Source organism: Ensifer sp. Root127 (assembly GCF_001425225.1).
GTDB lineage: Bacteria > Pseudomonadota > Alphaproteobacteria > Rhizobiales > Rhizobiaceae > Ensifer > Ensifer canadensis.
The window spans coordinates 1,020,907-1,077,791 of sequence record NZ_LMDX01000001.1 but is presented as its reverse complement, the minus strand read 5'-3'; the positions used below and the strand labels follow the sequence as shown (position 1 = coordinate 1,077,791).

The following is a 56,885-nucleotide window of genomic DNA, read 5'->3' as shown; positions in this document are numbered from 1 at the left end:
ACCGCCCCGGCGACCGACGTTCTCGGCCGAATAGCTAATCTTGAGACCCGGCTTGCACGCAGCGCATCGGAGATCGATGCGGCGCAGGCGGTGCGCTACAAGGTTTTTGTCGAGGAAATGAAGGCGCAGGTCGGGCCGGACGCCGACCGTCGCAAGCGCGACGTCGACAGCTGGGACGCGATCTGTGATCATCTGCTTGTGCTCGACACGGCGATCGAGGGTGATCCGGAAGACCAGATCGTCGGCACCTACCGCCTGCTGCGCCAGGACGTGGCCGAGCGCGCCGGCGGCTTCTATTCCGCTTCGGAATTCGATGTCGGAGCACTTCTCTCCCGCCACTCCAGCAAGCGCTTCATGGAGCTCGGACGCTCCTGCGTGCTGCCGGATTACCGCACGAAGCGCACCGTGGAACTGCTCTGGCAGGGTAACTGGGCCTATGCTCTGAGATACGGTGTCGATGCCATGTTCGGCTGCGGATCGTTTCCAGGCGTCGTCCCCGCCGAACATGCGCTGGCGCTTTCCTTCCTTCACCACAATATCCTTGCTCGCGACGAATGGGCCGTCGGCGCCCGCCCCGAACTGCACCGGACCATGGACATGATGCCGGTAGAGGCCATCAATCCGAAGAAGGCTCTGGCCGCCTTGCCGCCGCTGATCAAGGGCTACATGCGCCTTGGGGCCATGGTCGGCGACGGCGCGGTGGTCGACCATGCGTTCCGCACCACCGACGTGCTGATCGTTCTGCCGATCAGCAACATCTCCGGCCGCTATCTCAATTACTACGGTGCGGATGCCGGGCGGTTTGCCACGTCTGTATCCTGACAGGCGCTTGACGCAATTAACCAGATATTAAGGATGGGTTTGACTTTCGATGTCGAAAGATGGACTAGTCTTGTCAAGAAGTAATTTGGTTTCATGACGAAATTATAGAATAAATAACGGAGAGAACCGCCAGCTTCATATGAGATTGGCGTATATTGCGCTCTGTCTCCATATTATTTTCATCGCACTGGAAGTAAGTCTTCCATCATGTATTGAGCTCGACCCCTTTCCCAAGGGTGTCGAGCTCTTCTTTTGTATGCAGATCCATGCTGTTTCTGCATCGGCTCGACACACCCTGTTCATCGCTGGAGCAGGGTGTGTCCCGAAATCGGACATCAATTACCGAGTCTACATTCCGGCGTTGTAGGCAGCGATTGCCGCCATGTTGACGATGTCGGAATCCTTCGCCGACATCGAAACGATCTGCACCGATTTGTCGAAACCGACGAGCAGGGGACCGATGACGGTCGAGCCGCCGAGTTCCTGCAGCATCTTCGTCGAGATCGAGGCGGAGTGGAACGCCGGCATGACGAGCACGTTGGCAGGGCCTGAAAGGCGGCAGAAGGGATACTGCTCCATCACCCGCGAATTGAGCGCCACGTCGGCGGCCATCTCGCCGTCATATTCGAAGTCGACACGGCGCTTGTCGAGAATGTTGACCGCCTCGCGCACCCGCTCCGAGCGTTCGCCCGAGGGATGGCCGAAGGTCGAATAGGCCAGCATCGCCACCCGCGGCACGTAGCCGAGGCGCTTGGCGAGGCCGGCTGCTTCCTCGGCGATATCGGCGAGTTCTTCCGACGACGGCATGTCGTGTACGGCCGTGTCGGCGACCAGAACGGTGCGGCCGCGGCAGAGGGCGATCGACACGCCGATGACCCGGTGGCCCGGCTTCGGGTCGATGCAGCGGCGCACATCGTCAAGCGCCGTCGAATAGTTGCGGGTTATGCCCGTGACCATGCCGTCGGCATCCCCGAGCGCGACCATGCACGCGGCGAAGTGGTTGCGGTCGTTGTTGATCAGGCGCTGGGCATCGCGGAACAGGGAGCCCTTGCGCTGCAGGCGCGCGTAGAGGTAGTCGGTATAGGCTCCGACCCGCTTGGAAACCCGGGCATTGACGATTTGGATGCCGGGGCGGTCGAGATCGATGCCCTCGCGCTCCGCGGTCTCGCGCATGCGGTCCTCGCGGCCGAGCAGGATCGCGGTGCCGAGCTGCTGGTTGGCATAGGCGATCGCCGAGCGCATGACCTGCACTTCTTCACCTTCGGCAAAGACGATGCGCTTCGGCTGGCGCCGGACGCGCTCGTAGATCCGTTGCAGCGTCGAGGCAATCGGGTCGCGGCGGGCGGAAAGCTGGCGGCCATAGGCTTCGAGATCGACGATCGGCTTGCGTGCGACGCCGGTTTCCATCGCCGCCTTGGCAACGGCCATCGGGATCGCCGAGATCAGCCTCGGGTCGAAGGGAACCGGGATGATGTACTGCGCGCCGAAGCGCGGGCGGTTGCCCTGGTAGGCGGCCGCGACATCGTCCGGCACGTCTTCCTTGGCGAGGCTTGCGAGCGCTTCCGCCGCGGCGATCTTCATCGCGTCGTTGATCGTCGAGGCGCGCACGTCGAGCGCGCCGCGGAAGATATAGGGGAAGCCGAGTACGTTGTTGACCTGGTTTGGGTAGTCCGAACGGCCGGTCGCGACGATCGCGTCGTCGCGGATGCGGGCGACCTCTTCCGGGGTGATTTCCGGATCCGGGTTGGCCATGGCGAAGATGATCGGCCGCGGCGCCATCGAGCGGACCATGTCCTCCGACAGCGCGCCCTTGGCCGAAAGGCCGAAGACCACGTCAGCACCCTCGAGCGCTTCGGCAAGCGTGCGGCGGTCGGTCTTGACCGCATGCGCCGACTTCCACTGGTTCATGCCTTCGGTGCGGCCCTGGAAGATCACGCCCTTGGTGTCGCAGAGGGTGACGTTTTCCGGGTTGAAGCCCATCGCCTTGATGAGCTCGATGCAGGCGATGGCCGCGGCGCCGGCGCCGTTGCAGACGAGCTTGGTGGTCTTGAAGTCGCGTCCGGTCAACGTCAGCGCGTTGATGAGGCCGGCGGCTGCGATGATCGCTGTGCCGTGCTGGTCGTCATGGAACACTGGAATGTCCATGACCTCGCGCAGCTTCTGCTCGATGATGAAACAGTCCGGCGCCTTAATGTCCTCGAGGTTGATGCCGCCGAAGGAGGGGCCGAGGAAGCGCACGCAGTTGATGAACTCGTCGACGTTCTCGGTGTCGACCTCAAGGTCGATCGAATCGACGTCGGCGAAGCGCTTAAACAGCACCGCCTTGCCTTCCATGACCGGCTTGGAGGCGAGCGCTCCGAGATTGCCGAGGCCGAGGATGGCCGTGCCGTTGGAGATGACCGCGACCATGTTGCCGCGTGTCGTGTAATCGTAGGCGGTGGCGGGATCCTCGGCGATCGCCAGGACCGGCACTGCAACGCCCGGTGAATAAGCGAGCGACAGGTCGCGTTGCGTGGCCATGGCCTTGGTGGGGGAAATCTCCAGCTTTCCGGGACGACCCTGCGAGTGAAAATCGAGCGCTTCCTGCGCGGTGACGCTCGTCATAGTGCGATCGGTCTTGTCGGTGGCCGGCATGTTTCCTCTATCCTCCTGTGGGCGACCCTGTCGGGGCGTCTCTTTATGGTTGTCGTCTATAATTGCTTGCGGATAGTGTGCCATCTCTTTTTTCGGGACAATCATGAATTTCGTGACAGACCAATCGAGCCGCTCCGGCGAGGTGTTTTCTGCAGCCGAACTGGCGACCGAGGAGAGCCGCTCCACGGCGACGCCGATGATGGAGCAGTTCATCGAGATCAAGGCGAACAACCCGGATTCGCTGCTTTTCTACCGCATGGGCGACTTCTACGAGCTGTTCTTCCAGGACGCAGTCGAAGCCTCGCGGGCGCTCGGCATCACGCTGACGAAACGCGGCCAGCATATGGGACAGGAAATCCCGATGTGCGGCGTGCCGGTGCATGCGGCCGACGATTATCTGCAGAAACTGATCGGTCTCGGCTTTCGCGTCGCGGTCTGCGAGCAGGTCGAGGATCCTGCCGAAGCCAAGAAGCGCGGCAGCAAATCAGTCGTGCGCCGCGACGTCGTCCGGCTGGTGACACCGGGGACGATCACCGAGGAGAAGCTGCTTTCGCCCTCGGAGACCAACTATCTGATGGCGCTCGCCCGCATCAAGAGCGGTTCGGAGCCGGCCTATGCGCTGGCCTGGATCGATATCTCGACCGGCATCTTCAGGCTCGCCGAAACCGGTGAGAGCCGGTTGCTCGCCGACATCCTGCGCATCGAGCCGCGCGAACTGATCCTCGCCGACACCGTCTTCCACGACCCGGAACTGCGTCCCGTGTTCTACGTGCTCGGCCGGGTGGCCGTGCCGCAGCCGGGCGTGCTGTTCGACAGCGCCACGGCCGAGGGCCGCATCGCCCGCTACTTCGGCGTCAAGACGCTCGATGGTTTCGGCAGCTTTTCGCGCGCCGAACTGGCGGCGGCATCCGCTGCCATCTCCTATGTCGAAAAGACCCAGCTTGCCGAACGTCCGGCTCTCGGCACACCCGAGCGTGAGAGCGCTGCCTCGACATTGTTCATCGATCCGGCGACGCGGGCCAACCTCGAGCTCGTCAAAACCCTGTCGGGCGCCCGCGAAGGCACGCTTTTGAAAGCGCTCGACCGAACCGTGACGAGCGGCGGAGCGCGGCTCCTGGCCGAACGGCTGATGTCACCGCTGACCGATCCCGATCGCATCAACCAGCGGCTGGATTCGATCGAGATTCTGGCCAGCCAGCCCTCCTTTGCCGGCGATCTGCGCGATTCTCTTCGTCGCGCCCCCGACATGCCGCGTGCGTTGTCGCGGCTGGCGCTTGGCCGCGGCGGCCCGCGCGACCTCGGCGCCATCCAGGCGGGCCTCAAGGCAGCGGCAACGATCTCCCGGCTGATGGCTTCCGGCAATCTGTCTGAGGAGCTTGTCGAGGCACGGGCGGCGATCGATGCCCTGCCATCGGCCGTCCTCGACCACCTCGATACGATGCTTGCCGACGAATTGCCGCTTCTGAAGCGCGACGGCGGCTTCCTGCGGGAAGGGGCAAGTGCCGATCTCGACGAGGTGCGGGGGCTGCGCGACCAGTCACGCCGGGTTATCGCCGGGCTGCAGCTGCAATATTCCGAAGAGACCGGCATCAAGTCGCTGAAGATCAAGCACAACAACGTGCTCGGCTATTTCATCGAGGTGACGGCGGGCAATGCCGGCTCGATGACCGACACCGACGAGGGCCGCGCCCGCTTCATCCATCGCCAGACCATGGCGAACGCGATGCGCTTCACCACGACAGCGCTTGCCGAGCTTGAGAGCAAGATCGCCAATGCGGCCGACCGGGCGCTGTCGATCGAGCTTGCCGCGTTCGAGGCGATGACATCAGACGTCGTGGCGGCGGCCGAAATCATCAAGGCTGCGGCGCTGGCGCTTGCGACCGTCGACGTTTCGGCTGGCCTCGCGACGCTTGCCGAAGAGCAGAACTATGCTCGCCCCATCGTCGACCACACGCGCATGTTCGCCATCGAAGGCGGCCGCCATCCCGTCGTCGAGCAAGCCTTGAAGCGTCAGGCGTCCAACGCCTTCGTTGCCAATGGCTGCGATCTGTCGCCGCCAACAGGCGAAGAGGGCGGGGCGATCTGGCTTCTGACCGGTCCGAACATGGGCGGTAAGTCGACCTTCCTCAGGCAGAACGCGCTGATTGCGATCATGGCGCAGATGGGCACCTTCGTTCCCGCCGCAAGCGCCCATATCGGCATTGTCGACCGCCTGTTCTCGCGCGTCGGCGCCTCCGACGATCTTGCCCGCGGACGCTCGACCTTCATGGTCGAGATGGTCGAGACGGCGGCAATCCTCAATCAGGCGACCGATCGCTCGCTGGTGATCCTCGACGAGATCGGCCGAGGCACTGCGACCTTCGACGGTCTGTCGATTGCCTGGGCAGCCGTCGAGCATCTGCATGAGGCGAACCGCTGCCGCGGATTGTTCGCGACCCACTTCCACGAGCTGACCGTGCTTTCGGAAAAGCTCGGCCGGCTTTCGAATGCGACCATGCGCGTCAAAGAGTGGCACGGCGACGTGATCTTCCTGCACGAGGTCGGGCCGGGTGCCGCCGACCGTTCCTACGGTATTCAGGTCGCCCGTCTTGCCGGTCTGCCGGCTTCGGTCGTGGCTCGGGCCAAGGACGTGCTTGCCAAGCTCGAAGACGCCGATCGCAAGAACCCCGCAAGCCAGCTGATCGACGATCTGCCGTTGTTCCAGGTGGCGATCCGGCGCGAGGAAGCCAAGCCCGCTGGAAACTCCAGGGTTGACGAGGCGCTGAAGGCACTCAACCCCGACGATATGACGCCGCGCGAGGCGCTGGACGCACTCTACGCCCTGAAAAAGGAACTGAGCGCCCGGTGACGGGCATACCGTTTTTCCTGTGCATGCGTCGGTGAAAAAGGCTATACAGCGCCGCGCGCCTTTCGAGGGCGTGGCGATGAGCCTGTATTAATTTTGAAATGCTGCAACGTCCCGGTTCGGCCTTGATCGGATGGGAGCATGCAGGAATGCTCTTCATGCAGCGGACCACGCAACCAGTCGGACAGGACGCCCCTCGGCACTTCATGGGCAGACACGAAACTTCCTTTCCCGAAATTCTCGACGTCGCGGCGCTTCGGGCGAAATGCGACTTCATCGCCTCGGCCCACGCCGAGCAGCGCGAACCGATGCGTCAGGCACTGCTTGCGGCCTTCAAACAGGCAAATGTTGCAGGCCGCGCCAAGGCGCGCGAACTGTTTGCTGGCGATGGCGGCGGTATCCTTTGCGCCGAGCGTATCTCCTGGCTTCAGGACCAGCTGATCACGGTGCTGCATGATTTCGTGCTCAACGAGATTTTCGATGCCGCCAATGCAGCCCCGGCAAGCCGCATCGCTGTCGCTGCCGTTGGCGGTTACGGCCGCGGCACGCTGGCACCCGGCTCGGACATCGACCTGCTCTTCCTGCTGCCGGTGAAGAAGGCCGTCTGGGCCGAGCCCGCCATCGAATTCATGCTCTACATCCTGTGGGATCTGGGCTTCAAGGTCGGCCACGCCACCCGCACGATCGAGGACTGCATCCGGCTCTCGCGTGCCGACATGACGATCCGCACGGCAATCCTCGAGACCCGCTATATCTGTGGTTCCGAAACGCTGGCGGCTGAACTCGAAACGCGCTTCGACCATGAGATCGTGCGCAACACCGGGCCGGACTTCATCGCCGCCAAGCTTGCCGAACGCGACGAGCGCCACCGCAAGGCCGGCGACACGCGCTATCTCGTCGAGCCCAACGTCAAGGAAGGCAAGGGCGGGCTTCGAGACCTGCACACACTGTTCTGGATCGCCAAGTATTTTTACCGGGTCAAGGATTCGGCCGATCTGATCAAGCTCGGCGTCCTCTCCCGCACGGAATACAAGCTGTTCCAGAAGGCGGAGGATTTCCTCTGGGCGGTGCGTTGCCACATGCATTTCTTGACCGGCAAGGCCGAGGAACGGCTGTCCTTCGACATTCAGCGCGAGATCGCCGAGGCGCTCGGCTATCACGACCACCCCGGCCTTTCGGCGGTCGAGCGCTTCATGAAGCACTACTTCCTGGTGGCCAAGGATGTCGGCGATCTCACCCGCATCTTCTGCGCCGCACTCGAAGACCAGCAGGCCAAGGACGCGCCCGGCCTTTCCGGCATCATCGGCCGCTTCACCCATCGCAGCCGCAAGATTGCCGGCACGCTCGACTTCGTCGATGACGGCGGGCGCATAGCACTTTCGAGCCCCGATGTGTTCAAGCGCGATCCGGTCAACCTTTTGCGCTTCTTCCACATCGCCGACATCAACAATCTCGAGTTCCACCCGGCAGCGCTTCGGCAGGTGACGCGCTCGCTCGGCTTGATCAAGCCGCAGCTGCGCGAGAACGAGGAGGCGAACCGGCTGTTCCTGTCGATCCTGACCTCGCGCCGCAAGCCGGAGCTGATCCTTCGCCGCATGAACGAAGCGGGCGTGCTCGGGCGGTTCATTCCGGATTTCGGCAAGATCGTCTCGATGATGCAGTTCAACATGTACCACCACTATACGGTGGACGAGCATCTGCTGCGCGCGGTCGACGTTCTCTCGCGCGTCGAGCGCGGCATCGAGGAGGACGCCCACCCGCTGGTCGCCAAACTGATGCCGGGGATCGAGGACCGCGAGGTGCTCTACGTCGCCGTGCTTCTGCACGATATCGCCAAGGGTCGGCCGGAGGATCATTCGGTCGCCGGTGCCAAGGTGGCGCGCCGGCTCTGCCCGCGCTTTGGCCTGACGCCGAAGCAAACCGAGCTTGTCGCCTGGCTGATCGACGAGCACCTGACAATGTCGATGGTCGCCCAGACCCGCGACCTCAACGATCGCAAGACCATCGTCGACTTTGCCGAGCGGGTGCAGTCGCTCGACCGGTTGAAGATGCTCTTGATCCTCACCGTCTGCGACATCCGCGCCGTCGGCCCGGGCGTCTGGAACGGCTGGAAGGGGCAGCTGCTCCGTACACTCTATTATGAAACCGAACTCCTGCTTTCGGGCGGCTTCTCCGAGCTGTCGCGCAAGGAGCGCGCTGCCCATGCGGCAACGATGCTGAGCGACGCGCTGACCGACTGGCCGGCAAGCGAGCGCGAAGCCTATGTGCGGCTGCATTATCAACCCTATCTGCTGACCGTGGCGCTCGAGGATCAGGTGCGTCACGCCCGCTTCATCCGCGAGGCGGATGCCGCCGGCAAGGCGCTGTCGACCATGGTGCGCACGCACCAGTTCCATGCGATCACCGAAATCACCGTGCTGTCGCCCGACCATCCGCGGCTCTTGACGGTCATCGCCGGCGCCTGTGCTGCGGCGGGCGCCAACATCGTCGACGCGCAGATCTTCACCACTTCGGACGGCCGGGCGCTTGATACGATCCTGGTCAACCGCGAGTTTTCCGTCGACGGCGACGAGACGCGCCGGGCGGCCAGCATCGGCAGGTTGATCGAGGACGCGCTGTCCGGTCGCAAGCGGCTGCCGGAGGTGATCGCCAGCCGCACCAAGGTCAAGAAGCGCAACAAGGCCTTCACTGTTACGCCTGAGGTGACGATCAGCAATACGCTGTCGAACAAGTTCACGGTCATCGAGGTCGAGTGTCTCGACCGTCCCGGCCTGCTGTCGGAGATCACCGCCGTCCTGTCGGACCTTTCGCTCGACATTGCCTCGGCGCACATCACCACCTTCGGCGAGAAGGTCATCGACACCTTCTACATCACCGATCTCGTCGGCCAGAAGGTCACCAGTGAAAACCGCCAGATGAACATCGCCGCCCGCCTCAAGGCCGTCATGGCCGACGAGGCCGACGAGGTTCGAGACCGGATGCCATCCGGCATCATCGCGCCTGCCGTAGGCACGTCCTCCGCTCAAAGAACGACAAAAGCCGAAACATGAGTCTGGTCAAGAAATTTGCAACCGTCGGCGGCGCCACGCTCGGCAGCCGTCTGTTCGGCTTCATCCGCGAAACCTTCATGGCGGCGGCCCTCGGCACCGGCCCGGTCGCCGATGCCTTCAACACCGCCTTCCGCCTGCCCAACACCTTTCGCCGGCTCTTTGCCGAGGGCGCATTCAATTCCGCCTTCGTGCCGCTTTTTGCCAGGGAGATCGAGGCGAACGGCATGGAAGGGGCGCGGCGGTTCTCCGAAGAAGTCTTCGGCGTTCTCTTCACCGTGCTGTTGTTCCTGACGGTGGTGATGGAACTGACGATGCCGTTCATCGTCAGCAACCTGATCGCGCCCGGTTTCGCCAATGATCCGGCGAAGCTCGGCAATACCATCGTCTTCGCGACGATCATGTTTCCCTATCTCGCCTGCATGTCGCTTGCCGCGATGATGGCGGGAATGCTCAATTCGCTGCACCGCTATTTCGCCGCGGCGATCGCTCCGGTGTTCCTCAATATCATCCTCATCGGCATCCTCGGCCATGCCTGGTACATCGGCCAGGATCCGATTGCGGTCGGCTACGGCCTCTCCTGGGGCGTGATGGCGGCCGGTCTCGTGCAATTGGCGATCGTCTGGGTCGCGGTGCGCGACGCCGGCATCAAGATCGGCTTTCGCCGCCCGCGGCTGACGGCCAATGTCAGGCGGCTGCTGGTGCTGGCGTTGCCGGCCGCGATCACCGGCGGCATCACCCAGATCAACCTCCTGATCAACACCAACATCGCCTCGGCGCAGGAAGGTGCTGTGTCGTCGCTCGTCTATGCCGACCGTATCTACCAGCTGCCGCTCGGCGTCGTCGGCATTGCGGTCGCAACCGTGCTTTTGCCGGAACTGGCGCGCGCGCTGCGCTCCGGCAACGTCAACGAGGCCGCGAACCTGCAGAACCGCTCGGTGGAATTCACCCTGTTTCTGACGTTGCCGGCGGCGGCGGCCTTGCTTGTCATGTCGGAGCCGATTGTCCGGCTGCTGTTCGAACGTGGTGAATTCTCCGCGTCGTCGACGGTGGTCGTCGGCCATATCCTGGCGATCTACGGCCTCGGCCTGCCGGCTTTCGTGCTGATCAAGGCGTTCATCCCCGGCTTCTTTGCCCGCGAGGACACGCGCACGCCGATGGTCTTTGCCGGCATTTCGGTTGCGGTGAACGTGTCGCTGGCGCTGACGCTGTTTCCGCGGCTGGGCGCAAGCGGCATCGCGACGGCGGAAATCGTTGCCGGCTGGGTGAATGCCGTGCTGCTGTTCGGCATGCTCGTCTGGCGTGGCCATTGGGGACGCGACATTCCGCTTCTGACCCGCATTCCCCGTCTCGTCATTGCCGCGGCCGGCATGGCGCTCGCCTTGCATTATGCTCTTCAGTGGTTGGCCTACGAAGTGTCGTCGGCAGCGCCGTTGATCGTGCGCGCAACCACGCTCTGCGGTCTGGTGGCCGTCGCCATGGCGATCTATTTCGCGATCGCCTTCGGTATCGGCGGCGCTAATCTCGGCATGATCCGCCGCAACATCAAGCGCAAGGCGAAGGCCAAGGCAGACCCTGCTCCAGCGCCGGACGCAGACGCCTGAACCATCCGGTGATGAAGCGGCGATGCCTATTTTAATCGGCGTCGCCCACTCGGATTCGCACCACTTGATCGCGCCCCGCCCGACGTGCATAAGCCATGCCGTTAGCAACATGGGTGATGAACCCTGGGGCCCTCCACCAGCCTATTGAGGACGACATGAACGAATTCAAGCCGCTCGTATTTTCCGGTGTGCAGCCGACGGGCAACCTCCATCTCGGTAATTATCTCGGCGCGATCCGCAAGTTCGTGGCTCTGCAGGAAAACAACGATTGCATCTATTGCGTCGTCGACCTGCATTCGATCACCGCGCAGCTCGTGCATGAGGACCTGAAGGGGCAGATCCGCTCGATCGCCGCAGCCTTCATCGCGTCCGGCATCGATCCGGAAAAGCATATCGTCTTCAATCAGTCGGCCGTGCCGCAGCATGCGGAACTCGCGTGGATCTTCAACTGCGTCGCCCGTATCGGCTGGATGAACCGGATGACCCAGTTCAAGGACAAGGCCGGCAAGGACCGCGAGAACGCCTCGCTGGGCCTGCTTGCCTATCCGAGCCTGATGGCCGCCGACATTCTCGTCTATCGCGCCACCCATGTTCCTGTCGGCGACGACCAGAAGCAGCATCTCGAATTGACGCGCGACATCGCCCAGAAATTCAATATCGACTTCATGGAGCACATCCGTCGTGGTGGCTACGGCGTCGACATGGTCGTCGGCGAAGAGCCTGTTCATGCCTATTTCCCGCCGGTGGAGCCGCTGATCGGCGGCGCAACGCCGCGTGTCATGTCGCTGCGTGACGGCACCAAGAAGATGTCGAAGTCCGATCCGTCGGATCTTTCGCGCGTCAACCTGATGGATGATGCCGAAACCATCTCCAAGAAGATCCGCAAGGCCAAGACCGACCCGGATGCGCTCCCGAGCGAGCTCGACGGCCTCAAGGGACGCCCCGAGGCGGAAAACCTCGTCGGCATCTATGCGGCCCTTTCCGACAAGACCAAGGAAGAAGTGCTGGGCGAATTCGGTGGCCAGCAGTTCTCGGTGTTCAAGCCGGCCCTGGTCGACCTGGCGGTCGAGGTTCTGTCGCCAATCACTGGCGAGATGCGCCGCCTGATGGGCGACACGGCCCACATCGACGCCATCCTTCGCGATGGTGGCGAGCGTGCCCGGGCGCGGGCGGAAAAGACCATGAGCGAGGTTCGCGAAATCATCGGATTTCTGCAGTAAAAGGCGAAAATGAGGCCTTGCGGCGGCTTATCTGGAGTGTAATGTTCGCCGCATGGTCTCGACCCGACTCTCACGACTTGAAGGTCACCGCCGCAAATTCATGGCGGTGATCGACGATACCCCGGAATGCGGCCGCGCTGTCCACTATGCTGGCATGCGCGCCAAGAATTCCAATGGCGGTCTCGTCCTGCTCTATGTCATCGCCGACGGCGACTTCCAGCAATGGCTGGGGGTCGAGGAAATCATGCGTGCGGAAGCGCGCGACGAGGCGGAAGCGACGCTCGCCAAGGTGGCGCAGTCCGTCCGCGAGCGCATCGGAATAGAACCCGAAATCGTCATCCGCGAAGGGGCAGCAACCGAGCAGATCCATTCGGCCATCGAAGAGGATCGCGACATCGCCATCCTGGTTCTGGCCGCAGGCTCGGCAAAGGAGGGCCCCGGTCCGCTGGTGTCGTCGATCGCCGGCAAGGCGGCCGCCTTCCCGATCCCGGTGACGGTCATCCCGGATCTGCTCACCGACGAGGAAATCGACGCGCTCAGCTGAGCTGCGTCTCTTTGCGCTCTTGCGAGGGCGGAACGAAGATCTTATATTCTTTTGAATTATTCTAAAGAGCCGGTTGAGGGAACCGATCCCGGCGAGACGGAGAGAGACATGTTCATCCAGACCGAAGCCACGCCGAACCCGGCCACGCTCAAGTTCCTGCCGGGCAAGGTCGTTCTGGAAAGCGGCACTGCCGAATTCCGCGACGAGGAAGAAGCACGCGCCGGTTCGCCGCTTGCTGCCCGCCTGTTCTCGATCCCTGGCGTCAGCGGTGTCTACTTCGGCTACGACTTCATCACCGTCAGCAAGGACGGGCAGGAGTGGCAGCACCTGAAGCCCGCCATCCTCGGCTCGATCATGGAGCACTTCATGTCCGGTGCGCCGATCATGGCCGGAGCGGGCCGCGCCGAGCAGCTGGACGAAGAAGACGAATTCTTCGAGCCCGGCGACGAGACCATTGTCGCAACCATCAAGGAACTGCTCGAAACCCGGGTTCGCCCGGCGGTGGCTCAGGACGGTGGCGACATCACCTTCCGCGGCTTCAAGGACGGTACCGTGTTCCTGAACATGAAGGGTGCCTGCTCTGGCTGCCCGTCGTCGACGGCGACCCTGAAGCATGGCGTGCAGAATCTGCTGCGGCATTTCGTTCCCGAGGTGGAAGCGGTCGAAGCCGTCTGATATCGCGATGGCGAACGGCTGCGCCTTTCGAGGCTGCAGCTGATCACTAGTGTGAGTAAGCGTAACCGCGATGCCGATCGGGCTTCGCGGCATGATGCGTCTGGAAATCGCTGCAACTGAAATGATCGTACTTGCCATCGACACATCAGGGTCCGGCTGTTCCGCTGCCATCTATGACAGTGGTTCGTCGGCAGTTCTCGGGCAATCCGGTGCCGACATCGGCCGTGGCCATGCCGAAAGGCTGATGGAGTTCGTCGACGAGGCGCTCGTCGCAGCCGATCGCCCGATCGGCGATATCGACCGCATCGCCGTCACCATCGGCCCGGGATCGTTCACCGGTATCCGTGTCGGGGTCGCGACGGCGCGCGGACTGGCGCTTGCGCTTGGCAAGCCCGCGGTCGGCATTTCCTCCCTTCACGTTATCGCAGAAGAAGCCCGTTCCGCGGCGCCGGGCAAATCGGTGCTGGTCGCGATCGACGCCAAGCGCGACGAGGTCTATGTCCAGGCCTACGATGCCGCAGGCCATGCCGTCACGGAGCCGGAAGCGCTGTCGGTCACGGTTGCCCGCGACCGCTTTGCCGGTTTCGAGGGATGCGTGGCCGGTTCGGGCGCCGAACTGCTCGCCTCTCTGACGCCGGTCAAGACCCCGGATCTCGTCGATATCGCAGTCGTTGCGCGGCTCGGTGTTATTGCTGATCCAGCCTCGGCCAAGCCGAAGCCGCTATATCTTCGTGGGCCCGACGCCAAGCCGCAAGCGGGCTTTGCCGTTGCCCGAGCCTAGACACAGATGAACTTCACCGATTACTTCACGCGCCGTGCCGAATTCGACATCTTCCCGCTGGAAGAGCCGGATCTCATCGCCGCCGCCGGCCTGCATCGCCAGCGCTTCGCGGCGCCTTGGAGCGATGGCGAAATCCACGCCTTGCTGGTCCAGGACACGGTGTTCGGCTTTGTCGCTCGCCAGACCAACGGCTCGCTCCGGCCTGCCTTCGGCGGCTTCGTTCTGTCGCGTGCGGTGGCCGGCGAGGCCGAAATCCTGACCATCGGCGTCGATCCGCGCTATGCCCGTTCCGGCCTCGGCTGGCGGCTGATGCAGGCGGCGATGCGCGAAGCTTCGGTCAAGGGATCGGACACGCTGTTCCTCGAAGTGGACGAGACCAATCAGGCCGCGATCGGGCTTTACCGTAAGCTCGGCTTCCTCAAGGTCGGCGAACGCCGCGCCTATTACCAGGACAAGACAGGACAGCGCACCGCTGCGCTTGTCATGCGGCTCGATCTTCGCTAGTGCGAACCGGATTGGTTCGGCACGCCCCGGATGAACCGGGGCTTCGCGCAACCATGCGGAGTGGCGCGTGAACGGCGCAGGAAATCCTTTTCGATGATCAATTGGCTGCGGATCATTTTGTTCGCGCTGGTGCTGGCGTTGGCCTCGCTCGTGCTGATGCCGATCCAGATCGTCTGCCTTTGGCTCGATCTGAAGCCGCGCCGCCTGTTGCCGCGCTACTGGCACCGCATGGCCTGTTATCTGCTCGGCATCAAGGTGCGCGTCCATGGCATGCCCGAACGCCGCCGGCCGCTGCTTCTGTGCGCCAACCACGCCTCGTGGAAAGATATCCTGGTGTTGTCTTCGGTTGCCGACGTCGTCTTCGTCGCCAAGTCCGAGGTCAAGCAATGGCCGGTCTTCGGCATTCTCGCGCGGTTGCAGGCATCGATCTTCGTCGTGCGCGAGCAAAAGCGGTCGACCGGAAAGCAGGTCAGCGAGATCGGCCAGCGGCTCGCTTGCGGCGAGATCGTCGTGCTTTTCCCGGAAGGCACGACCTCCGACGGCAACCGCCTGCTCGAAATCAAGACGTCGCTGTTCGGCGCAGCCGCTTCTGCTGTGCCGCATTCACCGACCGGCATGGTCCACGTTCAGCCGGTCGCCATATCCTATACGGGCATTCACGGAATGCCGATGGGGCGCTTCAACAGGCCGATCGCCGCCTGGCCCGGTGATACCGGCTTGGTGCCGCATCTGCTCGGTATCCTGCGCGAAGGGGCGATCGAGGTGGATGTCGATTTCGGCGAGGCCGTCGACTACGACCACCACACCAACCGCAAGGAAGTCAGCCGCGTGATCGAGCAGCGCATCCGCTCGATGCTGTCGGACCGCCTGCGCGGACGGGCCTGACGCTGGTGGCCACGTGAATGCCGGCAGGCAAAAATACTTCAATTCTGACCCGCTTTGCACTAAAGAACCGGCATGACCCAGGAAACAGCTCTTCTGACGACGCCCGCAACGGGCGACGAACGCACGCCGGCCCGCAAGGTTTTCGTCAAGACCTACGGCTGTCAGATGAATGTCTACGATTCCGACCGCATGTCGGATGCGTTGACGCGTGACGGCTATGTCTCGACGGATGTGCTTGAGGATGCCGACTTCGTCCTGCTCAACACCTGTCACATCCGCGAGAAGGCGGCAGAGAAGGTCTATTCCGAACTCGGTCGCCTGCGCGATCTGAAGAAGGCGAAGGCGCTCGAGGGCCGGGAGATGGTGATCGGCGTTGCTGGCTGCGTTGCCCAGGCCGAAGGCAACGAGATCCTGCGCCGCGCGCCGGCGGTCGACCTCGTCATCGGGCCGACCACCTATCACCGTCTGCCGGAAGCGCTGAAGCGTGCGCGCAACGGCGAGCGCGTCGTCCAGACCGACTACGCCGTCGAGGACAAGTTCGAGCATCTGCCGGCACCCGACAAGGCCAGGACCCGCGCGCGCGGCGTCACAGCGTTCCTGACGGTGCAGGAAGGCTGCGACAAGTTCTGCACTTTCTGCGTCGTTCCCTATACCCGCGGATCGGAGGTCTCCCGTCCCGTCGCCCAGATCGTCTCGGAAGCGGAAAAGCTGGTCGAAGCCGGTGTGCGCGAGATCACCTTGCTCGGCCAGAACGTCAACGCCTGGCATGGGCTCGGCCCCGACGGCCGCGAATGGGGCCTCGGCGATCTGCTGCAATGTCTTGGCGACATCGAGGGGCTGGCGCGGCTGCGTTACACCACCAGCCACCCCCGCGACATGGACGACAGCCTGATCGAGGCGCATCGATCGATGCCGAAGCTGATGCCCTATCTGCACCTGCCGGTCCAGGCAGGCTCCGACCGCATCCTCAAGGCGATGAACAGGCGGCATACGGCGGCCGAGTATCTGGCGCTGATCGCGCGCATCCGCGCGGTGCAGCCGGACCTCGCCTTGTCGGGTGATTTCATCGTCGGCTTCCCCGGCGAGACCGACGAAGACTTCGAAGCGACCATAAGGCTGGTCGAGGCCGTGGGTTATGCACAGGCATTTTCGTTCAAATATTCGACCCGTCCCGGCACGCCCGGCGCCGACCTCGAGGATCAGGTTCCGGAGGACGTAAAAGCCAAGCGTCTGGAAAGATTGCAGGCTTTGCTGATTTCGCAGCAGCGCGCCTTTGCCGAATCCTGTGTCGGACGCGAAATCGACCTGCTTTTGGAGAAGCCGGGCCGCATGCCCGGGCAACTCGTCGGCCGGTCCCCCTGGCTGCAGCCCGTGAATGTTGATGCAAAAGCATCGCAAATCGGTGACATTATCAAGGTGCGAATCATCAAGGCGGGACCGAACAGTCTGTTTGCCGAGATGATCGGGTAAGGACCAAACACAGGAGCCTGAACCGCTTGAACGGACACGAACTGATCTCTTCATCATCGCGCCAGTCGAAAACAACTGCGACAGACGCCAATCACTTCGTGCTCACATTCGAGAACAACCGGTTCGCCAGCGAACTCTTCGGGCAGTTCGATCAGAATCTGAAGCTCCTCGAGGAGCGCCTCCGGATCGAAGCGCACCCGCGCGGCAATTCCGTTGCGATCTCAGGTGATGTCGTTGCCACCAATCAGGCGCGCCGCGCACTCGATTTTCTCTATGGACGGTTGCAGAGTGGCGGATCGATCGATACGTCGGATGTGGAAGGCGCGATCCGCATGGCGGTCGCTGCCGACGACCAGCTGCAATTGCCGACCATGGAGAAAAAAGCCAAATTGACGATGGCGCAGATTTCAACGCGCAAGAAGACGATCGTCGCCCGCACGCCGACGCAGGATGCCTATATCCGCGCGCTGGAGCGTTCCGAGCTCGTCTTCGGCGTCGGTCCGGCCGGTACCGGCAAGACCTACCTCGCGGTTGCCCATGCGGCGCAGCTTCTTGAGCGTGGTGCCGTCGACCGCATCGTGCTTTCCCGTCCGGCCGTCGAAGCCGGCGAACGCCTCGGCTTTCTGCCGGGCGACATGAAGGAGAAGGTCGACCCCTATCTCAGGCCGCTCTACGATGCGCTCTATGACATGATGCCGGGCGACAAGGTGGAGCGTGCCATCACGGCAGGCGTCATCGAAATCGCACCCCTGGCCTTCATGCGCGGTCGCACGCTTGCCAATGCCGCCGTCATTCTCGACGAGGCCCAGAACACCACATCGATGCAGATGAAGATGTTCCTGACCCGTCTCGGCGAAAACGGCCGGATGATCGTGACCGGTGACCCGAGCCAGGTCGACCTGCCGCGCGGCGTCAAATCGGGTCTGGTCGAGGCCTTGCAGATCCTGCGCGGCGTCGAGGGTGTCTCGGTCGTCCGGTTCAAGGACGTCGACGTCGTGCGCCATCCGATGGTGGCACGCATCGTCCGGGCCTACGAGGCCCAGACCGCCGTGCACGATGAAAGCGAGCAGAGCGACCGCTGATCGGCGGTCGTTGCGATCATGACTGCATTGGATATCCAGATCAGCGTCGAGGAGGGCAATTGGCCCGACGAAGAGACGCTTCTCGCCTTTTCGTCGCCGGTGCTCGAGGCGGCCGCAGCCTTCCTGACTGCGGAAGAGGGCCAGCCGTTCCCGAAGATGCAGCCCGAGCTGTCGCTGGTTTTCACCGACGACGCTTCCATTCGCATGATCAATGCCGAATGGCGCAGCCAGGACAAGCCGACCAACGTGCTTTCCTTCCCGGCGTTTCCGCTGACGCCCGGCAAGATGCCGGGGCCGATGCTCGGCGACATCATCGTTGCGCGCGAAACCCTCGAGCGCGAAGCTGAGGGTCTGGAGAAGACGTTCGATGCGCATCTGACGCATCTTCTCGTGCATGGATTCCTGCATCTTTTCGGTTATGATCATATGGTAGATGATGAAGCCGAAAGAATGGAAAGCCTGGAGACTCGCATTTTGGCGCGTCTTGGCTTATCTGATCCTTACGGGGACCGATCCCCGGATTAACAGTTTGGACCAATGAGCGACTTTAAAACACAGCCCGTCGCAATGGCGACCGAGGAGGCCGATGCCTCCGGAGAGGCGGAGGCGGGCAGTAGTAGCACCGCCACTCGACAAGAGGGCACCAAATCCACATCGTCCTTCTGGAGCCGGGCCGCGCGCATTTTGCGTGGTGCCAATCCTTCGAGCCTCCGCGAGGACCTTGCCGACGCACTGCTGACGGACGCCGACAGCAACACGGCATTTTCGCCCGAAGAGCGGGCGATGCTCAACAACATCCTGCGCTTCCGCGAAGTCCGCGTCGAAGACGTGATGGTCCCGCGCGCCGATATCGAAGCCGTCGACCAGAGCATCACCATTGGCGAATTGATGGTGATCTTCGAGGAATCGGGGCGCTCGCGCATGCCGGTCTACAACGAAGGTCTGGATGATCCGCGCGGCATGATCCACATTCGCGACCTGCTCGCCTATGTGACCAAGCAGGCCCGCAACCGCCGTCGCAACGGCAAGGCTCAGACTACCGCCGCGTCGTCGTCTTCGGCTGAAAAGACACCAAGATCGCCGAAAGCGACCTTCGATCTGTCGCGTGTCGATCTCGGCAAGTCGCTGGAGGAGGTGGGCATAATCCGCCAGCTCCTGTTCGTGCCGCCGTCGATGCTTGCTTCGGACCTGATGCAGCGCATGCAGGCCGCTCGTATCCAGATGGCGCTCGTCATCGACGAATATGGCGGCACCGATGGTCTCGTTTCGCTGGAAGACATCGTCGAGATGGTCGTCGGCGACATCGAGGATGAGCATGACGACGACGAGGTCATGTTCGCCAAGACCTCGGAGGACGTCTTCGTCGCCGATGCCCGCGTCGAGCTGGAGGAGATCGCCGAAGCGATCGGTTCCGATTTCGACGTTCGCGAACAGCTTGAGGATGTCGATACGCTCGGTGGCCTGATCTTCGCGTCGCTGGGGCGGATTCCGGTGCGGGGCGAGGTGGTGCAGGCACTGCCAGGCTTTGAGTTCCAAATCCTCGACGCCGATCCTCGCCGCGTCAAGCGGGTGCGGATCATGCGCAAGCGTCCGCCGGCCCGTCGTCGCATCGTGCGATCCGAAGGCGAGTTGGCACAGGAACAGGCGCCCGCCAATCGCGGCAACGGTACCGAGCCGCAACAGGCCGCCGCCGGAGAGCAATAGGCTTTTCCCCACATTGTTTTCTCAGCGAAGCTCGGTCTCGACCTTCGCTGAGAACGGCCACCGATCCTCGATCGGTGGCGTCCCTTTTGCGCGTCAAATTCGACGCGTGGTGCTGCAAAGGGGACAAGCAGCCACTTTTTTGGAACACTGCCGGCAACTGATTCGGTTGTTCTTCCCGCGCAGCGTCGTGTTTCGCGGCCTGCGCCAACAGGAGGCTGCATGGAAAGACTGGCTGGCAGGATCATGCTTCTGTCGGGCGCCCCCCGGCTATTGCTCGCGTTTGCCGCGGGCCTCCTGGCTGTTCTGACACAGCCGCCGTTCGGCATCTTTGCGGCTGCCTTCCTCTCCTTTCCTGTTCTCGTTTGGCTGCTCGACGGCGCGACCGGCCATCCGGACGGCGGCGTAATCCGGCGGCTCTGGCCGGCAGTCTGCATCGGCTGGGCGTTCGGTTTCGGCTATTTCCTCGGCGGGCTCTGGTGGCTTGGTAACGCACTGTTGGTGGAGGCGGACAGCTTCGCCTGGGCATTGCCGCTGGCAGTCGTAGGGCTTCCGGCGTGCCTTGCCCTGTTCTACGCGCTCGCGGCCCTGATTGCCCGCATCCTCTGGTCGGATGGCGTGGGCCGGATCGCAGCACTGGCGCTGGGTTTTGGCTTGGCTGAATGGTTGCGCTCGTTCATCTTTACCGGCTTTCCCTGGAATGCGATCGGCTATGCGGCGATGCCGATGCCGTTGATGATGCAGTCGGCAAGTGTCCTGAACCTCGCAACCATCAACATGCTGGCGGTTTTCGTCTTTGCGGCGCCGGCCCTTATCGCGACCGGCAAGGGCAGCCGTATTGGTCTCAGCCTTGCTGTGGCGCTTTTCGCGGCCCATACCGGCTTCGGCTTTTATCGGCTTGCGCTGCCGGCGCCCGGCGGACCGGATCAGCCGCTTGCCGTTCGCCTCGTTCAGCCGGTGATCGATCAGGCAAAGAAACTCGATGATAGCGAGCGCGGCGCCATCTTCGAGGAGCATTTGGCTTTGACCACGGCACCAGCCGAAGGTGAAACCAAGAAGCCCGATATCGTCGTCTGGCCGGAAACCTCGATCCCGTTCATCCTCACCGACAGTCCCGATGCGCTTGCGCGCATTGCCGAAGTGCTCGATGACGGGCAGATCCTCATTGCCGGCGCGGTGCGAGCGGAAGATGCCGGCGCCGGCCTGCCGCCGCGCTATTACAACTCGATCTACGTCATCGACGAACGCGGGCAGATCATGAGTGCTGCCGACAAGGTGCACCTCGTTCCCTTTGGTGAATATCTGCCGTTCGAGGACATGCTCTCGTCCTGGGGCCTAAGCTCGGTCGCGGCCGCCCTGCCGGGTGGTTTCTCGGCCGCCAAGACCCGGTCGCTACTGACCTTGCCCGGCGGGCGCACGTTCTACCCGCTCATCTGTTATGAGGCGATTTTCCCCGACGAGATCGGCACTGATGCGCGCGGCGCCGACGCGCTGCTCAACATCACCAATGATGCCTGGTTCGGCGACACGCCGGGCCCCCGTCAGCACTTCCATCAGGCGCAGTTGCGTGCAGTGGAAACGGGATTACCCCTTATCCGTGCAGCCAATAATGGTATATCAGCGATTGTTGATGCACGTGGGGTTTTAGTGGTAGGATTGGCCTACAATTATAGGGGAGTGATCGACACAATTCTGCCGGGAAGGCTTCCTACGCCCACGAATGAGGTCATTCGTAGCCGCATTTTCGGGTTGTGCGCAATCTTCCTCCTGCTGGTTGCAGCCTTCTCGCGTGTTAGTTTTAATATTAGGAAGAATTGACCTAAAACCCCTAAAATTGCATAGTGGACCGGACCATCGGTTTCTGCTGTGGCGACTCGTTTGTCTTCACCGTTGCGGTTGCAGCGGTGTGCGGTGTCCCCACGCCAGTCCGTGGATGATCGAAACAGCGTGTTTAGGAACGCAGATATGATGGAAAATAAAAAGAAGCCGAACCCGATCGACATTCACGTCGGTAGCCGGATTCGCCTTCGCCGCACGATGCTTGGCATGAGCCAGGAAAAACTGGGCGAAAGCCTGGGGATCACCTTTCAGCAGATCCAGAAGTACGAAAAAGGCACGAACCGCGTTGGTGCCAGCCGGTTGCAGAACATTTCCAGCATCCTGAACGTCCCCGTTTCCTTCTTCTTCGAAGACGCTCCCGGTGAAAACACCAGCGCTTCCGGCTTGGCCGAAGCCTCCAGCTCGAACTACGTTGTCGACTTCCTCTCTTCCTCGGAAGGCCTTCAGCTCAATCGCGCGTTCGTCAAGATCAACGATCCCAAGGTGCGTCGCAAGCTTGTCGACCTCGTCAAGGCTCTGGCTGCGGAAGCAGAAAGCGAATAGTCCCGAAACCCATCGGGATTGGAAAACAAAGCGGCCATTTGTGCCGCTTTTTTCTTGTCCGCCGTTTCCCTCTGATATCGGAAGTGATTGGCTCCGATGTCGATATAAAGATATATTTATGTCGTTGTTCGCTTGTTTTTCGGTCGCAAAACCACTAACACGATGCCAGCGCTTATCTTCTTGAGGGGAATTCCCGCATGCGTGCAAACTACCTGTTCACGAGTGAATCCGTAGCCGAAGGCCACCCGGACAAAGTATGTGACCGTATCTCCGACGAGATCGTCGATCTGGTCTACCGCGAAGCTGCCAAGACCGGTGTCGATCCCTGGGGCGTACGCATTGCCTGCGAAACGCTGGCAACGACGAACCGCGTTGTGATCGCCGGCGAAGTCCGCCTGCCGCCGAGCCTTCTGAAGAAGGACAAGAACGGCAACGACGTCATCAACCCCTCGAAGTTCAAGTCTGCCGCACGTAAGGCGATCCGCGACATCGGCTACGAGCAGGACGGCTTCCACTGGAAAACGGCCAAGATCGACGTGCTCCTGCACTTCCAGTCCGCACACATTGCCCAGGGCGTCGACAGCGCGTCCGACAAGCAGGGTGAAGAGGGTGCTGGCGACCAGGGCATCATGTTCGGTTACGCCTGCCGCGAGACCTCGGAACTGATGCCGGCGCCGCTCTATTATTCGCACCGCATCCTGCATCTGCTCGCAGCCGCCCGCAAGAAGGGCGACGGCGAAGTCGCCAAGCTCGGCCCGGATGCCAAGAGCCAGGTCACCGTTCGCTACATCGACGGCAAGCCGGCGGAAGTCGTCTCGATCGTTCTGTCCACCCAGCATCTCGATGAGAGCTGGGATTCGACCAAGGTTCGTGCGGTCGTCGAACCCTATATCCGCGAAGCGCTTGACGATCTGAAGATCGCCAGCGATTGCACCTGGTACATCAACCCGACCGGAAAGTTCGTCATCGGCGGCCCGGATGGGGATGCCGGCCTGACGGGTCGCAAAATCATCGTCGATACCTATGGCGGCGCAGCTCCGCATGGCGGCGGCGCCTTCTCGGGCAAGGACACGACCAAGGTCGACCGTTCGGCTGCCTATGCAGCCCGCTACCTCGCCAAGAACGTCGTTGCTGCCGGCCTCTCCGATCGTTGCACGATCCAACTTTCCTACGCCATCGGCGTTGCCCAGCCGCTCTCGGTCTATGTCGACCTGCACGGCACTGGCAAGGTCTCCGAGGACCAGGTGGAAAGCGCGATCCGCAAGACGATGGACTTGTCGCCGACCGGCATTCGCCGTCATCTCGACCTCAACAAGCCGATCTACGCCAAGACCGCTGCCTATGGCCACTTTGGTCGCAAGGCCGGCCGTGACGGCTCGTTCTCCTGGGAGAAGCTTGATCTGGTCAAGCCGCTCAAGGAAGCCATCGGGGCTTGACGCTTCGACATTTGCCGGACACAGAACGTCCGGCCGCTAAAGATAAAGGCGGATGCCCCCGAAAGGGGTGTCCGCCTTGCTCGTTGAAGGAAGATTGTCATGACTGAACCGCGCCGCAGCCGCGCCACGGAAGCCTTCTTCGGACGCCGCAAGGGCAAGCCCTTGCGCGAGCGCCAGGCGGCACATCTCGAAACCATTCTACCGAAGCTGAAGCTCGATCTCGGCACTGCCGCGCCGCAGGACATGAAGTCGCTCTTTCCCGAGCCGGTCGATCGCGTCCGTATGGAAATTGGTTTTGGCGGCGGCGAGCATCTGATCCACCGCGCGGCCGAGACCCCCTCGACCGGTTTCATCGGCGTCGAACCCTTCGTCAATTCGATGGCGAAGCTGATCGGGCAGATCGAGGAGAAGGGTGTCTCCAACATTCGTCTCTACAATGACGACGCCACGCAGGTGCTCGATTGGATGCCGGACGCCTGCGTCGACCAGGTTGACCTGCTCTATCCTGACCCCTGGCCGAAGCGCAAGCATTGGAAGCGTCGTTTCGTCTCCAGCGTCAATCTCGACCGCTTCGCACGGGTGCTGAAGCCCGGCGGCCTCTTCTGCTTCGCATCCGATATCGACACCTACGTCAACTGGACGCTGCTGCATTGCCGCGACCATGCCGCCTTCGAATGGACGGCCGAACAGGCATCGGATTGGTTGACGCCGTTTGAGGGCTGGCCGAGCACGCGCTACGAGGCCAAGGCGCGCAGGGAAGGGCGGAGTTCCGCCTATCTTACCTTCCGTCGCGTTTAAGCGGCGGTCTACGCACAGCATATTAAGGACACTCGAAGCGTTGCAGCAGCTTCTGTTGCGCGCCAGATTTGACGCGCAGCGCCTTGACGTTCCAGCGGCGAGCTTCGCCGCAGCTGACGATCAATGCAGGCTGACGGTCTTCAGATCGTCTTCTGCAGCCTTGTAGAAGGTGCTGGAGCGGTTGTCGGTCAAAAGGATCGGCGTGCCGTCCGCACCGAACAGGGCCCACAGATCGATGCCCGGTCCCATTTCAGGCGCTTCCGGGAAGCAGCGGGAAACCTCTTCCGAACGCATCTTTCTGATATAGCCGACTTCGCCCTCTCCCAGATGTGCGAGGTCGTTTTTTGACAATGACGAGGTGATGGCTTTCAGTCCCATGGTGGTACTCCGTGGTCGCCGGCCAGGGGAAAATCCCGCCGGTTATCCTACTCTGGGACTGAAATGTTAATTTTCTTTACCATACGCACCGGTTCCGGACGAACGAGATCGACCGAGAGCAGGCCGTTGCGCAATTCCGCGCCAAGCACCTTCATGCCGTCGGCAAGCACGAATGTGCGTTGGAACTGCCGGGCGGCAATGCCGCGGTGCAGGTAATCGCGATCGCCGGTGTCGATCTGACGGCCGCGAATGACGAGCTGGTTTTCCTCGGTCGTGACGTCGAGATCTTCTTCGGAAAAGCCGGCGACGGCGAGCGTGATGCGCAATCGCTCTGGCGCATCGACCGAATCGTCGCCGCGGATGCGCTCGATATTGTAGGGCGGGTAGCCGTCATTTCCCTTGGCGATACGCTCAAGGGTCTTTTCCATTGTGTCGAAACCCAGCAGGAGTGGGCTCGTGAAAGGCGTAATTCTGCTCATTCCCAAGTCCTTGTAAGATCAAGCGACCATTCTGCGGACCTGCCAAGCAGCATCCCCTTCCAATATGGTAGCTGTGCGCAATGAGCGCAAGCCGCTTGCCTCCGGCGTGCACGCAAATCATAGTCCGCAGCGCGAGAATCCGAAGGAGGAACACAAGCGTGCCTGTGCCGAGAAAAATAATCATAGACACTGATCCCGGGCAGGACGATGCCGCCGCCATCATGCTCGCTTTCGGCAGTCCGGAAGAAATCGATATCCTGGGGATCACGACGGTCGCCGGCAACGTTCCTCTGGCCATGACCGCGCGCAATGCCCGCATCATCTGCGAACTGTGCGACAGGACCAAAGTCAAGGTCTTCGCCGGCGCCGACCGGCCGATCGCCCGTCCGCTCGTCACTGCCGAGCATGTGCACGGCAAGACCGGTCTCGACGGACCTGTTCTCGACGAGCCGAAGATGGCGCTTCAGGCCCAGCATGGCGTCGACTTCATCATCGACACGTTGCGCGCTGAAGCACCTGGCACGGTCACGCTCTGCACGCTCGGTCCGCTGACCAACGTCGCGCTTGCCCTTCAGAAGGCGCCGGACATTGCACCGCGGGTGCGCGAACTGGTGATGATGGGCGGCGGCTTCTTTGAGGGTGGCAACATCACGCCGGCGGCCGAATTCAACATCTATGTCGATCCGGAAGCGGCCGACATCGTCTTCCGTTCGGGTATTCCGATCGTGATGATGCCGCTCGACGTCACCCACCGGGTGCTGACGCACAAGGCGCGCGTGGCGAAGATCCGTGAGATCGGCAGCGCACCGGCGATCGCCATGGCGGAAATGCTGGAATTCTTCGAGCGGTTCGACATCGAAAAGTACGGCACCGACGGCGGCCCGCTGCATGATCCGACCGTCATCGCCTACCTCCTGCGGCCGGAGCTTTTCACCGGTCGTGACTGCAATGTCGAGATCGAAGTTCAGTCGCCGCTGACATCAGGCATGACCGTGGTCGACTGGTGGCAGGTCACGGGCCGCACGCACAATGCCAAGGTCATGCGTCATATCGACGATCAGGGTTTCTTCGACCTGTTGACAGAGCGGCTGGCGCGCATCTGATCGCCGCGAGCCAAAACCACAAAAGAAAACGCCGCCCCGAGAGGCGCCGTTTTTTTGCTTTATCGATTACTGGATCAGAACTCTTCCCAATTGTCCTGTGCCAACGCGTTGGCGCCGGACGTCTGTGTCAGGACGCGTTGGGTCGATGGCGTATAGCCGGCGCGCGCGGCACTCGGTGCCGGACGGGTGTCGCGGGCATAGGGAGGAGCCGGTGCGGGTGCCGGGCGTTCGGCCGAGCGCATGCGCTCGGCCGTACCGCGCAACATCTCCGTCGAGTTCGGCTGGGCTGCCGTCGTTCCCGAGCGCTGAGCGACGCGGAAGCGGGCGACCAGCGTGCTCAGCGAGCGTGCTTCCTCGTTGAGCGCCATGCCGGCGGCAGTGGTTTCTTCGACCATCGCGGCGTTCTGCTGGGTCACCTGGTCCATCTGGTTGACGGCCGAGTTGATCTCCTTGAGGCCGACGGCCTGTTCGGAAGCCGAACTCGAGATCTGGCGGATGAGGCCGTTGATCTGCACCACCTGTTCGGCGATCTTTTCGAGCGCGCCGCCGGCGCGACCGACGAGGTCGACGCCTTCGCGCACCTGGCCCGCCGAGGTGTTGATCAGCGTCTTGATCTCCTTGGCAGCGTTTGCCGAGCGTTGGGCAAGCTCGCGGACTTCCTGGGCGACGACGGCGAAGCCCTTGCCGGCGTCACCGGCGCGCGCGGCTTCGACGCCGGCGTTGAGCGCCAGCAGGTTGGTCTGGAAGGCGATCTCGTCGATGACGCCGATGATGCGGCTGACCTCGTGCGACGACTGCTCGATGCCCTTCATCGCGGCAATCGCCTTCTGCACCACTTCGCCGGACTGTCCGGCATCGCTGCTGGCCACGTCCACCGACTTGGCGGCGACCTTGGCGTTCTCGGCGCTGGCGTTGACCTGCGAGGTCAGCTCGTCGAGAGCTGCCGCCGTCTCTTCCAGGCTTGCCGCCTGCTGTTCGGTGCGGTGCGACAGATCGTTGGCGGCGCTGCTGATCTCGCTGGTGCCGTTGCCGATGTTGACGATGGAGTGGTTGACGGTGCGGATCGTCTCTTCGAGGCTGTCCATTGTCGCGTTGAAGTCGCGCTTCAGCTGGGCATATTCACCGGGGAATTCGTCGGTGATGCGGAAGGCGAGATCGCCGGAGGAGAGGTGCGAAAGACCCTTGCCGAGGCGGGCGACGATGTCGCGCTGGAGGGCGCTGGATTCGGCCCGCTCGGTCTCGGAACGGCTACGCTCGTGTTCCGCCTGCTCGCGCTCGTGGCGGGCTTCGCCTTCGAGCCGCTTGGTGTCGGCCAGCTGGTGGCGGAAGCCTTCGAGCGCCTTTGCCACCTGGCCCGTCTCGTCGGAGCGGTCCTGGCCGGTGATCGAATTGCCGTAGTCGCCGTTGCTGAGGTTGCGGACGTCCCTGACGAGGCCTGCAAGCGGCTGCTGGACAAAACCACGGACTGCGAAGTAAAGGCCGAGCAGCACCGCGCCGAGAACGACCAGGCCCCCGATGATCATCATGTAGGTCTGGTCGCGGACCGGCGCGTTGATCGCCGTGCGCGGCACGTCGACGAGCACGATCCAGCTGGTGTTCACACCCGAAACGGCGAAGGGGTAGACAACGCGGTCGAAGGGCTCGTTGCCGTCGTAGGACAGGTTCTTGACGACGCCCGAAGTTCCCGAAGCCAGTGCCTTCTTGACGACCTCGTTGCCTTCGCCGTCATAATCCTTGAGCAAAAGCTCCGGGATCGGCGCGACCAGCCACTTGCCGGTCTGGGACAGCAGGTAGACGCGGCCGGTTTCGAACGGCTTCAGCTTGGAGAGGCCGTCCGCCAGCGAAGCGAGCGAGATGTCGACGCCAGAAACGCCGATCAGCTTGCCGTTGGACGTGACCGGATAGGCGATCGAGCTCATCGCAGTCGGGACATCGGTGTCCTGCGCGGTATAGGGCGGGGTGATTGCGCCCTTGCCGCTCTTTGCCGCAAGGCTGTACCATTCCGCCGCGTAGTCCGCGCGGAAGGTCGAGAACTGGATCTCGTTTTCGCGGTTTTTCGACCAGTAGGGCGCAAAGATGCCTTCCTCGTTGGCACCCAGCTCCTTGTTGTTGGCCACGTCCTCCTTGCGGCCGTCAAAGGCCTTGGGCTCTTCGGCAAACCAGCTGCCGAAGGCGAATGGGTTCTGTTCGAGATTGGCCCTGAGGATGTTGATTACACCGGCGCGTTCCATCGATTTTTCCGCGTGGCTGCGGCCAAGGATGCCGGCCATCGAGCGCGAAGCGCTTGCCAGTTCGCCGATGCCGCCGGCGATATCAGAAGCGATGGCTTTCGCTTCGCCGGTTGCCTGGTCGAGCACCAGCGTTTCGACGCGCTCCTGTGTCTGGGAGATGAGAACGAAGTTCGAGGCGAGCAACACGAGCGCGATCGTGCCGCCTGTCACCGCGATCAGCTTGGTCGCCAGCGATTTGGCTTGGAACTTGAACATGAAATCCTCACGTGCTGGGAGGTCCGCAGGAGACAACCTGCGGCGAACGCATTTCACAATGTGGGTGAAACTCCATCATGGAGCGCCAGATGCCGACCGGCATTAAGGAGGCTGCCCATTCCTTGGGGAACCGGCTTTCTCATGGTCTTGAATAGCCGAGCAAATCTTAAGATTGGGCCAACGCAACGGCCAATTCATGCGCCGCTCATGGAGAATTTCCGCGCAAAGTTTTACCTCCGCGACAAAGACTGTCCGGATTGCGCAAAGGCTGTCGAAGAGTGATTTTCAGGGTCGTTGCCCGCTGAAAGGGCGCTTTCGGCACAGCAGGAACGGAAAGCCTCGCCGTTCAAACCAGGTCGCGCGACGGGCGTCAAAGTCTGCCCGGAAAAGTGTGCAGCTATTTGCGATAACGACATCGGCAAAAGCGAGAGCTTTGAAGTGCGGCAATCGAACGATCGCAACGCACTTCAAGATCGGATCAGGCCCTTAGATGCGCGGCTCGACTTCCGAGGCAAGCGGGATCGAGGGCTGGGCGCCGCGCTTCAGGCAGGCGAGTGAACCCGCCACCGCGGCGCGTCGGAGCGCGTCGGGAAATGCGAGCTTCTCGTCGAGGCTTGCAGCCAGGTAACCGCAGAACGTATCGCCGGCACCGACGGTATCGACCGGGTCGATCTTTAGGCCGCGGGCGCGATGGACCTCGCCTTCGTGCACGGCGATGACGCCTTCCGCGCCCAGCGTGACGATGACTGTGTGGCCGGTTTCGGCGTGCAGCTTTCTCATTGCCTCTTCGCGTTCGTGACCTTCGATCCCGGTCTTGCCGGCCAAAAGTTCGAACTCCGTCTCGTTGGCGATGACGATATCGGCCAGCCGGCCGAGGCGGGCCGCTTCCGGGGTCAGGGGCGCGATATTGATGACGGAGCGAATGCCCTTGCGCCGGGCTTCCGAGAGCGCCTTTTCCACCGACGCTGCCGGTATCTCCAGCTGCAGCATCAGGGTGTCGCCGGCGTTCAGGCCACCAACGGCGGCAACTGCATCGGCTTCGTTGACCGTTGCGTTGGCGCTGGCAACGACGACAATGACATTCTCGCCTTCACCGCCGACGAGGATATGGGCCGTGCCCGTCGGCTCCTCGACGGTTTTGGTCAAGGACAGGTCGGCGCCGGCCTCCCGCAGCAATTCGAGCGCGCCGTCGGCAAAGCTGTCCGAGCCGACGGCGCCGGCCATGTGAACGATGGCGCCGGCACGCCGTGCGGCCAGCGCCTGATTGGCGCCCTTGCCACCGGCGGCAGTCGAAAAGCCCGAGCCGGCAACGGTTTCGCCCGGCTTCGGCAGACGCGCGGTCGTGGCGATCAGGTCCATATTGATGGACCCAAAAACAGTGATCATGTGAAGATGTCCCGTCGAATTGCTGATTTTGGCCGGAGAGTGCCCGAGACCGTCAGTCCTCGTCAACCACCCTGAGGCGCAATTGCCCGACGCGATTGTCGACGGCATGGCGCGGTTCTTCCGGTCGTGCCGCACCTTCCGCCTCAAGTTCCAGCGCTTCGATCTTGGCGCCGCGGCGGGAAAGCTTGCCCGAGGAGATGAGGATCTCTTCGACATCCTTCTGGCTCATGGCGAAGTGACCCTGCAGCTTGCGGACCCGTTCGTCGAGGCGCGTCAAGTCCTCCATCAGCCGCCCCACTTCCCCCTGGATGAGATGCGCCTGCTCGCGCATGCGGGCGTCACGGAGGATCGACTGGATCACCTGGATCGACAGGAGCAGCAGCGACGGCGAGACGATGACGATCCGCTGGCGATGCGCCTTCTGGACGATCGCTTCGAAATGCTCGTGGATTTCAGCGAAGATCGATTCCGAGGGAACGAAGAGGAAAGCCGTCTCCTGCGTCTCGCCGGGGATCAGGTACTTGCTGGCGATATCGCGGACATGCACCTCCATGTCGCGGCGGAACAGTTGCACCATCTGTTGCCGGCGCTCAGGCGTTGCAGCGTCCCGCATGCCGTTCCAGGCCTCCAGCGGAAACTTCGCGTCAATCACCAGCGGCGGTTGGTCGTTCGGCATGCGGATGGTGCAGTCCGGCCGGGCGCCGTTGGAAAGCGTCGTCTGGAAGGCAAAGGCGCCCATCGGCAGGCCGTCGGCGACGATCGTTTCCATACGCGACTGGCCGAAGGCGCCGCGTGTCTGCTTGTTCGAAAGGATGGCCTGCAGCCCGGCCATGTCCTTGGCCAGCGACTGGATGTTGTTCTGGGCGGTGTCGATCACTGCCAGGCGCTCCTGCAATCGCCGCAGGTTTTCGTGCGTCGCCTTGGTCTGCTCGCTGATCGAGGCGCCGATCCGGTGCGTCATGCCATCGATCCGCTGGCTCAGCGTCTGGTTCAGTTCCGCCTGGCGGCTGCCGAACACGTCGGCCATTGCCGCGATGCGGCCCTGCATTTCCGTCTGCGCTGCCAGCAGCATGGCCATCTGCTCGTGACGCTCGTCGTCGCCCGCCCGCCGCCGCCGCGAAACGGTCATCAGCACGAAGCCAATCGCCAGCACGGCCAGAACCATGCAGAGATGGGCGACAGTGACCGGCACGGTGCCGATGAGAAAAACAGGCTGGTCAAACGAAATTGGCGCAGGTTCCATGCGGCAAGCCTAACAGATTCTTTTTTGAAGACCAGATCAAAACGAGAACATTTACCCGGCGCGGTTAACGGGAGACGACATTGCCGCGATGCCCGTAGCGTGCGCGCCAATTTTCTTGCACCCGGATGGAAAGATCGGTTATGGGAGCGATATGACGATCAAGCCGCTTATCATCCTTCCCGATCCTGTTCTGCGTCAGGTCTCGACCCCGATCGAAACCATCGATGCCGACATCCGTCGCCTGGCCGACGATATGCTCGAGACGATGTATGACGCCCCGGGTATCGGGCTCGCCGCCATCCAGATCGGCGTGGCGAAACGCATGCTGGTTCTCGACGTCTCCAAGGAAGGCGACGAGAAGACCCCGCACGTTTTCATCAATCCCGAAATCGTCGCTTCGTCCGACGCGTTCTCGGTCTATGAAGAAGGCTGCCTCTCCATTCCGGATTATTATGCCGAGGTGGAGCGTCCGGCGGAGGTCACCGTCAAGCACCTCGACCGTGACGGCAAGGAACAGATCGTCAAGGCCGACGGCCTGCTGGCGACCTGCCTGCAGCATGAGATCGATCACTTGAACGGCGTGCTGTTCATTGACCACATCTCCAAGCTCAAGCGGGACATGGTGATCCGCAGGTTCACCAAGGCTGCAAAGACCCGCGGCGCCAAGGCGATCTGATCCCGAGGAAAGCGCCCGCAGGGCGCTTTGTCGTTGAGGGGCTTGATTTGAGGCGCGTAAACCCGTTTGAAGGGGCCTGATTTCAAACGGTCGGAGTATCCGCCTTGTCGCTTCGCATCATCTTCATGGGAACGCCGGAATTTTCCGTACCGACGCTTGCCGCACTCGCAGGGGCAGGTCACGAGATCGTTGCCGTCTATACCCAGCCGCCGCGGCCCGGCGGACGGCGCGGGCTCGACCTGCAGAAGTCGCCGGTGCACCAGGCGGCCGAGCTGCTCGGCGTTCCCGTGCTCACGCCCGTCAACTTCAAGGACGAAGCCGATCGCCAGACCTTCCGTGATTTCAATGCTGACGTTGCCGTTGTCGTCGCCTATGGCCTGCTGTTGCCGGAAGCGATCCTGACCGGAACGCGGCTCGGCTGCTATAATGGCCATGCCTCGCTCTTGCCGCGCTGGCGTGGTGCGGCTCCCATCCAGCGTGCCATCATGGCCGGCGACCATGAGACCGGCATGATGGTGATGAAGATGGACAAGGGGTTGGACACAGGCCCGGTCGCGCTCACCAAGGCGGTGCAGATCGGCGAGACGATGACGGCGGGCGAGCTGCATGACCGGCTGATGCAGGTCGGCGCTAACCTGATGAAGGAAGCGATCGGCAAGCTTGAGGCCGATGACCTGCCACTGACCGAGCAGGCGGGCGAGGGCGTCGTCTACGCCGCCAAGATCAGCAAGGCCGAGACTCGCATCGATTTTGCGAGGACCGCGCGCGAAGTGCACGACCATATTCGCGGCCTGTCGCCTTTTCCCGGCGCCTGGTTTGAGCTCGAGATCGCCGGCAAGCCGGAGCGCATCAAGGTTTTGAACTCCGAGCGCGTGACGGCGGCAGGAACCGCCGGAACGGTGCTCGACGACACTCTCACCATTGCCTGCAGCGACGGTGCCGTGCGGCCGACGCGGCTGCAGCGGGCAGGCGGCAAGGCTCTCAGTGTTGCCGATTTCCTGCGCGGTACGCCCATCGCCGCCGGCACGAGGGTCGGCTGATGCCGCGCTTTCGACTGATCGTCGAATATGACGGCTCCAACTATGTCGGCTGGCAGCGCCAGGACAACGGCGCTTCCGTCCAGGGCGCGATCGAAAAAGCGATCCTGTCCTTGACCGGCGAAACCGTCTCGATCCGCGGTGCCGGGCGGACCGATTCCGGCGTTCATGCCGTCGGGCAGGTGGCGCATGCGGACCTGACGCGCGAGTGGAAACCTCACACGCTGCGCAATGCGCTGAACGCGCATCTGGGCATGGCCGGCGAGGGCGTCTCGATCCTCGACGCCCAGGAAGTCACAGACGCCTTCGACGCACGGTTTTCGGCGCTGCGCCGGCATTATCTCTACCGCATCATCTGCCGTCCGTCGCGGCTGGCGCTGGAGGCGAAGCGTGCCTGGTGGGTGACGAAGCCGCTCGATCACGAGGCGATGCATGAAGGCGCGCAACGGCTCGTCGGCCACCACGACTTCACCACCTTCCGCTCCGTCCATTGCCAGGCGACAAGCCCGATGCGCACGCTCGACCGGCTGGATGTCTCTCGCACCGGCAATCTGATCGAAATTCGCGCCACGGCGCAGAGCTTCCTGCACAATCAGATCCGTTCCTTCGCCGGCTCGCTGAAGCTGGTTGGCGAAGGCAAATGGACGCCGGACGAGCTGCAGGCGGCACTCGAAGCGCGCGACCGCAAGGCCTGCGGTCCGGTGGCGCCGCCCGACGGGCTTTATTTCATGCAGGTCGATTACTGAGGAAGGTAACGTCGCGCGCAGATGGCGCGTGACGTCTGTCAGGTCGGGATAAGGCCGAAGAACTGCTGCAGCAATTCGCCCATCATCATCGACGGCAGCAGGAAAAGCGCCGTCAGCGCCGTGGCCAGCAAGGTCTGGTTTCCGGTAATGATGCGCAGCAGCCGGAAGAGTATGCCGATGCTGACGAAGAGCAGCACCAGCCAGATCAGGCTCGTCAGCCCTTCGCTGCCGGGAATGACGAGGCGGATCGCCGCCGGCACCGCCATCGCATAGGACAGCGGCACGGAAAGCCAGTTGGTGGTGACGACGATCGGCACCACGGCGGCGGCAAAGCCGAGTGGGCGCGCCAGGACGAAGACCAGCACCAGCGGCAGCAGCCAGCTGGCGAGATCGACAACCAGAAGCTTGAAGACGAAGCCGAAGCCGACAGTGGTTCCTGTTGGCATTGCAGAGAGATAATAAAGCCGCCAGGATGCCCAGGTGACGGCAATGGCCGGCAGGCACCAGAGCATCGCTGTAAACGAACGCCACAATCCGCTCTCGCTGAAATCGAGCCAGCGGAAGCCTTCGCCATTGCCCTGGATCAGCAGCCAGAGGCCCTTGATATAGGAAAGAACCTCCTCAAGCAGCGGCATGGCCGAACCAGCTGAAGATGAAGGTTTCGTAGATTTCCGTCAGCGTTTCGAGATCGGCGACGGCGACACGCTCGTCCACCATATGCATGGTCTGGCCGACAAGCCCGAATTCGACGACGGGGCAATAGTCCTTGATGAACCGCGCATCCGAGGTGCCGCCGGTGGTCGAAAGTTTCGGCTGCTGGCCGGTGACCGCTTCGATAGCGCCTGACAGCGAATCGATCAGCGCATTGTTGCGCGTCAGGAAAACGTGGCTCGGCCGTTCGTTCCAGGTGATCTCGTAACGGACCGGGTCGCGGCCTGCCCGCAGAGCGCCGTCCGTTGCCGCGCGGTCGAGGCGGGCGATGATCTCCGCCATCAGGCTCTCGGCGGTCCAGGTGTCGTTGAAGCGGATATTGAAGGCAGCAGCCGCCTTCGCAGGGATGACGTTGACGGCGCCATTGCCGACGTCGATGGTCGTCACTTCCAGGTTCGACGGCTGGAAGTTTTCCGTGCCGTTGTCGAAGGGCGGGTCCATCAGTGCCTGGGTCAGTTGCAGGATGCCGCGCACCGGATTGTCCGCCAGGTGCGGATAGGCCGCGTGGCCCTGGACGCCGTTGACGGTGATCCGGCCGGAAAGCGAGCCACGGCGGCCGATCTTGATCATGTCGCCGAGACGGTCTGGATTGGTCGGTTCGCCGACAAGGCAGGCGTCCCAACGCTCGCCCTTGGCGGCAGCCCAGCCGAGAAGTTTCGTCGTGCCGTTGATCGCAGGGCCTTCCTCGTCGCCGGTGATGAGGAACGAAACCGAGCCCTTGGGGACCCCATGCTTTTCGATGTGGCGGGCGACGGCTGCGACGAAGCAGGCAATGCCGCCCTTCATGTCGACCGCGCCGCGGCCATACATTTCGCCGCCGGCGATATCGGCGGAAAACGGACCGTGGGTCCACGCGCCGTCGTCGCCGACCGGCACCACGTCGGTATGGCCGGCAAACATCAGATGCGGGCCGTCGCTGCCGAGCCGGGCATAGAGGTTCTCGATATCGGGCGTACCCGCGTCTTTGGCCGTGACCCGGTCGACGGCAAAGCCGAGCGGCTTGAGCATGGCTTCAAGCGCTGAGTGCGCGCCGCCTTCGGCAGGGGTAACGGAGGGGCAACGGATGAGGGTGGCGAGATTGGCGATCGGATCGGTCGAGGTCATGTAGCGATATGCCGTCTGCGTGGCGCTGGGGCCAATGGGATTGAGGGTGCTGGTTTATCCGATCGTTGCGCGGCTGTCACGCAGGATGGGTGTGCAGCCGACGGCTGAGGCTATCCGTCTGTCTTCAACGTAAGCGGGCCGGATCAGATCCGGCCCGCTCAAAGCGCATATGCGGCAAGATTACCTCATTCTCCGGGCGCGAGATGAGGTGCTTCGATATGCGCTCCGGCGTGCTTCAGAGGCCGCTCGCCCGAGAGCTTGCGGATCAGCACGTAGAACACCGGCGTCATGAAGATGCCGAAGGCGGTGACGCCGATCATGCCGGAAAAGACCGCGACCCCCATGGCCGAGCGCATTTCGGCGCCGGCGCCGGTGGAGATCACCAGGGGCACGACACCCATGATGAAGGCCATCGAGGTCATCAGGATCGGCCGCAGGCGCAGCCGGCTCGCTTCGATCGCCGCCTGGACGGCGGTGCTGCCTGATAGTTCCAGTTCGCGGGCGAACTCGACGATCAGGATCGCGTTCTTGGCGGAAAGCCCGACAAGCACGATCAGGCCGATCTGCGTGAAGACGTTGTTGTCGCCTCCGGTCAGCCAGACGCCGGCAAGGGCGGCCATGATGCCCATCGGCACGATCAGGATAATCGCGATCGGCAGGGTCAGGCTTTCATACTGGGCGGCCAGCACGAGATAGACCAAGAGCAGCGCCAGCGGGAAGACGAGCATGCCCGAATTGCCGGCAAGAATCTGCTGATAGGTCAAATCCGTCCACTCGAATGCGATACCGGGCGGCAGCGTTTCCGCGGCGATCTTCTCGATCGCGGCCTGAGCCTGGCCCGAGGAGAAGCCCGGCGCCGGGCCGCCGTTGATGTCGGCCGACAGGAAGCCGTTGTAGCGGATCGCCCGCTCGGCGCCGACCGTCTGCTCGACCTTCAACAGTGCCGACAGCGGGATCATCTCGCCCGATTGCGAACGCACCTTCAGCTTGCCGATGTCGTCGGCGTGGCTGCGGTAGTTTGCATCGGCCTGGACGCGCACGCTGTAGGTGCGGCCGAAGGCGTTGAAGTCGTTGACGTAGAGCGAGCCCAGATAGATCTGCAGCGTCTCGAACACATCGGTCACTTCGACGCCGAGCTGGCGCGCCTTGACGCGGTCGAGGTCGGCGTAGAGCTGCGGCACGTTGATCTGGAAGCTCGAGTAGATGCCAGCCAGCTCCGGCGTCTGGTAGGCCTTGGCAATGAAGGCCTTGGTCGCCTCGTCGAGTGCCTGGTAGCCGAGGCCGTTCTTGTCCTCGATCTGCAGCTTGAAGCCGCCGGTGGTGCCCAGCCCCTGGACGGGCGGCGGCGGGAACATGGCGATGAAGGCATCCTGGATCGCGCCGAATTCCTGGTTCAGCTGCATGGCGATCGCCCCGCCCGAAAGCTCGGGCGTCGTGCGCTCCTCGAACGGCTTCAGCGCCACGAAGACGATGCCGGAGTTCGACGAGTTGGTGAAGCCGTTGATCGACAGGCCGGGGAAGGCGATGGCATTTTCGACGCCGGGATGCTTGAGCGCGATATCACTCATGCGGCGGATGACGTCTTCCGAGCGGTCGAGCGTCGCTGCGTCAGGCAACTGTGCAAAGCCGATCAGATACTGCTTGTCCTGGGCGGGCACGAAGCCGCCGGGAACGGCGCGGAACAGCACGAAGGTGACGCCGAGCAGCAGGACATAGACGCCCATGATCAGCGACTTGCGCGACAGGATCCTGCCGACGCCGCGGCCATAGGCTTCCGAGCTGCGACCGAAGAAGCGGTTGAAGCCGCGGAAGAACCAGCCGAACACCTTGTCCATGGCACGGGTCAGCCAATCCTTCGGCGCATGGTGATTGCGCAGGAGGAGGGCGGCGAGCGCCGGGGAAAGCGTCAGCGAGTTGATGGCGGAGATCACCGTCGAGATGGCGATCGTCAGTGCGAACTGGCGGTAGAACTGCCCGGTCAGGCCGGTGATGAACGCAAGCGGCACGAACACGGCGACGAGCACCAGCGCAATGGCGATGATCGGTCCGGAAACCTCCTGCATCGCACGGTAGGTCGCCTGTACCGGCGACAGACCCTGCTCTATGTTACGTTCGACGTTTTCGACCACGACGATGGCGTCGTCGACGACGATGCCGATCGCCAGCACCAGGCCGAACAGGCTGAGCGCGTTGATCGAGAAGCCGAAGACGTACATCACCGCGAAGGTGCCGACGATCGAGACGGGCACCGCCACGAGCGGGATGATCGAGGCGCGCCAGGTCTGCAGGAAGACGATGACGACGATGACGACCAGCGCGATCGCTTCAAGCAGGGTGTGGATGACCGACTCGATCGAGGCACGCACGAACTGGGTGGTGTCGTAGACGATCTCGTAGTCGACGCCGTCGGGCATGGTCAGCTTCAGCTCGGCCATGGCCTTGTGAACGTTTTCCGAGATCTGGATCGCGTTTGAGCCCGGCGCCTGGAAGACGCCCATGCCGACGGCGGCCTTGTTGTCGAGCAGCGAGCGCAGCGAATAGTCGGCAGCGCCCATTTCGACGCGTGCGACGTCGCCAAGCCGCGTGACCTCGCCGCCGGCGCCCGACTTGACGACGATGTCGGCAAAGTCCTCAGGCGTCTGCAGGCGGCCTTGCGCGTTGACGGAAAGCTGCAGGTCGAGGCCGGGAACCGACGGCGAGGCGCCGATGACGCCGGCGGCGGCCTGAACGTTCTGCGCGCGGATGGCGTTGGCCACGTCGCTTGCCGCAAGACCGCGTTCGGCAGCCTTCTGCGGGTCGATCCAGATGCGCATCGAATAGTCGCCGCCGCCGAAGATCTGTACCTGGCCGACGCCGTCGATGCGGGCGAGCCGATCCTTGACGTTGAGCACGCCGTAATTGCGCAGATAGTTGATGTCGTACTGGCCGTTGGGCGACAACAGGTGCACGACGAGCGTCAGGTCCGGCGAGCTCTTGACGGTCGTGACGCCGAGACGGCGCACTTCCTCGGGCAGGCGCGGCTCGGCCTGCGCGACGCGGTTCTGTATCAGCTGCTGGGCCTGGTCCGGGTCGGTGCCGAGTTCGAAGGTGACGGTCAGCGTCATCAGACCGTCCGCCGTCGCCTGGCTCTGCATGTAGAGCATGCCCTCGACGCCGTTGATCTGTTCTTCGAGCGGCGTTGCCACCGTCTCGGCGATAACAGCCGGGTTGGCGCCGGGATACTGCGCCCGCACGACGATCTGCGGCGGCACGACTTCGGGATATTCGGAGATCGGCAGGCCGGTCATGCCGAGCAGGCCGCCCACGAAGATCAGGACCGAAAGAACGCCCGCGAAGACCGGGCGGTCGACGAAGAAGCGTGAGAAGTTCATTGACGTATCCCCCTTGGGACGAGTTCAGGCAAATCTCCGGCTGTCGCGGCAAGAACACTCGCCACGCGCCGGGATCTGCTAAGTGATGTCTGGGCGGCCAATCCCGCCTCGGCGACAGCCGAAGCGGGTGCCGTCATGTCCTACTTGGTTGCGATCGACGCCGTCGTTTCTTCGACCTGCTGCGGTGCCACGAGCACACCCGGGCGTACCCGCTGCAGGCCGTTGACGACGATGTTCTCGCCGGTCTTCAGGCCGCTTTCGACGATGCGCAGCCCGTCGGAACTCGGGCCAAGCTTCACCTGGCGGTACTCGACCTTGTTGTCGGAGCCGACGACGAACACGAATTTCTTGTCCTGGTCGGAGCCGATGGCGCGATCGCTGATCACGAGCTTTTCTTCGGGCTCCGGTTCGCCGATGCGGATGCGCACGAACTGGCCGGGGATCAGCCGCCCGTCGGCATTTTCAAGCGCGGCGCGGACGCGGATCGTGCCGGTCGCCGCATCCACCTCGTTGTTGATGAGCTGGATATGGCCGGAGATCGGCGTGCCTTCGTCGGCAGCGGTGCCGATCTGCACCGGGATGCGCTCGATGGCGTTGCCGCCGGCCGAGGCCTGGAGCCGGGCGAGTGCAGTGGTGACCACTTCTTCGCTGGCGCTGAAGCTTGCGTAGATCGGGTCGACCGAGACCAGCGTCGTCAGCACCGGCGAAGCGGAGCCGGCGGCGACGAGGTTGCCGGCGGTCACTTCCAGCCGGCCGACGCGGCCGGAGATCGGTGCCTTGACTTCGGTGTATTCCAGGTCGAGTTCGGCCGTGCGCAACGCGGCCTTGGCGGAGCGCACGCTCGCCTGCGCCTCGTCGAAGGCGCTGAGGCGCTGGTCGACGCCGCTCTGTGGGATGGCGCTCGTGGTCACGAGCTTGCGTCCGCGGTCGAGTTCCGTCCTGGCGAGCGCCACCCGCGCCTCGGCTGCTGCGACCTCGGCTGCAGCCCGGTCGACGGCTGCCGCATAGGGCTCGGGATCGATGGTGAGCAAAAGGTCGCCCTTTTTCACCAGTGCACCCTCGCGGAAGTGGGCTTGGAGAATGGCGCCGCCGACACGGGGGCGAATCTCGACGCGTTCGATCGCTTCCAGCCGCCCGGAAAAATCTTCCCAGGTGGTGATGCGGCGCGACTGCGCCTTGGCCACCGAAACCGGCACGGCCGGTGGAAGCGCGGCTGCCGTTTCGGTTGCGGCATCCGCCTCGAAGTGCTGCGGCAGGCCAAGAAGAACCGCGGCACCGCCGGCGGCGGACAATAGGATGCTCAGGCCGGCGCCCCAGAGGGCCCGGCGGGTCACTGTCGATTTCATTTTTCTCTCCTTGCCGGTTGGGAGCCGGCGTTTTTGCTGCTGTCGTCAGCGAAAGGGAAAGGCCGGCGGCCCTGTCGTCCTTGGCTAACGCATCGTCATTTCAGCCGGCTTCGCCCCCGCCTGCTGGAAGAAGCGGGAAAAGATGCCGGTAATCGTTTCTTCCTGGGATGCCCAGGTTTCAGCGTTCACGGTATTTTCCGGTATCCACCCGGCGCGGCCGGGAAGAATATGGGACTGAACGCTCACGCCCGCCTGGCGAAGACGGTCTGCATAGGCAGCAGTCTCGTCGCGCATCGGGCATTCCTCGCTGGTCAGGATGAGCGAGGGAACAAGGCCGGCGAGCCGCGTACAGTGCGCCGGAGCGGCATAGGGATGCGTGAATCCACCGCATTCGCCCAGATACCGTTGCCAGCCTTCGGCGATCGATTGCACCGAACCCTCGGGACAGTATTTGCGAAACGATGCGGTCGCCAGGCACGGATCCAGCATCGGCGACAGGAGGATCTGCCCCTTGAGGTCGGTGAGGAACTGGTCGCGAGCCATCAGCGCCACGCCGGCTGCCACGTTGCCGCCCGCCTCCTCGCCGGCGATGAACAGCAACGATTTTTTATGCGCGAACTGCGGGCAACGCGCACGCATCGAAGAAAGCATGGAATAGGTGACGTCGAGTGCGGCCGGGAACGGATTGAGGCAGGCCGACGCATATTCCGGCGAGATGACGATGGCACCGGCCGCCGCAAGCGCCTTGGCGACGCGTTCGCCGGCTGCGATCGAGCTGCCGACGAAGGAGCCGCCATGCAGGTGCAGCACCACGGGCGGCGGGTTGAGCAGCGTTTCGCCACTATAGACACGTGCCGGGCACGAACCTTTGCCCGTCTGCATCGTCTCTACCGTAAAGCGTTCACCCATCTCTCTTGCCTTTGCCACGGGGTCATCCCACATGAGGCGACAACCCGCCATGATGGGAGAATAACATTGTCTTCTGTCTGGAATAGTCCGTCTAATCCGACTACACTATTCAGTATCTCGAACAATAATGGCTATTGAAAATGGACCAGCTCACGGCCATGCGCGCGTTTCTCCGCGTTGTCGAAACCGGCAATTTCACACGTGCTTCCGCTTCGCTCAATATGCCCAAGGCGACCGTCACCAATCTCATCCAGGGATTGGAAGCGCATCTGCGCACCAAGCTGCTCAATCGCACGACGCGGCGGGTTCTGGTGACCCCGGATGGCGCGCTCTATTACGAGCGGGCCGCGCGCCTCGTGACCGACCTCGATGAGCTCGACGGCAGCCTGTCGAGCGCCCAGACGCTGCCGAAGGGGCGGCTGCGCGTGGAGATGGCAAGCGCCATGGCCAATCTCATCGTTATCCCGGCTCTGTCCGAATTCCACAAGCGCTACCCTGACATCCAGATCGATCTCGGCGTCTCGGACCGCACCGTCGACTATGTTGCCGAGAATGTCGACTGCGCCATTCGTGTCGGCACCCTGACCGACCAGTCGCTGATTGCCCGGCGCATCACCGACATGAGCTTCGTCGCCTGCGCGGCACCCGACTATCTCGACCGTTGCTCGACGCCGCAACATCCCTCCGATCTTTCGAAGAATTGTTATGTCGTCGGCTATTTCCGCCCGCAGACCGGCCAGCAGATGCCGTTCTATTTCAAGCGCGGCGCGGAAGAGATCGAGGTTCATGGTCGTTATGCGGTGGCCGCCAACGAATCGACCACCTATCTCGCCGCCGCCCGTGCCGGCCTCGGTGTCATCCAGGCGCCCCGCTTCATGGTGCGGGAGGATCTTGAGACCGGCGCGATGCGGAGGGTGCTGCAGGACTGGCAAATCGAATCGATGCCGATCTATCTCGTCTATCCGCCGAACCGACACCTGAGCAGCCGTCTGCGCGTCTTTGCCGACTGGGTGGTGAAAGTGATCGCCCAGTCGCAACTCGACGGCGAATAGGCCTATTTGCCCCGCTCGGCGTCGTAGCGCGCGCGCGCCGCGTCGAGAGTGCCGAAATGCGTCTCGGCCCAACGGTCGAGCACCAGCAGGGTTTCGCTGAGCGAACGGCCGACAGCGCTGAGGCTGTATTCCACATGCGGCGGCACGGTCTTCTTGTCCTCGCGAATGACAAGGCCGTTCCGCTCCAGTTCCTTCAGCGTCTGCGTCAGCATCTTCTGCGAGACGTCGCCAAGCCGGCGCATCAGCGCGGCGTTGCGCATCGGCCCTTCTTCGAGCGCCGAGATGATCAGCATCGCCCATTTGCTGGCGATCAGCTCCAGCGCATGCCGCGAGGAGCAGGTCGGGTCGAAGACATCCGGAATGGAGGTGATGGGTGCTTCGAGCGGGTCTGTCGAGATTTTCATAGTTACCAAAAGGTGCGTAATTGCTATCCAGTGCCTACCCTACCAGATTGTTCTCCAGATGGAAATTTCGATGGAGACGGTAATGGCATGGATCATCCTGATAGCGGCGAGCCTGATTGAAATCATCATGGGCCTGGCGCTCAAATATGCCGAAGGCTGGACGAAACTGGTGCCGAGCGCGATCGGCATCGCAGCGGCGCTCGGCAGCGTCTACCTCCTGACGATCGCCATGCGCGACCTGCCGGCCGGCACTGCCTACGCCGCCTGGACCGGCATCGGCTCAGTCGGCATCACGGTGCTCGGCATCGTGCTTTTCGGGGATCCCGTCTCCTGGATGCGGATCACCTGCATCGCGATGATCATCGTCGCCGTCGCCGGCCTGCGCTTCCTCGAAGCCTGATACGGCCAGCCGCCGCAACTGCAGACAAAAAAAAGCGCCGCGATTTGATCGCGGCGCTTTTTGATTTGGGCTGACGCCGTTGCTGCGGCAAGCTTAGCTCTGGCGGTTCTTGGCGTTGTTGCCCTTGGGCTTCGGCTTGAAGCCGCCGTCCTTGCCGGCGTTCGGCTTGGCCTTCTTTTTAGTCCAGGCGTCGCGGTTTTCCGGCGGCTTGTCGTCGGTGTGGGCCGGGGCGGCGGCGTAAGCCGGCTTCTTGTCGAACTTGCGCTTCGGCTTGAAGTCGCCGTCACTGCGTGCCGCATCGTCCGAATAGGGGCGCTTCTTGGCAAAGGCCGGTTTGTCCTTGGAGAAACCTGGCTTGTCCTTGGAGAAGTTCGGCTTGTCCTTGGAAAAACTCGGCTTCTCCTGGCGCTGCTGCGACAGATCGGGAGCGCCCGGCAGCGTCTTCACCCGGATGCCCTTCTCCAGCATGCCCTCCTTGCCGATCGACGACAGGAAGCGCTCGGCTCCATCGGAGGTCATTTCGACGAAGGTCTCTTCCTGCTGCATGCGGATCGCGCCGATGTCGCGCTTGGTCAGCTTGCCGTGGCGGCAGAGCATCGGGATCAGCCAGCGCGGCTCGGCATTCTGCTTGCGGCCGACCGAGAGCGAGAACCAGCTGCCATCGCTGAAATCGGCGCGCGGCGCGTCATAGTCTTCGCGCGGTGCAGACTTCTCATCGCGGCGCGGCTTTGCGCGGCTGTCGCCGACGGCAACCTCGATCAGGTCTTCCGGGGCCGAGCGGCCAGAGCGGAACTGGCGCACGAAGGCGGCAGCCATCTGCTCGGCACCATGAAGCTCGATGAGCGCGCGCACGATCGCCTCTTCGTCTTCGCGGATCGGTTCGGCAAAGCTCGTGTCGGCAAGCAGGCGCTCGTCGTCGCGGCGGCTGACCTCGTCGGCCGACGGCGGGCGGGCCCAGTTGGCGGTGATCCGGGCGTTTTCGAGCAGGCGCTCCGCCTTGCGGCGCTGGCTCACCGGCACGATCAGGGCGCTGACGCCCTTCTGGCCGGCGCGTCCGGTGCGGCCGCTGCGGTGCAGCAGTGTATCCGGGTTGGTCGGCAGGTCGGCGTGGATGACCAGTTCGAGGCCCGGCAAGTCGATGCCGCGGGCGGCAACGTCGGTGGCGATGCAGACGCGGGCGCGTCCGTCGCGCATGGCCTGCAGCGCGTGGGTGCGTTCGTTCTGGCTGAGTTCGCCCGACAGAGCCACCACCGAGAAGCCGCGGTTGTTGAAGCGGGCAGTCAGATGGTTGACGGCTGCACGGGTCGAGCAGAAGACGATCGCATTCTTCGCTTCGTAGAAGCGCAGGACGTTGATGATCGCGTTTTCGCGATCGTTCGACGCAACGGTCAGGGCGCGGTATTCGATGTCGACGTGCTGCTTCTGCTCGGACGCGGTGCTGATGCGCACGGCGTCGCGCTGGTAGTTCTTGGCAAGCGTCGCGATCGAGCGCGGTACGGTCGCCGAAAACATCAGCGTGCGGCGGTCGTCGGGAGACTCCTCGAGGATGAATTCGAGGTCCTCGCGGAAACCGAGATCGAGCATCTCGTCGGCCTCGTCGAGCACGACGGCACGCAACGAAGAAATATCGAGCGAGTTGCGGCGGATATGGTCGCATAGGCGTCCGGGCGTGCCGACGACGATGTGGGCGCCGCGCTCCAGCGCGCGCTTCTCGGTGCGCATGTCCATGCCGCCGACGCAGGACGCGATCGTCGCGCCAGTCTGCTCATAGAGCCATTCGAGCTCGCGCTTGACCTGCAGCGCCAGTTCGCGCGTTGGTGCGATCACAAGCGCCAGCGGCGCGCCGGGCGCGCTGAAGCGGCGCTGGTCGCCAAGCAGGGTCGGTGCCAGCGCCAGGCCGAAGGCGACGGTCTTGCCGGAGCCGGTCTGGGCCGATACCAGCGCATCCTTGCCCGCCAGATCAGGATCGCGCATCGCCTGTTGAACCGGCGTCAACTCGTTGTAACCGCGTTTTGCCAACGCCTCGGCGATCGCAGGCGCGATCCCTTCGAATTCTGTCATCTCTCGTCTTTCGGATTTCGGTTTTCGCGCCGGTAAACGAACAAGACCTTGGATCAGGTCGTCATCAGGCGCCGATTGCCGCGGCCAGCATCTTATCGCCGGCCTGTTCATGGCGCGCTACATACGCGTTCGGGCCCGAAATGTACAGTGCGCCGCTCAAGCGCCGGGTTCATCGCTGGTTTGGCCGAATTCGTTCGGCCCCTCGGTGCCCGGCCAGAGACAGAGCGCGATGAAGACGATGGGGCTCAGGACAGGGATGAACAGGCAGATCGCCAGCGGTCCGGGATAGCCGATATCGTGCAGCCGCTTGATCGCCAGCATGGCGATCGAGAGCGTGGAAACGATGCCGGACACGATCAGCGCCAGCGTCCAGAGCGCCAGCGCGGTCCTGTGGTTCTCGTTGGCGAGCATCTGCGCGACGACGAAACCGCCTATCAGCAGCCAGAAAAGCCAGGACAGGAAAAAGGGCAGGCGGGTGATGCGGCCGGAGGGGCTGAAGAACAGCCAGATCATGCTCGGCCGTCGCCCCTCCGGTGTCATCGGATCAGTCTCGAAGCAGTTCGTTGATGCCGGTCTTGGAGCGGGTCTTCTCGTCGACGCGCTTGACGATGACGGCGCAGTAGAGGTTCGGTGCCGGCTGGCCGTTGCCCATGGTCGAGCCCGACGGCATCGAGCCGGCGACGACGACGGAGTAGGGCGGGACTTCACCATAGGTCACTTCGCCGGTGGCGCGGTCGACGATCTTGGTCGACTTGCCGATGAACACGCCCATGCCGAGAACCGAGCCCTCGCGCACGATGCAGCCTTCAACGACCTCGGAGCGGGCGCCGATGAAGCAATTGTCCTCAATGATCGTCGGGCCGGCCTGCATCGGCTCCAGCACGCCGCCGATGCCGACGCCGCCGGAGAGATGCACGTTCTTGCCGATCTGGGCGCAGGAGCCGACCGTGGCCCAGGTGTCGACCATCGTGCCTTCGCCGACATAGGCGCCGAGGTTGACGAAGGACGGCATCAGGATGGCGTTCGGCGCGATATAGGCCGAGCGGCGCACGACGCAGTTCGGCACGGCGCGGAAGCCGGCCTTCTCGAACTCGTTGACGCTCCAGCCGTCGAACTTGGAGGCGACCTTGTCCCACCAGACGGATTCCCCCGGGCCGCCCCGGACGATTTCCATCGGGTTGAGGCGGAAGGAGAGCAGAACGGCCTTCTTCAGCCATTGATTGACGGTCCAGTTGCCGTCGGCGCCACGCTCTGCCACCCGCACCTTGCCGCTGTCGAGCAGGTTCAGTGCCGTTTCCACGGCGTCGCGCACCGCGCCGCGCGTTCCGGTGTTTACGGAATCGCGGTCATCAAAGGCGGCGTCGATCGTCTGCGACAGGGAGGCGAGGTTGTGGTTCGTCATCGGAATTCCTTAAAGTTCGGCGGTTATCCTGCGAAAGCTCTACTGCATAATTCCGAAAATCGGAATCGATTTAAGGACAAAATTAGGCAGCGACGCGATGTGCGCCCGTGGGTGTTCTGTATCGGCTGGAATGCGCGGCGCCCGAGGCCCGTTCCGGAAAAGTTGGACCGCTTTTCGGCTCGACGCTGCCGGCAGGGCTTGGCAAGCGCGGTCGACTGCGGCATCAGGGGCATTCATGACCGATGAAACAGGATAGGACGCGTCCGCCCGAGATGCCGATTGTCCGGAACGCGACGGGAAAGACGATAGCATGGCACGCATGAAGAAGCGCAATCTGCGCCGTAAGGATGGGGTTTGGGATCCGCTGGCCGATAGCTCGCAGAGCCGGCAACGGGCGCAGACGGTGCCGGTGACGCCGCAGTCGGCCTCTCCTTCCTATCGCCTTGCCTATATCGACGACGATTTTCTCTGCCGCGAGGAACTGCGCCCGGTGCGGCTGCAGCTCGAACTCTTGAAGACCGAAATGATGCTGGAGGAGTACGGCATCAACTCGACCGTGGTGATGTTCGGTGGCGCGCGCATTCCCGAGCCGGGCGGCGACGCCTGGGCCGCCAGGAACGATATCCAGCGCAAGAACCTGGAAGCAGCCTCGGTCTATTACGACGAAGCGCGCAAGTTCGCGCAGATCGTCTCGGAACATTCCGCCAAGCTGCACTACAAGGAATATGTCGTCGTCACCGGCGGCGGGCCGGGTGTGATGGAGGCGGGCAACCGTGGCGCTGACGATGTCGGCGCGCCGTCGATCGGCCTCAACATCGTGTTGCCGCACGAGCAGGCGCCGAACCGCTTCGTGACGCCGGAGCTGTCGTTCAACTTCCACTATTTCGCCATCCGCAAGATGCATTTCCTGCTGCGCGCCAAGGCCGTCACGGTGTTTCCAGGCGGCTTCGGCACGTTGGACGAGCTGTTCGAAACGATGACGCTGATGCAGACCGGTCGCCTGGCGCTGGTCCCGCTCATTCTCTTCGGGGAAAAGTTCTGGCGCTCGATCATCAATTTCGAGGCGCTTGCCGAGTTCGGCACGATCGCGCCGAACGATATCGATCTGGTGCAGTTCGTCGAAACCGCCGATGAGGCCTGGGATATCATCTCCCGCTTCTACGAGACCGTCGATCCGCGGTCGGTGCCGATGGCGAACGGCAGGCGATAGCGCCTCTCCGGTAAACTTGCGAAGCGGTTTCGCTCAGGGGAGGCCATCTTCATTTCCTCCGGTTCTCGTGTATTTTGTGCCCATGCAGAACGACAATCGATCATCAGTCAGAAAAACAATCTCCCTCGCCCTGGGTGCCGCGATGACGCTTGCCGGAGCGATCGGGTTCCTGATCGAGAGCCTTCTTCGTCATTCGGTTTGATGCCGCCCTAAGCCCTGCATCCAAAACCGGAACCAGCGCCAGCAATCAATGCCGGCGAGCCAGTCGTTGAGCCAGCAGCCGCGCCTAGTGCTTCGGTAACGGCAATGCGTCAAAACAAGGATTGTGCATTTCCGCCGCCCTGTTTGACACGGAGCTTTCGACACCGCCGCGTGCCAATCCAGGCGCGCGGCGGTGTCGTCGGATACTCCTTTCACCGGGCGGCGGGAAAGGGCACCGATGGATCAAATTTTCTTGGTGAAGTCGGCGGCGTCGATGACACCGTCGCCGTTCTTGTCACGACGCTTGAACATTTTTTCTGAAGCACTTGCGACCTCGGCAGCGCTCAAAGAGCCGTTGCCGTCGGCGTCGACGCGCTTGAAGGCCTTTGGCCGCATGCCGGGCACCATGGCCGGCCGCGCGTCCTTCAGTTGGGCAAGGGCTGCGTCGCGCTCCTTGCCGTCCTTGCTCTTGGCTTCCTGCCAGGCCTTGCGGGCGTCGCGGAACGCCTGGCGCTTCGCCTGCATCTCGTCGGCACTGATCTGGCCGTCGCCATTGGTGTCGAATGCCTTGAAGTTCGCGGTCATGTGCGCCTGTAACTCGTCGAGTGACACCTTGGAATCGCTGTTGGTGTCCAGTCGCTTGATCATCCGTTCGGCCCGCTGTTCGGGCGTCATCTTGTCTCTGGCGGCAAATGATGGCGCAGCCAATCCGGTAACGGCGACGGCAAGGGCGGTTACGCCAAGGATCAGGGTTCTGTTCCGCATCATGCTTCCTTTCGATCGGGTTATGCCCGAACGAATGATAGGCAGCGGGACGGCGAGCACCAGTTAAACTTTGGTAATTTAAGTCTTTGGCGGGAAAGGGGTTTTTCCCGGGCCAAAATGTGTCGGGGTCAGAGGTCGGCGACCACGCGCCTGAGGAAGCTGGCGAGATCCTCGGTGACGTAATCGATCTGCTCGTCCTCGTCTCCGGACTGCTCCCAGGATTCGGCGAACTCGTATTCGAAGTTGCGCGGCACCAGTAGAACCGTCTTCATCCCGAGCGTTTTCGGAACCAGAAGGTTGCGCGGCAGGTCCTCGAACATGACCGCATTGCGGGTATCGACCCGGTGCAGGCTCATGAACTTGTCATAGGTTTCGCCGGCCGGCTTCGGCACGAAATCGGCAGCGACGATATCGAAGATGTCGTTGAAGTGATCGAGGATGCCGAGTGCGCGAGCGGTCATTTCCGCATGTGCAACGCTGCCGTTGGTGAAGATGAACTTGCGCCCCGGTAGCGCCTTGATCGCTTCGCCCAGCGTCGGATCCGGCGGCACGATGCTGTAGTCGATCGCATGCGCCTTTTCGAGGAAGTCGCTCGGGTCGATGCCGTGATGGATCATCAGGCCTTTGAGCGTCGTGCCGTGATCGCGGTAGTAGTCTTTCTGCAGCTTCTTCGCGTCCGCCGGCTCGAGCGACAGCAGCGCCGAAACGTAAGCCGTCATGTTACGGTCGATCTGCGAGAACAGATTGACGTGGTGCGGGTAGAGCGTGTTGTCCAGATCGAAGACCCAGTCGGTGACATGGGCGAATTCGTCGTGGGTCGGCAGGCGATCGAGCTTTTTCATGACCGCCTTATGACACGGGTATGGGCGGCCACCAAACGAGAAAATTCACCCCGCCGCACGGGCTACCCTACCGGCGCAGACGTTTCCACTTTGAATTGCCAAAACAACATGGCATCGTTCGGCCGGCGCGGCTTTGACGTAGGGGTTCCGGATGCCGATGTCGGACGAACTGTTTTACCTGCTGTTTCTGTTCGGATTCTACGCGACGACAGTCGTTACCTATTTCGCCCTGGGTTATGGCCTGACCTGGGTCAACGACCGCAATCCCGAGCGAAAGATTCAGAAGGGACGCGGTTCCGACAAGCGCCGCAGGGCGGAAGTCCGCCAGAGCCTGGTGTCGATGTTCAGCGCCTGCCTGCCGCTGACGATCGGCCTCTATGTCCAGCAAAAGGGCTGGGCGCCCGGGCCCTGGACCTTCAATTGGTGGGCGGCGGTGCCGCTCTTTGTCCTGTGCATGTTCCTCTACGATACCTGGTTCTATTTCATGCACCGGCTGCTGCACACCAAGTGGCTGTTTCCACTGCACGCCCTTCATCACAGAAGCGTCGCACCAACGATCTGGAGCACCTATTCTGAGGATTTCTTCGACAACTTCCTCTTGCAGAGTTTTTCAGCCGTCGTCGTTTTCGCCGTCCCGTTTCCGCCGGCGATCCTGATCGGGCACCGGTTGTTCGAACATTTCAACGGCATGTTCGGGCACTGCGGGTTCGAGTATTTCGCCTCATCGACGGCGCGATATCCGTCCCCTCTCTTGTGCACGACGTTCCACGACCAGCATCATTCCGGCTTCAAGTACAACTACGGCAACTACTTTTCGTTCTGGGATCGCGTGCTCGGCACGATCTCGCCGAACTACGATCAGCGCGTGAAGGCCTTCGAAGACGAAGGTCAGCCGCTCACGTTCAGTCGGGCGGTCGACCTGGCGGAAGTTCAGGAAAAGCCGGACTGATATCAGCGCAGGTTGGTATATATCGGCGAGACTGTACGGAGTTCTTGGCAATATCAGGACCCGCGTGCTAGCTCGCAGCCATGGAAACCTGGGTAATCATCACCGTCGCTGCGGCCTTCCTTCAGAATGTCCGCTCCGCCATGCAGAAACACCTGAAGGGCGTCATGGGCACGACCGGCGCGACCTTCGTGCGTTTCGGTTTCGGCCTGCCTTTTGCGTTGCTCTATCTCATCGTGCTCTGGCGCGTGGCGGGCCATCCGCTGCCGGTGCCGAACGGCACATTCTTCCTGTGGGCGGTCATCGGCGGGCTGGCGCAGATCGCGGCGACCTTCCTGCTGGTGCACCTCTTCTCCTTCCGCAACTTTGCGGTTGGCACCGCCTATTCGCGCACCGAGCCGGCCCAGGCAGCGCTCTTCGGCCTCATCTTCCTGGGCGAGCGGGCGAGCGAGGGCACGCTGGTGGCGATCGCCATCTCCGTCGTCGGCGTCATGCTGATTTCGGTTGCGCGTACGACGCTGAGCCCGCGCTCGCTGGTCACTTCGGTTTTCAGCCGCACGGCCGGGATAGGCCTTCTCTCGGGCACGTTCTTCGGGCTTTCGGCCGTGGCCTATCGTTCGGCCTCGCTGGTGCTCGCGCCCAGCCTGCCGGCACCGGATTACATGATGCAGGCGAGCTTCACGCTCGGCTTCGTCATCCTGCTGCAGACGGTGGTGATGCTGATCTGGATCGTGCTGCGCGAGCCGGCCGAGCTGAAGCGCATTGCCGCTGCGTGGAAGCCTGCCTTCGTCGTCGGCTTCGTCGGCGCCTCCGCTTCCTTCGGCTGGTTCATGGCAATGACGCTGCAGCAGGCGGCGATCGTGAAAGTAGTGGCGCAGGTCGAGATGCTCTTCACATTCGCCTCGTCCTTCTTCATCTTCCGCGAGTGGATCAATCGTCTCGAACTCCTCGGCTGCCTCCTGATCGTGCTCGGCGTGGTGACGCTCGTGCTTATCTGAACTGTCGCCAAACCATCGCCGGAAAAATAGACGCCCGAAAACCGGCGCCCGTCCCTTCGCACACATGGTAGAAGGGCCGCATGTTGTTCGATCTTCCTTCCGACGAAACGCTTTACGATGCCCTGATTGCGCGCAGCACCGAATACGAGGGCGCTGCCTATGTCTGCGTCAAGACGACGGGCATTTTCTGCCGCCTCTCCTGTCCCGCTCGCAAGCCGAAGCGCGAGAACACCATCTTCGTCGGCTCGATCGGCACCTGCCTCGAAGCCGGCTTTCGCCCGTGCCAGCGCTGCAAGCCGCTTGCAACCGTCGGTGCCAAGGATCCGCTGGTCGATGACCTGCTGCAGGCACTGGAGGCAGCACCCGAACGGCGCTGGACCGAGGACGACCTGGTTCGCCGCGGCCATGATCCGTCGACCGTTCGCCGCGCCTTCAAGCGCAATCTCGGCATCACCTTTCTCGATCTTGCCCGACATCGGCGACTGGGCCTTGCCGCCCGCCAACTCGCCGAGGGCGGCCGGGTCATTGATGCGCAGATCGACGCCGGATACGAATCGCCGAGCGGCTTTCGCGCCGCCTTTGCCAAATTGCTCGGCGAAGCGCCGGCTATGTCGCAGGGCCGTGTGCTGCTGTTTGCCGACCGCATCGACACGCCGCTTGGCCCGATGGTGGCGGTCGCCGACAAGACCCATCTGCACATTCTCGAGTTTCACGATCGCAAGGCGTTGCCGACCGAGCTCGAAAACCTGAAGCGCAAGACCCGCTCGGCGATCGTCCCAGGCCGCACGGCGCCGATCGACCAGATGGAGGCGGAGCTGAAAGCCTATTTCTCGGGCGATATCGCAGAGTTTCGCACGCCCCTGGCGCCTGGCGGCACTGCCTTCGAGCGTGAGGTCTGGGCAAGGCTCGTGAAAATTCCGCTCGGAGAGACACGTTCCTATGGTGACATCGCGCGCGAGGTCGATACGATCCAGGCCGTGCGTGCCGTGGCGAAGGCCAACGGGTCCAACCAGATCGCCATCGTCATTCCCTGCCACCGCTGCATCGGCTCCGATGGTTCGCTGACGGGATATGGCGGCGGGTTGTGGCGCAAGCAATGGCTGCTGCGGCACGAAGGCAAAATGAAACCTGTGGGATTGTTTGCGGAGGAAATGCAATGAACCAGACTGAAAAGGCCACCGAATTCGCCGCTCTGCATCGCAAGGGCGATCCGGTGGTGCTCTACAATATCTGGGATGCGGGCAGCGCCAAGGCCGTGGCCGAGGCTGGAGCCAAGGCGCTTGCGACCGGCAGCTGGTCGATTGCCGCCGCGCATGGGTTTGGCGATGGCGAGAAGGTTCCGCTGGCGCTGCTTACCGATATCGCCCGGCTGATCGTCGCCTCGACCGAACTGCCGGTCACGGTCGATTTCGAGGGCGCCTATTCCGACGACCCGGCAACGGGGGCTGCCAATGTCTCGCGTCTGATCGACGTCGGCGCCATCGGCATCAACTTCGAAGATCAGGTTGTCGGCAAATCCGGCGTGCATGCGGTCGAAAAGCAGGCCGCCCGCATCCGCGCGATCCGCGAAATGGCGGACCGCCGCAGTGTGCCGTTCTTCATCAATGCCCGCACCGACCTGTTCCTGCAGGAAAGCGATGCTGGCCGCCATGCCGGTCTTGTCGATGAGGCGATTGCGCGCGGAAAGGCCTTTGCCGAAGCCGGCGCCAGCGGCTTCTTCGTGCCGTGGCTGGTCGATGCCGCGCTGATTGCCAAGGTCTGCGCCGCTTCGAGCCTGCCGGTCAACGTGATGATGCGGCCGGGTGCGCCGGACCTGCAGACGCTCGCCGGCGCCGGCGTCGCACGTGTCAGTTACGGACCTTTCCCCTACCGGGCGATGATGGAAAAGCTGAAGCAGGAGGCCCAGGCCGTTTATCAGGCCTGATCAATCAGCCCAAAACAAAAGCGGGATGCGGCCTGAAAACCGCATCCCGCTTTTTCGTGTTTTCGGTTTGCTGTCGATCAGGGAACGATCAGCGTGCCGGCACCGCGCTCGGTGAAGATTTCGAGCAGCACGGAATGCGCCGTCTTGCCGTTGAGGATGACGACGCCCTGGACGCCGGCCTTGATCGCATCAATGCAGGTTTCGACCTTCGGGATCATGCCGCCGGAAATCGTGCCGTCGGCGATCAGCGCCCGTGCCTGCGCTACGGACAGTTCCTTGATCAGCTTGCCTTCCTTGTCGAGCACGCCGGGAACGTCGGTGAGGAACAGGAGCCGCGTGGCGTTCAGCGCACCGGCAATTGCACCGGCAAAGGTGTCGGCGTTGATGTTGTAGGTGTGCCCGTCGCGGCCAGGTGCCACCGGCGCGATCACCGGGATCATCTCCGAGCGGGCGAGCAGGTCAATCAGGGTACGGTCGACCTCGACGACCTCACCGACGAAACCGAGATCGAGCACGCGTTCGATGTTGGAATCCGGATCCTTGATGGTCTTGCGTGCCTTTTCGGCAAAGACCATGTTGCCGTCCTTGCCGCAAAGGCCGATCGCCCATTCGCCGGTCTGGTTGATGAGGGCGACGATTTCCTTGTTGATCGAGCCGGCCAGAACCATCTCGACGATCTCGACGGTCTTTTCGTCGGTGACGCGCAGGCCGCCTTCGAACTTCGATTCGATGCCCATCTTCGTCAGCATCGCGCCGATTTGCGGGCCACCGCCGTGCACGACGATCGGGTTGACGCCTGACTGCTTCAACAGAGCGATGTCGCTTGCAAAGGCTCGGCCCAATTCGGCGTTGCCCATGGCGTGGCCGCCATATTTGACGACGATCGTCTTGTTCTCGTAGCGCTGCATGTAGGGCAGGGCCTGGGTGAGCAGGCGTGCCTGGATTTCACTTTCATTAGCGGACATGGCGGACCCTCGAAAAATACCGGCTGCTGTTTAACGCAAGTTTCCCGTCGATGGAATGATCGGCGAGCAACATAAAACAGCAATGACGATGCGCGCTGGCGGATAGCGATTTGTGCTCTATGTCCTATCTCAAGAATGCATCGGGTCGGGTTGGCAATGATCGACGAGGAAATTTCCGGACTGCTCGGCCGTGTTGCGCTCAGGGATCGTGCGGCCTTTGCCGAACTTTACCGGCTGACCAGCCCGAAACTTTTCGCCATTTGCCTGCGTATCCTGAGAGACCGAAGTGAAGCGGAAGAAACGCTCCAGGAAATCTACGTCAGAATCTGGCAGCACGCCGACCGTTTTTCGCCCGGCCAGTCAACGCCGATGTCCTGGTTGGCGGCGATTGCGCGCAACCGTGCCATCGATCTGATCCGGGCGCGAAAACCCGTAGCCAACGCGATTGACGAAGCCTACGATTTGGCTGATCCTGCTGCCGATCCGGAAAAATCGGCAGTGGTCAGAGCAGAGGGCAGGCGGATCGATGCGTGCATGGAGGAGCTCGAAACCGATCGGGCGGACGCCGTGCGGCGTGCCTATGTCGAAGGTCTGAGCTACCAGGAACTGGCTGAAATGTACGCTGTGCCGCTGAACACGATGAGGACTTGGTTGAGGCGCAGCCTGTTGAAGTTGAGAGAGTGCATGGAGCGATGACAGCGTCCACCCCAGACAAAGGAGATTTCCGCCGCGACGAGGTGATCGCCGGGGAATATGTGCTGGGTGTGCTATCCGCCGACGACCGCCGCAAAGTCGAGGCCCGCCTTGCATCCGACCGCAATTTCGCCGCCATGGTGACGCGCTGGCAAAACAATCTCTCCTCCTTCGACGAAGCCTATGATCCCGTCGTGCCGCCGGCGCGGATTTTCGCGGCGATCGAGCGCCGGCTCTTCGAAACGGCCCCGCCTGCCGCGGCCCCGGTGCGGGCAGGCATATGGCAATCGCTTGCGCTCTGGCGTGGTCTCGCACTCGCCTCGCTTGCTGCCGTCGCCGTCATGGGCGCGTCCATGGCAGGGCTGTTTGCACCGCCGTCCGGCGGCCGGCCGCTTGTCGCCGAAATGACCGGCAAGGGCATTTCGGTCGATCTCGTCGCCCGTTTCGATCGCGAGACCGGCCATCTCCGGGTGACGCCGGTTGCCGCACAGCAGGCCGAGCAAAAATCGCTGGAGCTGTGGCTCATCAACGGCGACAACCCGGCCGTTTCCCTCGGCGTGCTGCCCCAGACCGGCGAAGGCGAGATCATCATCGCCCCGGCCATGCGCGGGAAATTCTCGCGCGGTTCGGTTCTGGCCGTCAGTATCGAGCCGCTTGGCGGTTCGCCGACCGGATCGGCCACCGGCCCGATCATCGCGCTCGGCAAGGCCCGCGATCTCTAACTCAGCGCACGCGGGCCTTCCCGGTCCTGCAGCGTCGGTCGCTTCTCACGTCGTTTTTCGCCCAACCGACCGGCAATCCGAAAATTCCTGAAACTCTTTTTCCAAGGCTTCCGTTGCTTGTCATGTTCCCGGGGAGGGAACGGCAATTTCAACGAGGCGGCTGGGTGTCGCCTCCCTGACAGGTTCAACAGGAAGGAAGACCAAGATGTTCACCTATGGAATCCGTTCGTTCGCTGCCATCACCATACTGACCGCAAGTGCGGCAATCGCCCATGCCGAGAACCCGATGGTCGGTGGCGCGGCGATGTATGCGGACAAGAATATCGTCGAAAACGCCGTCAACTCGAAGGATCACACCACGCTGGTGGCGGCGGTCAAGGCGGCCGGGCTGGTCGAGACCCTCCAGGGCAAGGGGCCGTTCACCGTCTTCGCGCCGACGAACGAGGCTTTCGAGGCCTTGCCGACCGGCACGGTCGACACGCTCCTGAAGCCGGAAAACAAGGACAAGCTGACCAAGGTTCTGACCTGCCATGTCGTCTCCGCCGACGCGATGTCCTCGGCGATCGCCAAGATGGTCAAAGGCGATGGTGGCGAACACGACGTCAAGACGGTTGGCGGCTGCGTTCTCCAGGCCAAGGATGACGGCGGCAAGATCACACTCACGGACGAGACCGGCGGCACGGCCACGGTCACCATCGCCGACGTCAAGCAGTCAAACGGCGTGATCCACGTTATCGACAAGGTGCTGCTGCCGAAGGGCTGAGCTCTCGCTTCCTCCGGATCGCCGCGGCAGACATTCGCAGGCGATCCGCCGCCGGGGTCTCATCCGTGGCGCGCCGGCGCTTCTGCCACCGATCGCTTGCGATCGGTGGCCTTTCAACCCGGCTTCTTCACG

Annotated in this window: 50 protein-coding genes (1 of these 50 running past the window's edge); 32 read left to right on the top strand and 18 right to left on the bottom strand. The window is 62.7% G+C overall.

Translation table 11 applies throughout. From position 1 onward, the window contains the following. Positions 1-822 carry the 3' portion of a GNAT family N-acetyltransferase gene (locus ASD03_RS05035; protein WP_025425695.1) on the top strand. It extends 69 nt beyond the left edge of the window, so 822 of the gene's 891 nt are visible here — the last part of the coding sequence; its start codon lies off the left edge, out of view; the stop codon is at positions 820-822. A gap of 348 nt (positions 823-1,170) precedes the next feature. On the opposite strand, the gene ASD03_RS05030 is transcribed toward ASD03_RS05035, so the two are convergent. Then, positions 1,171-3,456, bottom strand: a complete 2,286-nt coding sequence (locus tag ASD03_RS05030; RefSeq protein ID WP_025425697.1) for an NADP-dependent malic enzyme — start codon at positions 3,454-3,456, stop codon at positions 1,171-1,173. Between the two features lie 103 nt (positions 3,457-3,559). Between ASD03_RS05030 and mutS the strand changes: the two genes are divergently transcribed. The 17 genes from mutS to trmB all read left to right on the top strand — a co-directional run bounded on the left by mutS (position 3,560) and on the right by trmB (position 24,430). After that, positions 3,560-6,304, top strand: a complete 2,745-nt coding sequence (gene mutS, locus ASD03_RS05025; RefSeq protein WP_057212511.1) for a DNA mismatch repair protein MutS — start codon at positions 3,560-3,562, stop codon at positions 6,302-6,304. Between the two features lie 203 nt (positions 6,305-6,507). Continuing rightward, entirely contained in the window at positions 6,508-9,351 is a 2,844-nt protein-coding gene (locus ASD03_RS05020) for a [protein-PII] uridylyltransferase (protein ID WP_025425699.1), read from the top strand. Next, positions 9,348-10,952: a murein biosynthesis integral membrane protein MurJ gene (gene murJ / locus ASD03_RS05015; RefSeq protein WP_025425700.1), complete on the top strand. Its 1,605-nt coding sequence runs from the start codon at positions 9,348-9,350 to the stop codon at positions 10,950-10,952. Before ASD03_RS05020 ends, murJ begins: the two co-directional genes overlap by 4 nt. A 155-nt stretch (positions 10,953-11,107) precedes the next feature. Next, a complete protein-coding gene (gene trpS / locus ASD03_RS05010; RefSeq protein ID WP_057204292.1) occupies positions 11,108-12,172 on the top strand; it encodes a tryptophan--tRNA ligase in 1,065 nt (354 codons plus the stop codon). A 52-nt stretch (positions 12,173-12,224) separates the two neighbouring features. Then, positions 12,225-12,716 (top strand): universal stress protein, encoded by a 492-nt coding sequence (locus tag ASD03_RS05005; protein ID WP_025425702.1) that lies wholly within the window; start codon positions 12,225-12,227, stop codon positions 12,714-12,716. A gap of 108 nt (positions 12,717-12,824) precedes the next feature. Next, positions 12,825-13,391: a NifU family protein gene (locus ASD03_RS05000; protein WP_025425703.1), complete on the top strand. Its 567-nt coding sequence runs from the start codon at positions 12,825-12,827 to the stop codon at positions 13,389-13,391. Positions 13,392-13,512: 121 nt separating this feature from the next. Next, positions 13,513-14,172, top strand: coding sequence for a tRNA (adenosine(37)-N6)-threonylcarbamoyltransferase complex dimerization subunit type 1 TsaB (gene tsaB, locus ASD03_RS04995; RefSeq protein WP_025425704.1), 660 nt, complete (start codon positions 13,513-13,515; stop codon positions 14,170-14,172). Positions 14,173-14,178: 6 nt separating this feature from the next. Then, entirely contained in the window at positions 14,179-14,676 is a 498-nt protein-coding gene (locus ASD03_RS04990; RefSeq protein WP_025425705.1) for an N-acetyltransferase, read from the top strand. A 93-nt stretch (positions 14,677-14,769) separates the two neighbouring features. Continuing rightward, entirely contained in the window at positions 14,770-15,561 is a 792-nt protein-coding gene (locus ASD03_RS04985) for a lysophospholipid acyltransferase family protein (RefSeq protein WP_025425706.1), read from the top strand. A 72-nt stretch (positions 15,562-15,633) separates the two neighbouring features. After that, a complete protein-coding gene (miaB, locus tag ASD03_RS04980) occupies positions 15,634-17,031 on the top strand; it encodes a tRNA (N6-isopentenyl adenosine(37)-C2)-methylthiotransferase MiaB (RefSeq protein WP_025425707.1) in 1,398 nt (465 codons plus the stop codon). A 26-nt stretch (positions 17,032-17,057) separates the two neighbouring features. Continuing rightward, complete coding sequence (locus ASD03_RS04975; RefSeq protein WP_025425708.1) at positions 17,058-18,113, top strand: PhoH family protein; 1,056 nt, start codon at positions 17,058-17,060, stop codon at positions 18,111-18,113. A gap of 18 nt (positions 18,114-18,131) precedes the next feature. Beyond that, positions 18,132-18,638, top strand: coding sequence for an rRNA maturation RNase YbeY (gene ybeY, locus ASD03_RS04970; RefSeq protein WP_025425709.1), 507 nt, complete (start codon positions 18,132-18,134; stop codon positions 18,636-18,638). Positions 18,639-18,650: 12 nt separating this feature from the next. Further along, the gene (locus ASD03_RS04965; protein ID WP_025425710.1) at positions 18,651-19,817 is read left to right on the top strand and encodes a hemolysin family protein; all 1,167 of its coding nucleotides are present in this window, start codon (positions 18,651-18,653) and stop codon (positions 19,815-19,817) included. A 219-nt stretch (positions 19,818-20,036) separates the two neighbouring features. Further along, positions 20,037-21,632 carry an apolipoprotein N-acyltransferase gene (gene lnt / locus ASD03_RS04960; protein WP_025425711.1) on the top strand — a complete coding sequence of 532 codons (1,596 nt, stop codon included), beginning with the start codon at positions 20,037-20,039 and terminating at the stop codon, positions 21,630-21,632. Between the two features lie 147 nt (positions 21,633-21,779). Continuing rightward, on the top strand, positions 21,780-22,196 hold the full coding sequence (locus ASD03_RS04955) for a helix-turn-helix transcriptional regulator (protein WP_025425712.1): 417 nt from the start codon (positions 21,780-21,782) through the stop codon (positions 22,194-22,196). A gap of 197 nt (positions 22,197-22,393) precedes the next feature. Then, on the top strand, positions 22,394-23,632 hold the full coding sequence (gene metK, locus ASD03_RS04950) for a methionine adenosyltransferase (protein WP_025425713.1): 1,239 nt from the start codon (positions 22,394-22,396) through the stop codon (positions 23,630-23,632). A 99-nt stretch (positions 23,633-23,731) separates the two neighbouring features. Further along, positions 23,732-24,430 (top strand): tRNA (guanosine(46)-N7)-methyltransferase TrmB, encoded by a 699-nt coding sequence (trmB, locus tag ASD03_RS04945; RefSeq protein WP_025425714.1) that lies wholly within the window; start codon positions 23,732-23,734, stop codon positions 24,428-24,430. A gap of 120 nt (positions 24,431-24,550) precedes the next feature. Here trmB and ASD03_RS04940 read toward each other — a convergent pair whose 3' ends face one another. Together ASD03_RS04940 and ASD03_RS04935 are read right to left on the bottom strand one after the other, a co-directional pair. Further along, positions 24,551-24,808 (bottom strand): DUF1150 family protein, encoded by a 258-nt coding sequence (locus tag ASD03_RS04940; RefSeq protein ID WP_025425715.1) that lies wholly within the window; start codon positions 24,806-24,808, stop codon positions 24,551-24,553. Positions 24,809-24,855: 47 nt separating this feature from the next. After that, a complete protein-coding gene (locus tag ASD03_RS04935) occupies positions 24,856-25,287 on the bottom strand; it encodes an Hsp20 family protein (RefSeq protein WP_025425716.1) in 432 nt (143 codons plus the stop codon). Between the two features lie 158 nt (positions 25,288-25,445). Here ASD03_RS04935 and ASD03_RS04930 point away from each other — a divergent pair, with 158 nt between their 5' ends. Then, on the top strand, positions 25,446-26,390 hold the full coding sequence (locus ASD03_RS04930; protein WP_051509148.1) for a nucleoside hydrolase: 945 nt from the start codon (positions 25,446-25,448) through the stop codon (positions 26,388-26,390). A gap of 74 nt (positions 26,391-26,464) precedes the next feature. Here the strand turns inward: ASD03_RS04930 and ASD03_RS04925 are convergent, their stop codons facing one another. The 3 genes from ASD03_RS04925 to ASD03_RS04915 form a co-directional block, all read right to left on the bottom strand. Beyond that, positions 26,465-28,876, bottom strand: a complete 2,412-nt coding sequence (locus ASD03_RS04925) for a methyl-accepting chemotaxis protein (RefSeq protein WP_057212509.1) — start codon at positions 28,874-28,876, stop codon at positions 26,465-26,467. A gap of 486 nt (positions 28,877-29,362) precedes the next feature. Further along, complete coding sequence (locus ASD03_RS04920; RefSeq protein ID WP_025425719.1) at positions 29,363-30,262, bottom strand: ribokinase; 900 nt, start codon at positions 30,260-30,262, stop codon at positions 29,363-29,365. A gap of 52 nt (positions 30,263-30,314) precedes the next feature. Further along, entirely contained in the window at positions 30,315-31,505 is a 1,191-nt protein-coding gene (locus ASD03_RS04915; protein ID WP_025425720.1) for a DNA recombination protein RmuC, read from the bottom strand. A gap of 151 nt (positions 31,506-31,656) precedes the next feature. On the opposite strand from ASD03_RS04915, the gene def reads away from it, so the two are divergent. The 3 genes from def to truA all read left to right on the top strand — a co-directional run bounded on the left by def (position 31,657) and on the right by truA (position 33,964). After that, positions 31,657-32,181 (top strand): peptide deformylase, encoded by a 525-nt coding sequence (def, locus tag ASD03_RS04910; protein WP_025425721.1) that lies wholly within the window; start codon positions 31,657-31,659, stop codon positions 32,179-32,181. 104 nt (positions 32,182-32,285) lie between these two features. Further along, positions 32,286-33,221, top strand: coding sequence for a methionyl-tRNA formyltransferase (fmt, locus tag ASD03_RS04905; protein ID WP_025425722.1), 936 nt, complete (start codon positions 32,286-32,288; stop codon positions 33,219-33,221). Next, positions 33,221-33,964 carry a tRNA pseudouridine(38-40) synthase TruA gene (gene truA / locus ASD03_RS04900; RefSeq protein WP_025425723.1) on the top strand — a complete coding sequence of 248 codons (744 nt, stop codon included), beginning with the start codon at positions 33,221-33,223 and terminating at the stop codon, positions 33,962-33,964. Before fmt ends, truA begins: the two co-directional genes overlap by 1 nt. A gap of 38 nt (positions 33,965-34,002) precedes the next feature. On the opposite strand, the gene ASD03_RS04895 is transcribed toward truA, so the two are convergent. From ASD03_RS04895 to ASD03_RS04875, 5 genes are all read right to left on the bottom strand, one after another. Then, positions 34,003-34,599, bottom strand: a complete 597-nt coding sequence (locus ASD03_RS04895) for a hypothetical protein (protein ID WP_025425724.1) — start codon at positions 34,597-34,599, stop codon at positions 34,003-34,005. Continuing rightward, the gene (gene dapE / locus ASD03_RS04890) at positions 34,586-35,779 is read right to left on the bottom strand and encodes a succinyl-diaminopimelate desuccinylase (RefSeq protein WP_025425725.1); all 1,194 of its coding nucleotides are present in this window, start codon (positions 35,777-35,779) and stop codon (positions 34,586-34,588) included. The genes ASD03_RS04895 and dapE overlap by 14 nt, the downstream gene beginning before the upstream one ends. A 185-nt stretch (positions 35,780-35,964) precedes the next feature. Then, positions 35,965-39,150 (bottom strand): multidrug efflux RND transporter permease subunit, encoded by a 3,186-nt coding sequence (locus tag ASD03_RS04885; protein ID WP_025425726.1) that lies wholly within the window; start codon positions 39,148-39,150, stop codon positions 35,965-35,967. 140 nt (positions 39,151-39,290) lie between these two features. After that, the gene (locus ASD03_RS04880) at positions 39,291-40,496 is read right to left on the bottom strand and encodes an efflux RND transporter periplasmic adaptor subunit (RefSeq protein ID WP_025425727.1); all 1,206 of its coding nucleotides are present in this window, start codon (positions 40,494-40,496) and stop codon (positions 39,291-39,293) included. An 84-nt stretch (positions 40,497-40,580) separates the two neighbouring features. Then, the gene (locus tag ASD03_RS04875; RefSeq protein WP_025425728.1) at positions 40,581-41,405 is read right to left on the bottom strand and encodes an alpha/beta hydrolase; all 825 of its coding nucleotides are present in this window, start codon (positions 41,403-41,405) and stop codon (positions 40,581-40,583) included. 140 nt (positions 41,406-41,545) lie between these two features. Here ASD03_RS04875 and ASD03_RS04870 point away from each other — a divergent pair, with 140 nt between their 5' ends. Then, positions 41,546-42,457, top strand: a complete 912-nt coding sequence (locus ASD03_RS04870; protein ID WP_025425729.1) for a LysR family transcriptional regulator — start codon at positions 41,546-41,548, stop codon at positions 42,455-42,457. A 2-nt stretch (positions 42,458-42,459) separates the two neighbouring features. Here the strand turns inward: ASD03_RS04870 and ASD03_RS04865 are convergent, their stop codons facing one another. After that, positions 42,460-42,861 (bottom strand): helix-turn-helix domain-containing protein, encoded by a 402-nt coding sequence (locus tag ASD03_RS04865; RefSeq protein WP_051509149.1) that lies wholly within the window; start codon positions 42,859-42,861, stop codon positions 42,460-42,462. Positions 42,862-42,943: 82 nt separating this feature from the next. Here ASD03_RS04865 and ASD03_RS04860 point away from each other — a divergent pair, with 82 nt between their 5' ends. After that, complete coding sequence (locus tag ASD03_RS04860) at positions 42,944-43,261, top strand: multidrug efflux SMR transporter (RefSeq protein WP_025425731.1); 318 nt, start codon at positions 42,944-42,946, stop codon at positions 43,259-43,261. A 93-nt stretch (positions 43,262-43,354) separates the two neighbouring features. Here the strand turns inward: ASD03_RS04860 and ASD03_RS04855 are convergent, their stop codons facing one another. The 3 genes from ASD03_RS04855 to dapD form a co-directional block, all read right to left on the bottom strand. Then, a complete protein-coding gene (locus ASD03_RS04855; protein WP_025425732.1) occupies positions 43,355-45,322 on the bottom strand; it encodes a DEAD/DEAH box helicase in 1,968 nt (655 codons plus the stop codon). A 156-nt stretch (positions 45,323-45,478) separates the two neighbouring features. Then, positions 45,479-45,862, bottom strand: coding sequence for a DUF805 domain-containing protein (locus ASD03_RS04850; protein ID WP_025425733.1), 384 nt, complete (start codon positions 45,860-45,862; stop codon positions 45,479-45,481). 4 nt (positions 45,863-45,866) lie between these two features. After that, positions 45,867-46,724: a 2,3,4,5-tetrahydropyridine-2,6-dicarboxylate N-succinyltransferase gene (gene dapD, locus ASD03_RS04845; RefSeq protein ID WP_025425734.1), complete on the bottom strand. Its 858-nt coding sequence runs from the start codon at positions 46,722-46,724 to the stop codon at positions 45,867-45,869. A gap of 310 nt (positions 46,725-47,034) precedes the next feature. Between dapD and ASD03_RS04840 the strand changes: the two genes are divergently transcribed. Then, on the top strand, positions 47,035-47,934 hold the full coding sequence (locus tag ASD03_RS04840; protein ID WP_025425735.1) for an LOG family protein: 900 nt from the start codon (positions 47,035-47,037) through the stop codon (positions 47,932-47,934). A gap of 444 nt (positions 47,935-48,378) precedes the next feature. Here ASD03_RS04840 and ASD03_RS04835 read toward each other — a convergent pair whose 3' ends face one another. Together ASD03_RS04835 and ASD03_RS04830 are read right to left on the bottom strand one after the other, a co-directional pair. Further along, positions 48,379-48,900 (bottom strand): EF-hand domain-containing protein, encoded by a 522-nt coding sequence (locus tag ASD03_RS04835; protein WP_158071680.1) that lies wholly within the window; start codon positions 48,898-48,900, stop codon positions 48,379-48,381. Positions 48,901-49,028: 128 nt separating this feature from the next. After that, a complete protein-coding gene (locus ASD03_RS04830; protein WP_025425737.1) occupies positions 49,029-49,742 on the bottom strand; it encodes a pyrimidine 5'-nucleotidase in 714 nt (237 codons plus the stop codon). A gap of 151 nt (positions 49,743-49,893) precedes the next feature. Here ASD03_RS04830 and ASD03_RS04825 point away from each other — a divergent pair, with 151 nt between their 5' ends. The 4 genes from ASD03_RS04825 to ASD03_RS04810 all read left to right on the top strand — a co-directional run bounded on the left by ASD03_RS04825 (position 49,894) and on the right by ASD03_RS04810 (position 53,610). After that, positions 49,894-50,691 (top strand): sterol desaturase family protein, encoded by a 798-nt coding sequence (locus ASD03_RS04825; protein ID WP_225906198.1) that lies wholly within the window; start codon positions 49,894-49,896, stop codon positions 50,689-50,691. 80 nt (positions 50,692-50,771) lie between these two features. Next, positions 50,772-51,686, top strand: a complete 915-nt coding sequence (locus ASD03_RS04820; RefSeq protein WP_025425739.1) for a DMT family transporter — start codon at positions 50,772-50,774, stop codon at positions 51,684-51,686. An 80-nt stretch (positions 51,687-51,766) separates the two neighbouring features. Continuing rightward, on the top strand, positions 51,767-52,846 hold the full coding sequence (locus ASD03_RS04815; protein ID WP_025425740.1) for a trifunctional transcriptional activator/DNA repair protein Ada/methylated-DNA--[protein]-cysteine S-methyltransferase: 1,080 nt from the start codon (positions 51,767-51,769) through the stop codon (positions 52,844-52,846). Next, a complete protein-coding gene (locus tag ASD03_RS04810; RefSeq protein ID WP_025425741.1) occupies positions 52,843-53,610 on the top strand; it encodes an isocitrate lyase/phosphoenolpyruvate mutase family protein in 768 nt (255 codons plus the stop codon). The genes ASD03_RS04815 and ASD03_RS04810 overlap by 4 nt, the downstream gene beginning before the upstream one ends. Before the next feature lie 77 nt (positions 53,611-53,687). Here ASD03_RS04810 and argB read toward each other — a convergent pair whose 3' ends face one another. Then, on the bottom strand, positions 53,688-54,575 hold the full coding sequence (argB, locus tag ASD03_RS04805; protein ID WP_025425742.1) for an acetylglutamate kinase: 888 nt from the start codon (positions 54,573-54,575) through the stop codon (positions 53,688-53,690). A gap of 156 nt (positions 54,576-54,731) precedes the next feature. Here argB and ASD03_RS04800 point away from each other — a divergent pair, with 156 nt between their 5' ends. The 3 genes from ASD03_RS04800 (at position 54,732) to ASD03_RS04790 (ending at position 56,753) form a co-directional block, all read left to right on the top strand. After that, complete coding sequence (locus ASD03_RS04800) at positions 54,732-55,271, top strand: sigma-70 family RNA polymerase sigma factor (protein WP_025425743.1); 540 nt, start codon at positions 54,732-54,734, stop codon at positions 55,269-55,271. Further along, a complete protein-coding gene (locus tag ASD03_RS04795; protein ID WP_025425744.1) occupies positions 55,268-55,990 on the top strand; it encodes an anti-sigma factor in 723 nt (240 codons plus the stop codon). The genes ASD03_RS04800 and ASD03_RS04795 overlap by 4 nt, the downstream gene beginning before the upstream one ends. A 205-nt stretch (positions 55,991-56,195) precedes the next feature. Beyond that, a complete protein-coding gene (locus tag ASD03_RS04790; RefSeq protein WP_025425745.1) occupies positions 56,196-56,753 on the top strand; it encodes a fasciclin domain-containing protein in 558 nt (185 codons plus the stop codon). Positions 56,754-56,885: the final 132 nt, after the last annotated feature.

What these genes read in the sequence shown, in the direction of transcription:
- truA (WP_025425723.1), top strand. Translation starts at nt 33,221, where the DNA reads ATGCCGCGCTTTCGACTGATCGTCGAATATGACGGCTCCAACTATGTC.
- ASD03_RS04835 (WP_158071680.1), bottom strand. Translation starts at nt 48,900, where the DNA reads ATGCGGAACAGAACCCTGATCCTTGGCGTAACCGCCCTTGCCGTCGCC.
- ASD03_RS04820 (WP_025425739.1), top strand. Translation starts at nt 50,772, where the DNA reads ATGGAAACCTGGGTAATCATCACCGTCGCTGCGGCCTTCCTTCAGAAT.
- ASD03_RS04880 (WP_025425727.1), bottom strand. Translation starts at nt 40,496, where the DNA reads ATGAAATCGACAGTGACCCGCCGGGCCCTCTGGGGCGCCGGCCTGAGC.
- ybeY (WP_025425709.1), top strand. Translation starts at nt 18,132, where the DNA reads ATGACTGCATTGGATATCCAGATCAGCGTCGAGGAGGGCAATTGGCCC.
- ASD03_RS04855 (WP_025425732.1), bottom strand. Translation starts at nt 45,322, where the DNA reads ATGACAGAATTCGAAGGGATCGCGCCTGCGATCGCCGAGGCGTTGGCA.
- ASD03_RS04830 (WP_025425737.1), bottom strand. Translation starts at nt 49,742, where the DNA reads ATGAAAAAGCTCGATCGCCTGCCGACCCACGACGAATTCGCCCATGTC.
- ASD03_RS05020 (WP_025425699.1), top strand. Translation starts at nt 6,508, where the DNA reads ATGGGCAGACACGAAACTTCCTTTCCCGAAATTCTCGACGTCGCGGCG.
- ASD03_RS04940 (WP_025425715.1), bottom strand. Translation starts at nt 24,808, where the DNA reads ATGGGACTGAAAGCCATCACCTCGTCATTGTCAAAAAACGACCTCGCA.
- lnt (WP_025425711.1), top strand. Translation starts at nt 20,037, where the DNA reads ATGGAAAGACTGGCTGGCAGGATCATGCTTCTGTCGGGCGCCCCCCGG.
- ASD03_RS04790 (WP_025425745.1), top strand. Translation starts at nt 56,196, where the DNA reads ATGTTCACCTATGGAATCCGTTCGTTCGCTGCCATCACCATACTGACC.
- murJ (WP_025425700.1), top strand. Translation starts at nt 9,348, where the DNA reads ATGAGTCTGGTCAAGAAATTTGCAACCGTCGGCGGCGCCACGCTCGGC.
- ASD03_RS04985 (WP_025425706.1), top strand. Translation starts at nt 14,770, where the DNA reads ATGATCAATTGGCTGCGGATCATTTTGTTCGCGCTGGTGCTGGCGTTG.
- ASD03_RS04870 (WP_025425729.1), top strand. Translation starts at nt 41,546, where the DNA reads ATGGACCAGCTCACGGCCATGCGCGCGTTTCTCCGCGTTGTCGAAACC.
- ASD03_RS04795 (WP_025425744.1), top strand. Translation starts at nt 55,268, where the DNA reads ATGACAGCGTCCACCCCAGACAAAGGAGATTTCCGCCGCGACGAGGTG.
- ASD03_RS04915 (WP_025425720.1), bottom strand. Translation starts at nt 31,505, where the DNA reads ATGGAACCTGCGCCAATTTCGTTTGACCAGCCTGTTTTTCTCATCGGC.
- ASD03_RS04865 (WP_051509149.1), bottom strand. Translation starts at nt 42,861, where the DNA reads ATGAAAATCTCGACAGACCCGCTCGAAGCACCCATCACCTCCATTCCG.
- ASD03_RS04810 (WP_025425741.1), top strand. Translation starts at nt 52,843, where the DNA reads ATGAACCAGACTGAAAAGGCCACCGAATTCGCCGCTCTGCATCGCAAG.
- ASD03_RS04885 (WP_025425726.1), bottom strand. Translation starts at nt 39,150, where the DNA reads ATGAACTTCTCACGCTTCTTCGTCGACCGCCCGGTCTTCGCGGGCGTT.
- ASD03_RS04850 (WP_025425733.1), bottom strand. Translation starts at nt 45,862, where the DNA reads ATGACACCGGAGGGGCGACGGCCGAGCATGATCTGGCTGTTCTTCAGC.
- trmB (WP_025425714.1), top strand. Translation starts at nt 23,732, where the DNA reads ATGACTGAACCGCGCCGCAGCCGCGCCACGGAAGCCTTCTTCGGACGC.
- ASD03_RS04955 (WP_025425712.1), top strand. Translation starts at nt 21,780, where the DNA reads ATGATGGAAAATAAAAAGAAGCCGAACCCGATCGACATTCACGTCGGT.
- ASD03_RS04800 (WP_025425743.1), top strand. Translation starts at nt 54,732, where the DNA reads ATGATCGACGAGGAAATTTCCGGACTGCTCGGCCGTGTTGCGCTCAGG.
- ASD03_RS04895 (WP_025425724.1), bottom strand. Translation starts at nt 34,599, where the DNA reads ATGCCGCTGCTTGAGGAGGTTCTTTCCTATATCAAGGGCCTCTGGCTG.
- dapD (WP_025425734.1), bottom strand. Translation starts at nt 46,724, where the DNA reads ATGACGAACCACAACCTCGCCTCCCTGTCGCAGACGATCGACGCCGCC.
- ASD03_RS05005 (WP_025425702.1), top strand. Translation starts at nt 12,225, where the DNA reads ATGGTCTCGACCCGACTCTCACGACTTGAAGGTCACCGCCGCAAATTC.
- ASD03_RS05000 (WP_025425703.1), top strand. Translation starts at nt 12,825, where the DNA reads ATGTTCATCCAGACCGAAGCCACGCCGAACCCGGCCACGCTCAAGTTC.
- ASD03_RS04920 (WP_025425719.1), bottom strand. Translation starts at nt 30,262, where the DNA reads ATGATCACTGTTTTTGGGTCCATCAATATGGACCTGATCGCCACGACC.
- ASD03_RS04815 (WP_025425740.1), top strand. Translation starts at nt 51,767, where the DNA reads ATGTTGTTCGATCTTCCTTCCGACGAAACGCTTTACGATGCCCTGATT.
- miaB (WP_025425707.1), top strand. Translation starts at nt 15,634, where the DNA reads ATGACCCAGGAAACAGCTCTTCTGACGACGCCCGCAACGGGCGACGAA.
- ASD03_RS04860 (WP_025425731.1), top strand. Translation starts at nt 42,944, where the DNA reads ATGGCATGGATCATCCTGATAGCGGCGAGCCTGATTGAAATCATCATG.
- ASD03_RS04825 (WP_225906198.1), top strand. Translation starts at nt 49,894, where the DNA reads ATGCCGATGTCGGACGAACTGTTTTACCTGCTGTTTCTGTTCGGATTC.
- ASD03_RS04935 (WP_025425716.1), bottom strand. Translation starts at nt 25,287, where the DNA reads ATGAGCAGAATTACGCCTTTCACGAGCCCACTCCTGCTGGGTTTCGAC.
- tsaB (WP_025425704.1), top strand. Translation starts at nt 13,513, where the DNA reads ATGATCGTACTTGCCATCGACACATCAGGGTCCGGCTGTTCCGCTGCC.
- ASD03_RS04840 (WP_025425735.1), top strand. Translation starts at nt 47,035, where the DNA reads ATGGCACGCATGAAGAAGCGCAATCTGCGCCGTAAGGATGGGGTTTGG.
- ASD03_RS04925 (WP_057212509.1), bottom strand. Translation starts at nt 28,876, where the DNA reads ATGTTCAAGTTCCAAGCCAAATCGCTGGCGACCAAGCTGATCGCGGTG.
- ASD03_RS04990 (WP_025425705.1), top strand. Translation starts at nt 14,179, where the DNA reads ATGAACTTCACCGATTACTTCACGCGCCGTGCCGAATTCGACATCTTC.
- trpS (WP_057204292.1), top strand. Translation starts at nt 11,108, where the DNA reads ATGAACGAATTCAAGCCGCTCGTATTTTCCGGTGTGCAGCCGACGGGC.
- argB (WP_025425742.1), bottom strand. Translation starts at nt 54,575, where the DNA reads ATGTCCGCTAATGAAAGTGAAATCCAGGCACGCCTGCTCACCCAGGCC.
- metK (WP_025425713.1), top strand. Translation starts at nt 22,394, where the DNA reads ATGCGTGCAAACTACCTGTTCACGAGTGAATCCGTAGCCGAAGGCCAC.
- ASD03_RS04965 (WP_025425710.1), top strand. Translation starts at nt 18,651, where the DNA reads ATGAGCGACTTTAAAACACAGCCCGTCGCAATGGCGACCGAGGAGGCC.
- def (WP_025425721.1), top strand. Translation starts at nt 31,657, where the DNA reads ATGACGATCAAGCCGCTTATCATCCTTCCCGATCCTGTTCTGCGTCAG.
- dapE (WP_025425725.1), bottom strand. Translation starts at nt 35,779, where the DNA reads ATGACCTCGACCGATCCGATCGCCAATCTCGCCACCCTCATCCGTTGC.
- ASD03_RS05030 (WP_025425697.1), bottom strand. Translation starts at nt 3,456, where the DNA reads ATGCCGGCCACCGACAAGACCGATCGCACTATGACGAGCGTCACCGCG.
- mutS (WP_057212511.1), top strand. Translation starts at nt 3,560, where the DNA reads ATGAATTTCGTGACAGACCAATCGAGCCGCTCCGGCGAGGTGTTTTCT.
- ASD03_RS04875 (WP_025425728.1), bottom strand. Translation starts at nt 41,405, where the DNA reads ATGGGTGAACGCTTTACGGTAGAGACGATGCAGACGGGCAAAGGTTCG.